Source organism: Kitasatospora sp. NPDC029312, assembly GCF_055569215.1.
The window spans coordinates 1-56282 of sequence record NZ_JBVHXY010000049.1; the positions used below are offsets into that span (position 1 = coordinate 1).

Genomic DNA, 56282 nt, shown 5'->3' on the forward strand with positions numbered 1-56282 from the left:
CATGTTGACCGAGTCGACCGCGCAGCGCGACCAGTCCAGCTCACCGCGGCTGCCGAGTTCGTCCAGGAGGACCCGGTGGAGCTTGGCCCACACCCGGGCCTTGCTCCACTCGGTGAAGCGCCGGTGGGCCGTCGGCCCGGAGGGCCCGAAGCGCGGTGGCAGCTGGGCCCAGGTGCACCCCGATGTCGCGACGAACACGATCGCCGCCAGCACCTCGCGGTCCCCGCACCGCCGCCGACCGCCTCCCTGTGGACGCGTCGGCGCGTCCGGCACCACCAATTGGAACAGCTCCCACAACTCGTCCGGCACCAGCCGCTCCACGATCATCACCCGCGAAGCCTACCCAGCGATCCAAATGAGATGTCTTCTAAGCCGTTCATGGGTGGGGACACATCCGAGCTCGATGCCCGTCGCTGGTCGGACGGGCTGGCCGGGCTGCATGAGCGGTTTGCTCACAGGTTCGCGCGGAGTGAGTCACGGGAGTCGGCGCTGGCCTACATGCGGGGCCTGCTCGCGCCGTTGGAGCGCAAGAACGGCTGGACCGTGGCCGAGGAGGCCGGTCACGTAGGTCCGGACCGGATCCAGCGGCTGCTGAACCGGATCGACTGGGACGCTCACGGGGTGCTCGACGACGTACGCGGATACGTTGTCGAGCACCTGGCCGATCCGGGCGGCGTTCTGATCGTGGACGACACCGGGTTCCTGAAGAAGGGCGTACGGTCGGCCGGCGTCCAGCGGCAGTACTCCGGCACCGCCGGCCGGACCGAGAACTGCCAGGTCGGAGTGTTCCTCGCTTACGCGAGCGATCAGGGCCGGACCTTGATCGACCGGGCGCTGTACCTGCCGAAGTCCTGGACGGACGACCGCGAGCGCTGCCGGGCCGCGGGGATCGGTGACGAGGTCGAGTTCGCCACCAAGGTCCATCTCGCCAGGGCGATGGTCCGCCGCGCGATCGACGACCGGATCCCGTTCCGCTGGGTGACCGCGGATGCCGGCTACGGCTACAGCAAGGGTTGGCGCTACGAGTTGGAGCAGGTCGATGTCTTCCATGTCGTGGCCACCACCCGCCACGACACCGTGGTCACTCGCCGGGCCCTGGACCACCCGCTCCACGACCTGGTCGCGGGCCTGTCCCGGCAGAAGTGGAAGCGCCGCTCATGCGGCGAGGGTGCTCACGGCCTGCGGATCTACGACTGGGCTCGCATCGAGGTCCGGCCCTGGCACCGCCCCGACCGCCGCCATTGGGTGCTGGCCCGCCGCAGCATCACCGATCCCACGAAGATCGCCTACTACATCGCCTATGCGCCCGCCGATGCCACGCTGAACGAGCTGATCGCCGTCGCGGGCGCCCGCTGGGCGATCGAGGAGTGCTTCCAGACCGCGAAGGGCCAATGCGGCCTGGACGACTACCAGGTCCGGCGCTATCCGGGGTGGTACCGGCACATCACCCTTGCCATGGCCGCCCATGCCTACCTCACCGTCCTGCGGGCCCAGCAGCTCGAAAAGGGGACCGGGCAGCTCGAACGCCAGACCTGATACCGCTCACCGTCCCCGAGATCCGCAGGCTGATCAGCCACCTCACCCGGCAGGCCCGCCGAAGCCTTGACCACGTCCTGCACTGGTCCCGCTGGCGCCGCCGACGCCAACACCAGGCCCGGACCAGCCACTACAAGAGACGAGGCCACAGCCCTCCGGCTGAAGCCTCGTCACGGTAAACACCGTTGCAGTACTAGAACGCGCCGGCCTCTCCACGCTGACCGACGACGACCACCAGGCCGTCCGCGACCTCACCCACCACTTCGCTCCAGCCACGCTGCGACAGGTTATGAGCTGGCTGGAGCGCACCCGCACCGCCGCCCTCGCGCTGCGCGGCACCGAGCAGGCCTCGCCCGTCCGGCCGTTGTACGACGCAGCCAGTTCTGACCGACCGCGCACTCCCGAGGCCCGCTGCCCCTTCCGTTGCGCGCGGCCCAGCCGGTGACCTCCAGCTGGGGCACGCTGCTCCGTCGTCAGCGTCGGCTGTCCACTGCCAACCTCGGCCAGGGTGGCGCCATGACGACGACGAAGAAGACCCCAGCACCCTGCCAGGCCCACCCCGCCGGTAGCCGGGGCAACTGCCCGGTGGCGGAGCTGTGCATCGTCCAGATACGTCTCCTGGCGTTGCTGGAGCAGTACGCCGACGGTGACGCTTCCTCAGATGCGGCCGAGCTGCCAAGATCCGCTGGTGAAACACGTGACTTACCGTCTCCATCCGGCACAGATACGCCGCCAGTGGATCTTCTCGGCGCTCTTCCTGGCCCAGGGTGCCTGGCTTCTGTACCGCGGTTCGCTCTTCCCGATGGACGTCCGGACCGCCGTCGGCTTGGCCCTCGGCGTTCTCCTGATCGTCTTTGGATTCTTCTGGGCGAGGGGCGCCCTCAGCAGCGTGAGCTTCAACGAGCGTGAGATCTGGTGGACCGGGGTGCTGGGCTCCCGCAAGCGGTTCGCCTGGGCGGACATCACCAACGTTGAGGTCGGGAAGAACCGCGACCGTGCCGATTCCGGGGACGTCGTGCGGATCACCCACCGTGACCTCGGCGACTTCAAGCTGCCGGCGGTGATCGGCATGCCGCGCGCCTGGCGCGACCCGGGCTTCGAGGCTAAGGCGGTCCACATCATCGCCACCTGGCGTGATGCTGTGACGGCGACGTCCGAGCCAGCGGCGTAAGCGAGCAGGCGCGCCCCTCGTCCACCAATGGGCGGGGGCCGTCGCTCGGGAGCGCGTCGCGCGCCGCACCCAGTAGTGCCAGCCGGCCTCGATCTGGCTGGGCGGCCAGGCGAGCGCGTCCTTCTCCAGGGACTCCTTGTGGTCGGTCCAGTGCCGCACGGGACCGGCCGACTGGGCGACCGAGTCCGGCTCGGCCTCGGCCTGCTCGTCATCGGCTTGGGCGCTGTTCTGGCCGGGGCCTGCTCGCCGCCGTCCTGGTCCGCCCGTTCGGCCTGCTCGTCCGGTTTCCGACGGCTGCGCCGTCCCGGTTGCCGCCAGGCCTCGTGACGTCTCGCCGGGATGGCGAATGCGGAGCGATAGACGCATGACTGGACGTCCCCCTTGTTGGATACTACGGTGACCGTAATATGCTGGCGGGCATGACGACGAAACGCTCTATGCAGGAGCCCACCTTTCTCCTGCTGACAGCCCTCGCGGACCGGCCACGCCACGGCTACGCGCTCGGTGAAGAGGTCGCCGCGATCTCCGACGGCAGGGTCCGGCTCGGCGCCGGCTCCCTTTACGGCACTCTGGACCGGCTGCTGTCCGAAGGGCTGATCCGGGTCGAACGGGAGGAGACGGTCGACGGGCGCCCCCGCCGCGTCTTCGCCCTCACTCCCTCCGGCACCCAGGCGCTGATGTACGAGAGCGAGCGGATGCGCTCCGCTCTGCGCGAGGCCGATCGACGCCTGTCCTCCTTCCGCGCCCGGCTCGCGGGAGGCACGGCATGACCCTGGAGCGTCCCCCGTTGAACGCCCGGCTGCTGCGGTGGGCGCTCGCGCTCTACCCCGCCTCCTACGGAGCCGCTGCGCTGGCCGAGGTCACCCTCCACGCCGAACACCGCGTCTCCGCGACCGGTCGGATCGCCGGGTTGCGCGAAGTCGCCGACGTGGCCGGGTACGGTGCCCGGGTCCGGCTGGGCCTGGTTTCCCACCGGCCAACAGGCCGGGCCCTGGCCACCGCGGCTCCGCTTGCCGCAGTGCTCGCCGGCACCTACGCGGCCTGGCACCTCTGGCTCTTCGTCCGGATCGTCCGAGGCCAAGGGTTCGGCTGGTTCGGGCCCTTGGGCGCCCGGGGAACGGCCCTGGCGGCGCTGATGCTGGCCCCGGCCGTGCTGATGGCGGTGGCGGTGCTGGCTGGGCACCGGACAGCGGCCAGGGCCCTGGCACTGGTGACCGTCGTGGCCACGCCGCCGCTCGAAGCGTTCGTCCACCCGGTTCTGGATTACTACCAGGCTGTACTGCTCGCGTTCAATGCCTTCGTCCTGTTGGTCGCCCCACCGGACCGCACGTCGCACCCGAGCCGGGCCGTTCCGTGGGCGGTAGCCCTGTCGATCACAGCCGCACAGGTCACCGGGCCCCTGGCCGAGGGCTACGGCAGGGAGTGGGCTCTCTACACGAGTTTCCAGTTCGTCGCCCCGGTGGTCACCGGCGTGGCCGTCGCCTGCACCGCGCGCGCCGTCGGGCAGGCGGCCCTGACCACGGCGGTCCTGGCCGGGCCGCCGCTGTTCTGCCCCCTGCTGCTGGACATGGGACCGAAGCACCTCCTACACGTCGTCCTGCCGGTGGTGCTGTTCACCGTGGGATACGCGATCGGCACCACCGCGGTGCGGCTCGCGGCCCGGCTCGTCCGGAAGCCCGGCCTCCTGCACCGCTGATCGCTCTACCAGCGGGACGGCGGCGGTCGACCCCGACGAGTTGGGTCGCCGTCCCCTGGCACAGCGGTGAGCCGGAGCTGCCCGGTCCCGGTGATCGACGTCACCGTGCTGGGCCGCCGTCTCCGGGTTGGGTGCCGCGTCGCCGTGGGGTCCCATTGCGCGTTGCCGGTGTGGAGGTCGAAGCGGATGTCGTCGGTCGCGGTCTCCAACACGGTGACGTGCCGGCTCCTGCCGGGCGTGGGGGAGGGATAGGCGAGGGCCAATGGCTCTCCAGCGACCAACTGGAGTACGTCCGCTACCTCTGGGACGACCCCTACACCCAGCTCGCCGTCGTCTTCGTCGGTGGAGAAGACTGCTACCAGACCCTGCTGTCCGCGCTCGTTGATTGTGATCAGGTGGGGTGTGTCTGAGCTGGGGTGATCAGATAGGTGAGTGGTGCTTGTCTGTGGGGTTGTTCGGTTAGTGGTTGCTGTGTCGGTGTTCTGACCTGGCGTTGGTCAGTTGTGTTGGGTGTTGGTCAGTTGGAGTGCGAGCGGATAAGGCGGTCACGGGGCGCTGTGCGGCCGGTGGTGTGGCGGGGTCAGTCGGCGGTGGTGTCGTGAGCGCGGTCTCGTGTCTGGCGTAGCTCGGTGAGGAGACGCGTCTGTTCGTTGTCGGTGGCTGTGATGTCTGGCTGGTCGAGGATGTCGTAGATCTTGTCGAGGCCGATCAGCACGTCGAGGCTTGCCAACGTTTCTGCTTCGATCGCGGCGAAAGGCGCTGGACGAGGGCGGACGATCTTGGCGAGTAGGGGAAGTGGTTGCCATGTGCCGTTGTCGAGGCGTTCGCGGATCCATGGGCGGGCGGTGGCGGCGTCAAGGTGGCGCCAGGTCCAGATGAGGTCGATGTCGGGTTCGGTGAGGTTGTCGGCGGGTTGGGAGCCCGCTGCCGTCAGGTGGTGTTCGAGTTGTTCTGTTATGGCGGCACGGGCGTCCTGGACCCACGTTTCGGCTTCCTGCGCGTAGGGGAGCTCGTTGTCCGCGGGCGCAAGAGCGTCGTAAAGGACACGGCCGGCGAGCGAGGCGCCCTGCGGGGAGACTGCCATGCCGGTTAGGACTTGTGTGCGTGTGTCGTGGGGAAGTGTGCGGAAGAGGTCCTGTGCGAGGAATCTGGCGCTTGCGTCGGCACTGAGCAGGAATTCCGCCTGGGCCCTGAGCGCGCCGTAGCGTTCGGCGATGGCGAGTAGCAGTTCGGCAGCCGGCACCGTGGTGCTGGATTGGATGCGCTGGCCGAGGCGCCGCCGGATGCGGTGGGTGTCCTCTTCGAGTCTCAGCAGGAGTTCGGCGGCTTCCGGTCCGGGTGCGCCTGCGCGGAGCTGGGCCAGAGCTTCGATGAGTTCGGTCTCGGAAAGGTCGTCGTCGGGGACACTGAATACGACGTATCGGTCGAAGTAGTCGTTACTGCCGATGCCGCGTCGGTGTGCGTCCGCCGTCAGGTCCCCGCCCGAGCCGAGGGACCGGCTCAGGGCGGGGAACAGCATGGCCAGGAGGCCGAGTACGCCGTCGAGATGTTCCCCGGTGACCCCCGCTTTGGTCAGCCGGTCCCGCCAGACCTGGGTCCGGTCACCGGGTTGTCCGTTGCGCGCCGCCGCGAGCTCTAGGCTCGTGCCTGTCAGTTCGGCGCGGTGGCGGCCCAGCAGCCGGTAGACCCCGGGTTCGCTGGTGCGGACGAAGGTGGCCAGAAGGAAGTCGACGAGGTCCACGTCGCCGGCGAGCGATCCCAGGGACGCTGCGGCCTGACCGAAGTAGCGCTTGATCGCGCGGGGCGTGCGCAGTCGTTGCTCCAGGTGCTGGAAGTACGCCTCCGCGAACCTTCTCTGCTCTGGCTCGGTGAGCGGCAGCTGGTGGGCCTCGAGCAGAGCGGCCAGTGACCGGTCGACCAACGCTGAGGCTTCGCGTTCACGGAAGGCAGGCAAGTCGAGCCGCACCTGGATGATCTTCTCGAGGAACTCGCTGGCGCGCTGTCTCGAGCTTCCGACCAGATCGCTGCGCTGCAGGACGTCGAGGAGGGTCTGCTCGTCGAAGCTGATGAGGTAGTACACGTTCGGCAGGTTGCCGACCAGGCGCACCAGTTTGAAGACCACGAGCAGTTCTTGCGGGGTGAGCCGGTCGAGGTCGTCCATCACGACCAGGATGGGGTGATTCGCTTCGCGCAGCGCCTCAGCCGCGATCTGCTTCGCCTTCGAGGGGCTCGTGTCCCCGCTGATCCGCTCGGAGACGAAGCGGATTACTGCTGATGAGTCGACGCCGACGAGGTTGGTGAGCTTGCCCAGCGGGCTGATGGCCTTTCCGAAGCTGCCGATCTTCTCCCGGGTCTTCGACCACTTCTTACCGTCGGGCAGTGCTGCGCGGATCTCGCTGAATAGCGCCATCGTCAGCGAGTCCAGGTCGGAGTAGAGCCAGGGGTTGAGCTCTGCCACCGACCAGACCGGACCGTCGTCTGCTCCCTCGTCCAGCCCTCGCAGCACCATTCGCAGGACGGAGGACTTGCCGGAGCCCCACGGACCGATGAGCGCGAGGACACCGGACTCGCTCTGGCTCCTGACCTCTTCCAGGAGGCCGACAGCGTGACCCGCGTATCGCTGGTGCCCCAGTAGATCGGGAGAGTCGGGGCCGCCGTCGACCGGGTCGTCGTTGAAGAAGCTGTCTGCCATCCGCACATCCTGCCCTGTAGGAGGGCCTACCAGGGAGCGATTGTGTGTTTGGTCAGGGGCCCTCGATGCCGATGGTGGTGAGGAGTTGCTGCTGGTGGGGGTGGAGGGCGCTCCAGCAGGCGCGTTGCCTGATGGTGGGAGCAGGCATCGTGCAGCTGCTCCGCTACCAGGCCCAGGTCCTCACCAGCCACGTGCGCCTGGAAGAGGGTGACAGGGGCGAGCTACTGGAACCCGTGCGCGCGTCGTGGATCGACGACGACCTGGCGGCCGAGGAGTACTGGGAGGAGGACGCCCGCGTCCGCGTGGACGTTTCGGCTGGCACCCTCGGCGTCATCACCCGAGTCCGCCGCTACCCGACCCCGTTCCCGTACGTCGTCGCGTTCGACCGCGGCCCCGAGTGCGGCGTACGCGACCACCAGATCAGTCGTTGCGCCGACCAGTCGCTCACTCCCGCCGCGCCGCCCGCGCCGCCCGCGCCGGCCCCGGAGCCGTGGAGGCGCTGACCGCTCACCGGCCGCCACCACCTGATGGCGGCCGAGTTGAACCGCACAGCCGAGAAAAGGGGAGGCACCAGCATGCCGGTCATGTCCGCCGTCCGAGGGACGCGGCGGCGCCATGACGGTCGGACTTCACCCGGACAGACTAGCTCCGCCGCCTCGTCAGGCATCTGCCCCGGGGCGTTGCCGCTGCGGTCTCAGCGGCGCTGCTGGTGGGGACGCCTGGAGAGGTGGGCGCGGGTCTCAGCGCGGGGAACGGTGCGGCACAACTGCCCGGTCTGGGCCTGGCAGTGGGGGCAGGGGCGGGTCATCGCGTCGAGGTAGTCCTCTGTCTCCTCCCAGTCGAGGCGCCATAGGCGCGCGACGTGGGCGACGCCGGCGATCCGCCGGGTCGACGGGAGGCTGCGGCAGGCTCGGCCCGCGCGTGCTTCGCATAGCCAGCAGGACCGGTCGCAGACCGGGCACCCGTCCTCGTTCCGCAGCACGGCGCAGCACATGATCTCGTGCTCACCGGGCCCCAGGGCGGAGACGCGGAGTTCGGTGGGGCCGGACCCGCCGAACTCGTCCCACGACGGCGCGTCGTCGGGGCCGATGTAGCCGTCCCACGGCGCGCGGACGGCGTGCACGCGGACAGGGACGGCCGACCGATGGAGACGCGGGAGCGGTGGACCGCTTCGGGCGGCACCGCGTCGCACGGGATGTACGGTGCTGCGACCGCCGCACATGACACCGGGCTGCGCCCTGCACTGAGGGCAGCACACTGCGAGCGCGGGATCCTCGCCACTCGTTTCCACTAGCTCGTTCCTGTCTGAGGCCCTGTACCAGGCTCCCCGTCGGGTCAGGTAACCGACCGGAAGGCACACTCGCCGACACGCTACGTCGCCACCCAGATGCCTTGGACAAGAACACGGAGACGAGTTCCGGATCCGCGTCCGTCCAGCGGTGCTGTCGATCCCGGCTGTCCCCGTCGGCCCGCCCCGGCGGCCCAGCGGGCCGGATGGTAGGTGGTGGACTTCACCTCGCGGGCGTGCCCGCGTGGCGGGCGTGGCCCCGTACGGTCGATGAGGACCAGGACCACGACGACGAACGGGCGCAACCGGTGATGCATCCCGGCGAGGCAGACGCCCAGATGATGACCTGCACGGGGTGCGGGGCCGTGACCGAGCGCACTTCCTACCGCTCCGGGGCCTGCCCCGGCTGGCCCTGCCACGCGGCGCCGCGCCCGCAGGCCGCCGCCCGCCTCGCGGCGCTCCTGGAACCCGGCCCCGGCCCCGGCCCAGGCCCCGCCCTGCCCGCCGCCCGGCCGCCGGCCGATCCCACTGGGCCCGGCCCGGCCCGCACGCCCAGGCCCCGCCGCCTCGCCCGGCCTCGCCCTCGCCGCCACCCGGGCGCCCGTCTGCCCGTCCAGGCCCTCGCCGCCGTCCTCGGACCCGCGGCCGCGTCCGGTCGTTGAAACGAGCGAGCGCCTCCACCAGGGCGCGCGGCGGACCGCCTTCCTCCCACTGCTGCCCGGCTCCTACACCCCCCCGGCTCCGGCAGCCCAGGCACCGCCCCCTTCCGGGTCGGCCGGCACGAAAACGCGGGTCGGCCGACCCGCCCCAGGGCTTGCCCAAGGGCTTGCCCGCCCCTCACCGAGACCAGCAGGCACGGCCCCGGCCCTGCCCACGGCACCGCTGCTCCTTCGCGTGGCAGGGCCGGCTTTCGCGGGTCCCGTGTCGTGGCCGCATGGGCGTGGTGTGCGGGGGCAAGCTGTCGCCCATGACGACACGAGGTCCCCGTCGCAGCCGGAGGCTGTCGCGCGCCAAGGCCCTTGGCGTGCCGCTGTCCGCCCTGGAGGCGCAGCGCCCGCGCTCGGTTCCCGCCCCGCCTCCACCGGCCGGTCCGGCAGTCGCCCAGCTGTCGCCAGACCTGCCCGCGCCGGGCCTGTCCGCGCCGGCTCGCACCCGGGATGAGCCGTGCTGCCGCGTTCGTACGGACCGCACCGTCAGCCTCGGTGGGACGGTGTTCGTGATTCACCGCCATCAGCACGGCTGCCCACGATGGACGGTCCCCGCCTCGGACTGAGTTGGACCAAGCCAGTAGCCCCACGCGGTCCCGGGCGGGCCGAGCCGCTCACTACCTGCCCGTGAGGTGCGAATCACCATGGCCCGCAAGTCGGTCGCCAGGTCCGCGGCGGTGCTGACCGGGAGGTCTACCTTCCAGACTTGCCGTCGCCGTCGGGTGTCGGTCTTCGGCCGGCCGTGTGCCTTGCTCCGTTCTGGTGACGGGGTCGGTGCCAGGGTGTGGGGCGGCGGTGGCTGGGCAGCCGCCGGGACTGGCTGAACAGGCCGTCTTCCGGGAGGTTCGTGATGGTCATCAAGAAGCTGCACGACGCGGGTCTGAAGTCGGAACACGCCTATCTGGCGGGGATGGCGTCGATCGGATTGTCCTTCGTGTCGTGGATGGTGTCGGTGAAGGCCGAGCAGGCCGGGCTGGACCGGGCGGACCGGTGGGGCATCTTCGTCGGGGAGTGGGCGCCGACGTTCTTCTGCATGGGCCTGGCGCTGTCCCAGTACGAACGCGAGCCGAACCCGGTCTTCGCGAACGACCCGCGGCTGTCCACGACGTCCTGACCCTGAGCGGTGCCTGCCGAGGCGACGGCAGGCACCGCGGTGCCCCACCCATCTACACCGCCCTGGAACGCGCCGGCCTCCACGCGCTGTCCGACGACGACCACCAGGCCGTCCGCGACCTCACCCGCACCCTCGACCCCGCCACGGTGCGCCAGGTCGTGAGCTGGCTGGAGCGCACCCGCACCGCGGCCCTGGCGCTGCGCGGCGCCGAGCCCGCCAGGCCGGTGGTGCGTCGCCGGTCCTGACAGGCCACCAGGCGCCGCCCGTGCCGGGAAGCCGGCCGACCAGCGGAGCGTGCCGGCAGCCCGACGGCGCAGCACCGCTGATGCGCTGCCTTTTTTGGGTGGTCTTGTCAGGTGCCTTGGCGGGTGCCTTGTGAGGTGTCTACCGGGTGGTCTTTCAGGCACACGGCCCTCCGGTTGGGCGCGGCATCACCGCAGGTCAGGACCCCTTCCAGGTGGGCCGGAAATTCCGACAACCCCTTCTCTGCCCTTGGTCTTGGGTGGGAGGTCGGCCGGTCGGTCCGTTCGGGGTTCGCGCCTGCGGCGGGCCGGTGTTCTTCCGCGCGTCCGGCGAAGCCGTCCGGGCCAACTGTCGGACGACGTGGTTGTGTCAGTGGCTGGCGACAGGTTGTGTCAGTACTCGGCGACACGGGATTCGTCAGTGGGGGAGTTCGGTACAGGTCTCTCGGCGGTGCCGGTCAGGTCGAGGCTGTAGAGGACGTCGTTGGTCAGGGCGAGGATGAGGTTGCCTGGTTGGGTGACGAGTCCGGCGTTGATGAGGCCGTGGAGGGCGTGATCTTGGAGGGGGTTGGTGTGGTCGGTGTCTGAGGTGTGCCAGATGGTGAGGAGGGTTTCGGCTTCGGTCGGGGTGAGGGGGTCGCGTTGGTAGCGGGCGGGGTGCGGGGTGTCATCGTCGTGGGGTGCGATGAGCTGGGTCTGCTGGCTTGCGACGAGCAGGTCCAGGCGTGGTGAGGTGCTGAGGTAGCCGCAGGGTTTCACCGCGTAGGGCTACGGCACCGCCGATGGCGGGGTGCGCGAGGGCGTGGGCGGCCGCGTCGTCGACGCGCTTGACGGGCCAGCCGAGCGCGTGGGCGAGTTCCTCGGGGAGCATGGGCCGGTCGGCGAGGGTGAGGGCGTTGACCAGTCGCAGGCGGTACGGCCGAAGACGTGAAGGAAGGTCAGCCAGACCGCGAGCGAGTACGCGTACCGGCGCATCGTCCTAGCCGGTGCGCCGGCCATCGAGCCAGTGCGGAAGAACAGGTTCACTCGCGGATCCGCATAGCCCGTGGGAGCGATCAAGATCGGAGTGCCGTGCCGAGCCCCGTTCCGAGCGGCTCGCTCGTGGACGTCGCCGAACCACGCGAACTCCTCCTCGGCGGCAAACGGAACTGCCCCCACCATCTTGTAGAAGTCAACGGACCAGCGCCCCAGACCATCCATAATTCCGCCATGCTCAGAGAGTTATTTCTACAGCACGCAGATGCCCGGAGAACGGCCGACCACCTCGAAGCGGGAGAGTCCGTCCTGGCCGGCATAGCTCGCGAGGCCGACGAGGAACTCGACATCACCATCCGGGAGGAGGCCCTCGACCAGGTGCACACCCTCCACCACTTCGACGCCGACGACGGTGCCGGCCACCGCCAGCTGTTCTTCACCCCCCGCGCGCACACCGGCGAGATCGCCAACCGTGAACCGGACAAATGCGCCGCCCTCTGCTTCTGGTCGCTGGACGGGCTTCCGGAGCCCATCGTCGGCTACACCGCCGACGCGCTCGCGCAGATCACCGCCGGCCGCCCGCTGTCCGTCGTCGGATGGCCGGCATGAGCACCACGAGCCACCCGAGGCTCCCGGCCGCCGGGGCGCCCGCGGGGAGCGCGGAGACCCGGCTCGTGGTCGTCCGGGGAAACTCGGCGTCGGGCAAGTCGTCGGTGGCGGCTGGCATCCGGGACCGGTTCGGCCGGGGCCTGGCCGTGGTCGCCCAGGACAATCTCCGCCAGATCGTGCTGCGCGAGCAGGACCGGCCCGGCGGCGCGAACATCGGCCTGATCGACACCGTGGCCCGGTACGCATTGGGCGCCGGCTACCACGTCGTCATCGAAGGCATCCTGTACGCCGATCACTACGGCGAGATGCTCACACGCCTGGTGGACGATCACCACGGCATCACCCACTGCTACTACCTCGACATCCCGATCGACGAGACGCTGGCCCGCCACTCCTCGAAAACCGATCCCTGGTACGTGGCGGCGGCCGTCACCGAGCGTGAACTGCGCGACTGGTACCGCGAACACGACCTTCTACCGGGCGGCATCGAGACCGTCATCGGCAGCGACAGCACCCTCCGGGACACGGTCGACCGCATCATGCGCGACACCGCGCTCTCGGAGCTGCCCGCCCGCGACAACTAGGGCCTGTTGCGAAAGTGGATCTTGCTCGTTAATGATCACGTCCTGTGGGACGGTGGTGAGCTTCAGGTCGCCGGGGCAGTTGCTGGAGCAGTACGCCGACGGCCCGCTGAGCATGAACTACCGGTTCAGCCCGGACAAGACCACCCAGCGGGCGATCCGCCTGCTCGCGGCCCTCCTGAACGTGCCTCCCAGAGCCGTACGCCGCCACACCCGCGGCTCCCGCTGGCCCGCTGGCCGAAAAGCTGCGCCAGGCGGTGAACCGCCGGACGGAGGAGGAGTTCTGCCCCGTGCGCCTGGCTGAGCGGGCGGCGAAGCAGGCCCGAGCGGAAGCGGCGGATGCCCGGCGCCGAGCCGCCCGTGCGATTCACCGGGAGAAGTAGCCCATCCTCCGCCCGCTCAGCGGGCCGACGGGGTCGGGGGCCATACGCCGAACCCTGCTCGGCGTCGAACTTCTGGGACCGCTCCACCTCGGTGAACCCGAGTTTCACCGTCAAGCGCACCGAGCGGTCGTTGGAGGCCTGGGTGCACAGCCCGGCGGACCGCCGACGCCGCCCACCGCAGCCTGGCTGGCACCGCCGCCCAGCCCCTCTACACCGCCCTGGCCCGCGCCGGCCTCCACGCGCTGTCCGATGACGACCACCAGGCCGTCCGCGACCTCACCCGCCACCTCGATGCCGCCACGCTGCGCCAGGTCATGGGCTGGCTGGAGCGCACCCGCACGGCGGCCCTCGCGTTGCGCGGCGAGCAGGTCCGGCCTGCCCGGCCGGTCGCGCGCCGCCGGCTCTGACACGTCATGAGGCGCCGGCCACCACCAGGTGGTCGGCGCCTCGTGCTGCGCCTGCTGCGGAGCAGGCGCGACGTCAGAGAGAGGGTCCTGAGCGCTGCGTCGATCGACGCGGTCCGGTGGCTGGCTTTGTTCACGACTTCCGACAGCGATTGTCCAGCTCCTCGCGAGGCGGTCAGCCAGCCCGGGGCCGGATCGGCGCCGTCGTGGACGCGCACGAGTTTCGGAGGGGCTGTATCTGCGCCCACTTCTCACGCGATATTCGCGTCATGACGGTCATCTGTGACCACTCCTATGTCAACTCAGCCATCAACGACGCGCGGTTGGGGCGCCGCGGAGAGCGGAGTGCCGTCAGCCCCGCCACGGTTCCAACACGTCGCGTTGATCGGGTGCGACGACCAGCCGCGCTGGCCGCCTTCTGCCAGGCGACCGGTCGCCGGATCCGGCGCCACCCCGCCTACCCTCCGACCCCGTTCGGGTCACAGATGAAGGACGACACGGCATCGTTCCACCCGAAGGGGGTCAGGTCGGGAATGCGGTTACCTGCGGGGACGAGGAATTGATCTCCCGTAAGATTGATATCCCGGAAAAGGACCACATCGAACCGGCACACACTCACCGAGGACACTACGTCGTTCCAGTTCTGACTGTGAAGGAATCCCCTGCGAACCCTTGTCAGATCCGGCCAGTTGAAGCCGTGCTCCAACTCGAGACGGTCTCCCCCCTCGTTCGCATCCTCCCAGACCCTCGTGAAGGTCGGAAGCCCGAAGTCCGCTGCGGTCTCGGGGGTCATCGACTGCGCTTCAGAGAGCATCGCCGATCGGTCGGTGAAGGCCCCGAGGGCGACGGCTCCGCCCTCGGACAGGCGAGTCGTGTAGAGCGTCTGGTTCCTCATCATGGCATTGAGCCGCTCGAGGTCTTCGACCATTTCACCGTCGAGTACCACCGGGATCTGAGGTTCGATGGGCTGTCGGGAGCCACTCGCCGAAGGGCGTCCATCGCTGACGGCCCTGAGAATTTCAGGAGAGTTCCGGAAGGGCTGTATCTGCGCCCACGTCTCACGTGCTTTTTGCGCCATTATGGTCATATGTAATCACTCCCCAGTCTAGCCATCAATGACTAACTGGTTATTCGTCTATTTCATGCCAGGCGTCCAGCGTTAATCATCATGGGCCCCAGAACTCAATCTTGGCTCAGTGCGCGGGTGAGGCCGAATGACCTGCCCCTCAAGATGTGCCCTCCCCTGCGGGGCAGGAGATGTTGCCGCCTCGCTGCCCCCAGGCACCACCATACTCGCCATCGCTCAAATCCGCTGAATGGCTACGACGCTTTGTCAGCTGTAACAGCCAGTTATTTCTCAGTCCGGTGAACGAAGGTTTTCCGCCGCAAACAATCGACTACGGTAACGCTCAGCAGCGTTGCGGTTTTGACGGTATGCGGTTCGCCGTATGAGCACTTCGACCACCTGGGCAGGGAGCGTGGCTCCCCGCGCAACGCCGACTTCTCCGCCCTGAGGGCACACGTACGGACCGGGCGCGGCCGAACGCGCTCCTGGCCCGGTGACGGCCGCAAGCGCAGCGACCTGCTCCAGGGGCCCACTGGAGCACGCCCGGAGCTGGGCGGCGACGGGGCAGCGCATCAGCCCGGGTCAGGATTCGAACGGGGGGCTGTTTCAGACGCTCTCGGCGAGCCGGGCCGGTGTCGTGAGGAGAAAGAGCTGGCCAGCGGCGGCTGCGGGCTGGAAGTCGAAGACGCCTGTGAACGGGCCTTACCACAGGTCCAAAGCTCAGCCATGCCAGGCAACCTACCCGGCGGAGGCCGAACGGGAGGAGGAGGCCCGGGCGACCCCGGAGGAGCCGCTCACGGTCACGATCGACGAGTGGCAGGACGTTGCAGGCCTGTGCGGCAACGTACTTGGGCTCGTTGGTGTTGCCGGTTCCGACCGAGCGGGGGCACCACCGTAGGTCACCCCGCCGCTTCCGGCCGGTGCCCCGTGTTTTCCCAGGTCAGACCGCACGCGCGGCGGGCCGGAAAATCAGACGAACCGCTTCTGTCTGTCTCTCTACCCTGGTTGCTGGTGGTGGGTGGTGCCTGTGGATGACGGTCGGACGGCACCGCGGGTTGTCAACCTGAGCTCGCTGGTGAGAGTAGGAAACGGTTGTTCTGTCACGTAAGCCAAGTTCAGGCCGCGCCTGTCGGAGCATCGGCCTCCGGCCTTCGGCGCCGCGCCGTCCCGCTGTGTATGGCCGGAAGGCCGCGAGCGAGTGGGAGAAGAGGCTAGAAGTTGAACACGGACTCCGCTCCGAAGTCCGCAGACACTGCGTGATGCGTGTCCGCACCGGGTTCGGGGCAGACGCCCTGGTCGCTGGGGTCCCCGTGAAAGAACATCAGGCCGCAATGCCCGCACAGCGCCCACCCTGATGCGAAACGGTCGAAGGCGCCCCAGGATGTGGGAAAGAAGTAGGCGTGGTCTCCGGCTTCGTGATGGCCCAGAACGAGCAAGGAGCCCACGTCGGTCTGCTCCCGATGAGGCAGGCGTCCAGGGCAGACGCCATTCACCGCACCGTCGCCAATACTGAACATCCCATCGCATGTGGTACACCGGAAGAAGTCGCCCGTCCAGCCTCTGACCGTGAAATCACCCCGGTGTGTGGGATCCATCTCGGCCTGGAACTGCCATTGCGGCACCGCCACATGGGGACCTGGGAGGATCCCCCCAGGGGGAGTCGGGGCCGCGGCGGCACAAGCACCGTTGCTGCCCGGGCCATGGTCGGGCGACACCTGAGTGCTGCCGCTGAAGTACATCGCGCGACAGTTCTGGCATCCGGTCCAGCCGGGCTGACCTGGCATCCGACTAAACTCCCCTCAATTTTCCCGTCTCCCGCCCGGAACTGCCATCGTGGTCGGCGCAAAAGGCCGCCTCACCGGCTGGGAAACCGTGGCCGGCCGTGTGTCGGAAATGGGAAACGGGACAGCGGGTAGAAGCTGGGCTCGGCGTCCGGACGGCGCACCGCCTGCGGGGGATACTGCCGTACCCCTCTTATCAGCATCACATGCCGACCGCGAGCGGACCACTCGCAGCATCAGCCACAGCTCCACTACCGCCGATCCCGCCGCCTGTACAAACCGTCACAAGCCCGTGCGGGCGATGCCGCCCGACCAGCTGATGATCTATTTTCCGTTCAAATCTCGAGCAGGTACCAGTGGGAGTTCTCCTCAGGGCTGTTGTCGTGGGCCCACGGCCCTGGTCCGGGCAGGTGGGTCAGTTCGGCTAGAGCGATCCCATTCACCTCGTGACCCTGGGACTCGAAGAACCGCCGGAACACTCCGTGCGGGTCGTTGCCGAGGTCACGGAGTGTCGCGTCGTCGGGTTCGAGGCGCACCTCGTAGATCGATACGGCCGCCACCCGCACGCGTTCGACGCTGCCCCTCACCACGGTTTCGTCGGACATAGAAACTCCTCCTCACGTCCTCAGGTCCTCACGGAAGGAGCCGGGTCCATGTCGAGGCGTACTTCCCACTCAGGATGTGGACGAACTCCGGCCGGTACGGCTGGCCCTCCACCGGAGCCGGCGCCGTGAGCCGGTTGACCGTGTACCCCTGGGCCTCTAGGAACCTCCTGACGGCCCCGCTGGGATCCCTCTCCAGATGCCGCCGCACCAGGTCATCCTCGACATCGATCGTGACGCGGACGACTTCGAACTCGCTGTCCTCCACCTTCTTCATGGTTCCCCGTGGTTCCACTGCGTCTGACATCGTGCTACCACCTCGCTCCCCCCGGCATGCGGCCCCGTGTCCCAGTCTGCGCCGACCCCCCACACCCGCAACCGGCTGGAGTGCCCGCAGTGCGCGGATGACCGGGAGGTAGGCGAGCTGCGCACGCGTCCGGCGAAGCCGTCCGCGCCGAGCCGGCCCGAACCGGCCGCTCCCGGCGCCGTCCCGGCCGCACGGACGAGATCCTCACAACTTATTGAGCATGGACATTAGGCTCGACGGTTCTGCTGGCAGGTCCGCTCCGCCGCAGTGTTGGTAGGGGAGGGAGAGGGGGAGTTGAGCGAGGTTGGAAGCGATGCCGGCTCCGTGGACGGTGCCGCCGGTGGCTTGGGTGAGGCTGTCGAAGGTGACGCAGGTGTTGTTGAAGGCGGGGCTGGCGATGGCGCCGACGCCTCCGGCGAACGCGGGCGCGGCGCTGATGAGACCGCTTGCGGCGACCGTGCCTGTCAGCACGAAGCAGGTCACGGATGTACGAGGGTTCATGCTTCGTAAACGAGCGACTGGGCACAGGGCAACGTCACCAGCACCGGCTGGCGATGCCCCGATGGCCGGACGCCCGACTACGACCCGGGGCCGGCTGGGGGGCCACCGAAGCGGCGAGCACCCGCTTGGCCGAGTACGCCGAGCGGGCCCGCACCCGGGCCCGCAGCGGCGGCCTCGCGGTCCCACCGGGACCGATGCCGCCCGAACCCGAGCCGGCCGCTGCGGCCCCGACCGAGTCGGTCGACGTGCTGGAGACGGACTGGAGCTGTTCCACGGCCTGGCCGGCCCCCGGCCGCACGACGCCGAGCTGACCGACGCCGTCCTCGACGCTCTCTCGCCACTCATCACCGACCCCGGCTACACCGGCACCCTGACCGCGTTCGTCCGGGCAGGCGAGCGGGAACTGCGCGAACTGCACCGCGACTACGGGCATGGCACCGCCCACGACCGCGACCCGGACGGCTGGTCCGGCCCCCGCTACGTCCTGGTCCGCCAGCCCGAGGGCCTGGTCCTCGCCGAACTGCTCACCCGCCGGCCACTGGCCCTCGCCCAGACCTGGAACGGCTCCGTGCCCGACATCATCCTCGACGACATGGCCGAGGCGTGGCCCTTCCGCAGCTGAGCACCCGCACGGCCGCCACCACCTGGTGGCGGCCGCCGTTGAACCGAACAAGCCATGCAAGGGGAGGCACCATCACCATGCCGGAGCCCGTGAAGCCGGTCCCGGCTCCGCGCCACCACCGCAAAGGTGTTGACCTTGCTGTTCAGCGGCGACGGCGACGCGTTGGTCGAGGACGGCACCCTTGGGGACGCCGACCATGACTGCGACCAGAACTACAACGAGGACATCGAGGCTGTGGCGGTCCTTCTTGTCGGGCTATGGCCGCCTTCTTCTGAGGCTTTCGGTAGTCCGTGGCCTGTGACATCGGTCGCCACCAGGCTGAGGTTCAGAGCTGTCCGTGTCCGGTCAGCCGCTCCTGCAGATCCCGGGGAGTCTCTGGATGTTGGAGGAGACCCGGGAAACGCTTGGCCGCGCTCCGGATCACCGGCCCAAGCGGCATCCCGCTACGCTCAGCGCGCTTGATTTCCTGGACGATCTCTTCCGCATACTTCTCCACCAGCGACGGGTCAGCGTCGCTCGGCGCACTTTCGATGATCGCGTCACGCAGCCCATCAGTGATCGTCATTTTCTCTCCACCTCCTGTCCCAGGTCTTGTGATCGGGAGCGCCGCAACGTCGCTGCACCGACCAGACGTAGAGCTCAATCATGGCTCGTTGCTCGGCCCACGCATCCCGGGCCCTGTACCGGATGTCGTCGACACCTTTGTGGCGCTTCAGGATCTCCCGTACTTGGGCTTCCCAGCAAGCTTCTGCCCACGGCTTGTTTCCATGGTGCACGTTGAGGAAGCTGTGGCCGAACTCAGCGCTGTCTCCTCCTCCGCGGGTGAGGTCGTCAAGACTCGCCATGGTCGCCACCTCTTAGACGTGCCGCGACCCGGTCGGCAATTTGATCTGTGGATCGGTTCCGCCGACGTGCGTCGAGAGCGAAACCAACTAAAACGATGAGGCAGGTGGAGACGGCCAGACGTCTGGGCTGCAGCCGGTCGTGTACCGGGGCGGGATGGGGCTCAGGTAGCAGGTTGGTAAGGTCCCCGTGGTCCATTGCTCGCTGCGCAATGGCCTGCTTGAGATCGGCGTCGTCCCAGTCACGCCGACCACGACCCGCGCGTTCGCCGATGCTGTAACCGACGATCCCGCCGACAAGCGCGGGGACCAGCAGCCAACCAACCACCGCTACCGGCCAGCCACACCATGGATACGGTTGGTTACGCGGAGAGTGGTTTCCCGTCAGCGTGTCCCACGCGTCCGACCAGCCCACCAGGCCGCAGTACGTCCAGAACAACACGAACAAGAACGCCACGACCCACCGCCCTGCCGTGACCAGCAAATACAGCGTGTTGCCCAGTGCCTCGCGTCGTGGGGCCATCTGTATCACCGCCGCTACGGTCTCCACCTTCGACCGTAGGCTCCGAGGTGGATGATCGCGACCGGCCAATTAGGTGTTACGCACTGTGACCGATTCTTGGCTCGCACACGGATGACGCGCGCATGCCGTGTGTTCTCGACGAACCCGCTTGGACTTTGACCAGCGCGTCGACGCGGCCATCAGGGGGCTTGCCAGCTGGTCCGCGCGGCGCTGGGCAGGACTCCGAGCGCGGGACTACGCCGACGCCCGACCCGTCGGCCGGGGGCCTGCCCCGTTCGAAGATGGGCGGCACGGCTCGGGGCGCCGGCCGCTCGGTGAGGGCGGTCTCAGTTACACCGGCGGCGCCGTGCCGCAGTGAGACTGCTTCGCGCCGCGGCACGGACCGGTGCGCAGCGGGGGCGGCGGTGTCCGGGTGACTGCCGTTCATTGCGGTCCTGGGCGGCCGTCAGGCCGTCCCGCTGCGCCCTGGTGGCCGGCCCCGGCCCGGGGCCGGCAGGCGACGGTTCGACGTCCTGGTCGCACGGTCCCGCCCCTGGGCCCGCTCCGGCCCCTACCGTGCCGCCCACCTCGGCGTCCTCGCCGCCGTCCTCGCACCCTCGGGCCGTCACGGTCGTTGAACCGGGCGAGCGCCTCCACCAGGGCGCGCGGCGGAGTGCCTGCCACGCTGCCCGGCCCGTACACCCCCCCCACGGCTCCGGGCAGCCCAGGCACCGCTCCCTTCGGGTCGGCCGGCACGAAAACGCGGTCGGCCGACCCGCCACAGGGCTTGCCCAAGGGCTTGCCCACTCCTCACCGAGCTCAGCAGGCATGGGCCCCGGGCCCTGGTCACCGCACTGCTGATCCTTCGCGTGGCAGGGTCGGTTCTCGCGGGTCTCGTGTCCTGGCCGCATGGCCGTGGTGTGCGAGGGCAAGCTGTCGGCCATGACGACACGAGGTGCCCGTCGCAGCCGGAGGCTGTCGCGCGCCAAGGCGCTTGGTGTGCCGCTGGCCGCCCTGGAGGCGCAGCGCCCGCGCGCGGTTCCCGCCCCGCCCCCACCGGCCGGCCCGGCAGCCGGCCAGCCGTCTGCGGGCATCCCCGCGCCGGACCTGCCCGCGCCGGCTCGCCTGCGGGACGAGCCGTGCTGCCGGGTGCGTACGGGGCGCACCGTCAGCCCCGGCGGGACGGTGTTCATGATTCACCGCCATCAGCCCGGCTGCCCGCGATGGACGGTCCTCGCCTCGGACTGAGTCCGCCTGCACGTCGCCGCCTGCGCCCGCGAGGCCGCCCACCGGGCCCGCCAGAGCGCCGACGCCGCCCACCGCAGCCTGGCTGGCGCCGCAGCCCAGCCCCTCTACACCGCCCTGGAGCGCGCCGGCCTATACGTGCTGACCGACGACGACCACCAGGCCGTCCGCGACCTCACCCACCATCTCGATGCCACCGCGCTGCGCCAGGTCGTGAGCTGGCTGGAGCGCACCCGCGTTGCGGCCCTCGTACTGCGCGGCACCGATCAGGCCCGGCCTGCTCGGCCCGTCGTGCGGCGCAGACCGTTCTGACGGTCGGTTCGCTGGTGAAAGGTGTTGACCTTGTTGGTCCGCGGGCGTTGGATGGGCGCTCACGGGCCGGGGCCCCACACCCGGTCCGCCGCGCCAGGAAGGAACCGGTGCCCTGTGACCGATCCTCACGCCGAGCAGCCGAACACCCACCGCCATATCGCCTGCGAGGACTGCCACGCCGGACCGGACAACGGCGACATCCGCACCCTCTCGATCGGCCGAGACGGAGCCGCCACGGAGATCTGGCACACCGACCAGTGCCCCACCTACACGGTCGAGCGGATCCTGATGGAGGCCAGCGCCGCGAAGGTCAAGGAACAGGACGCGAGGGCCAAGGAAGCCTTCCCTGCCGCACACCGGCGGCTCCAGGACACCGCAGCCGGCGTCCCCGCCGACGGTGTCGCCGGCCCGTTCGTCGCGGCCCTGCTGGAGCTCGTCCAGGCCCAGGCCGACGACACCGGCCGCTTCGTCGCCCTGCCCACGTGGGCGGAGATCCTTCAGCGGCATTTCCCGCTGCGGAACTCGGCGTAGAACGCGAGGGCGGTCCGGCGGGCCGGGTGAAGGCGTCCACGGCCGGGCGACCCGACTGCTCCGTTCGTCCTACAACCTGTCAGAGGACGTTCTTACCGTCCTCGGCATGACGAACTACCTGTGCACCAGCACACCGACCGCGCCCATCGCCATGCCGCTCGCCACCGGCCAGGCCGTCCGCAGCAGAGCCACCACACGGCGGTGGACGGCATGAGCCTGACCTCCGGCCTCAGCTGCCCCCGCACACCGCTGCGCCGCTTCCTGGACCGGGAGATGTCGGCTGGCCCCAAGCCGCTGCGGGAGAACTTCCGAGCCCGATACGCCACCGAGCCTGTCCTGCTGCCGCCCGCCGGGGTGGGCACCGAGGCCGGCACTGTCGGGACCGCGATCGACCGACGCCTGCGTCTGGCGTTCACCGCCGCCGACCCGACCGACCTCGCCACCCGGCTCGGCATCGCTACCGCCTGGGGCATGGGCAGGGCCGGTGAGCGCATGTGCGCCGTCGGCGGGCAGCTCCTCCAGCGCCTGGCCGAGACCGTCCACGCCCTGGACCTGGACAACCGGGACCTGCCGGTGGACCGCGACTGAGAGGAGGAGCAGCACCTCGCGCTGCTCCTGCTCGCCGCAGCCTGGTACCAGGTCGCAGCCCGCAACCCCTACGGCTTCACCTTCACCCCGCTGTTCCTCGCCGCCGAGACGCCCCCGGAGACCTTCACTCTGGAACGCCTCCTGGGCCTGCCCCATCGCGACCTCGTCGACGACGTCACCGTCCAACTCCGCCACGCCGCCACCGACCCTCTCCAGAAGCGTGCCGGGCAGGGCGGCAGCGTGGCACCCGCGTCGATCACGGAGCGCGGCCGAAAAGGGACTGGGCGCGTACATGACCAATTAGGCTGTGTCTACCGCTGGACAGACCGACCAGGGCACCCCAGAGAAAAGGGAGCGTTCCCGTGTCTTCTCACGACCAGCCGGCCCCCGGCCTGGCGTCCGATCAGACCCAGCCAGGCGAGGCCCAGCAGGCCCCGGGCGAGGCAGTTGACCCCGCGGCGGGGCAGGACGTGGTGGAGGCCGGTTCAGCCCGGGCCGAGCCCGGCGTCATCGCCGGCCGGGCTCTGACTCCGGAAGAAGCCGAGCAGGTCGAAGCGGCTCGCGAAGCACTCGTCGACATCCTGGGCATGGGGGACCATGTCTGGATCAAGACGAAGTGGTGGGGCTTCGAGGTCCACCTCGACGCTGAAGCCGTCGGGCTGGTCAGTACGTCTCATGAAGCCATCGGTGCCATCGCAAGTGTGGCTCTGACGCCCGTGATCGGGGCTCTGGTATCGGCGTTCTGCCGGATCAAGGCCGCCTGGATCCGGGCGGTCGGCCTTCCCTATGGGTGCAAGCTCGTCTCTCCCTGGCTGGCTCCCGGGATGCTCATCCCGGTCTCGACAGGTCCCAAGGCCGACAGCCGGCCTTGGTGGACGGTCACCGATGGCAGCGGCGCGTGGGCTGAGGGCCAGCGGTTCGGCGGTGACATCTACACCAAGGCCGACCCGGCTTTGGTCGTGTTCCGGGACAAGCTCTTCTGCCTGCACCGAGGCAGCGGCGACAACGAGCTGTGGATCGCTGAATACGACCCTGACAAGACCAGGGGGTGGGACGGCACCACGCAGATCTCACCGGGCTATCTGCGTTCCGCGTCCGGCCCTGCCGTGGCGGTCTTCCAGGACAAAATCCACTGCGTCTACCGCGGTTACGGGGCCGACAAGAACCTGTACCACCTCACCTTCGTCCCCGGCAGCGGCCCCATAAGCAACCGCCGAATCGACTTGGGGGCGTCCAGCCAGACGACTCCGGCGGTAGCGGTGCACAACGGGGAGCTCCACCTGCTCTTCCGGGGAGCCGACGGCGAGTGGACCAACGAAAAGCTGTACCACATGACGTACAACGGCAGCAGCTGGCGCAATCAGCCGGCGACCGGGCTCTCCTCCAAGCGCGGACCCGGCGTGGCCTCCTTCAAGGGCACCCTGCACATGGTCTACGGCGGAACCGGCGGAGGTAAGAACCAACTGCACCACTGCCGCTGGGTGGATGGCCGTTGGACCAACACTCCGCTCGCCGGGATGTACAGCGCGGATAATCCGGCTCTGGCTGAATTCGGGGGGCAGCTGTACTGCGTCGCCCGCGGCTCAGGCGACGAGGACGTGTGGTGGACCCGCTACAACGGCACTGGCTGGACCCAGTACAGCCGGATTCCCGGCGCCAAAAGCGGACAAGGCCCCACCCTGGCCAAGTACAAGGACAAGAACGGGACCCGAGAACAACTCATGTGTGTCTACAAGGGCCAGGGGAATTAGCAGCCAGTCGCCGCTGACTGCATCAGGCCGGTCGAGCCGCGTGGCGGCCCGGCCGGTCGCCGCGTTGGCTCCTGATGCCAGCACCCCTGCTCCGGGCGACTGGTGACATCTGCGCAGCTCAGCGGGCTTGCCACCCGGGCCGGAAAATCCGACATCCCTTTCTGCGCGCCCTGTTCTCCTGTGGTGGGGGTGGTGCGCTGTCGGGTCGGGGTGCTGCGGCGCTCTGAGGGGCCCAGACGGGCGGCGGGGGCGTTGCCCGTCCGGGGACTGCTCGCCGCCCGTCCCGAGGCCGCTGTGGTGGCTGCGGAGCGTCCCTGGAGTACTACGCGCACCGCATGTCTACGGAGGGGGCCGGCGTGAAGGTGTCGCAGGTGGACGAGATCGTCCAACGGATCATTCAAGGCCTGGGCTGGCAGGGCGAAGCGGTCGTGCGGTACGGGCACCTGCTCTCACAGCGCCGGATCGCGCACACGCCGTCGGGCCGGTGGATCGGTGTCGATGCCCCGTACCGTCGCGCAACACTCGTGGCCGGCCGGATCGCCGAAGACGGCACCTACGCAGATCCGAGTCCCGACCGCGCCCCTGTCGGCCCGGTCGACGGCACCGACGCCGAGGCACTGACGGCCGCGGTTCGCGCACTGCTGCACGACTTGCCCTGACGGTGGAGTCACGGCGTCGTGACGTCACGACGCCCTTCGTCGGCCTGCCGCGCCATGGGGTCGCGTGACGGCGGGATGCCTTGGTCGTTGGGTTACAGGGGCGTTGGGTCTCCACCATTGGCGGTGAGGAGTGGACGATGCGGCGTTTCGTGGGTCTGGCACGACGGTCGGCTCGAAGGCTCGGTGGCGGGTCGGTGCTGGCGGTTACGGTGTTGGGTCTGAGCTTGGCGCCGACGTATGCCGCCGGTGGTCCCTCACGGCAGGGGCCCGGCCTCCGTGACGTCCAGGGACAAGCGACCCTCGGCGAGAACCCGAACGGGCCATGGAAGTGCAGCTTTCCGCCGGAGGGCGACGGCTACGTCGCCGCAGTGGGGCCCGCGACGTACGGCGGCGCGTTCATGTGTGGTGCCTACCTGCTGGTGACCGGTCCGGGAGGTAAATCCGTACGGGTCAAGGTCGTCGACCAGTGCTCGGGCTGCGGCGGGGGCGACTTGGACATGAGCCGGAAGGCTTTCGATGCGATCGCCTCACCCGGCCAGAACAAGGTTCCTGTCTCCTGGGCGATCACCGACGGCAAGCCTGTTGGGGGCCTGATCTACCGGGTCGAGCAGGGTTCGAATCAGTGGTGGTCCGCCTTCCTGGTGGACAATTCCAGGTATCCCATCAGCAAGGTCGAACGGCTCGCCCCCGATGGCTCCTGGGTTGCCGTGCAGCGCAGGGATGACAACCACTTCGTCATGACCGGGGTGCCCAGCCCAGTGCGACTGCGTCTGACTGACTCCAAGGGCGATGCCGTCATCGAAGACCTGCCCATCAGTGAAGCCGGCGGGGCCCACCAAGGAACCCAGCAGTTTCCGCCTCGCTGACCTCTGCAAACCCGACGACGCCACTGATGTCAGCGGTGAGTGGTGAGGAAGTCGCGTCCGCGTTCGTCGAGTGCGGCAGCACAGCGCAGGTCGTGGGCTGATTGGGGGCACGGCTGATCGACGCAGCCGGTAGCGGCGGCGCGTTCGGTGGCGCCGTCCCCGCCGCCGCGCTGCCGCTCGCGGCGGCCCGTGCTTCGGCCGGGCCGCAGTGCCGCCCGGCCCGCGTTGGGCCTGCCGTGCGCGGGCGCTGCGCCGCGGTCTGGGACAGGGCTGGGACGGCCGCCTTTGCGGCGTTCTACGACCAGCAGTCGTCTTGCTGGTGCGGGTCGGGGAACAGGTGGGTGCAGCGGCCTCCGTCGGTCAGCGTGGTCCACTCCTGGTGGAGCACGCCGGCCAGCGAGTCGTAGCCGCGCCGGCGGAACTCACGCTCGACGGCCGTGGGGTCCCATTGCGCGCTGCCGGTGTGGAAGTCGAAGCGCACGTCCTCGGTGGCCGTTTCCAGCACGGTGACGTGCCAGCTCCCGCCGGGTGTGGGGGACGGGTAGGCGAGGGCCAGCAGCGGGGCGCCGGCCTCACAGGCGGCGCGCAGGGCCGCGTGAACGGGCGCGCCCAGCTCCGCGACGGGGATGGATGGGTCAGGCAGGTAGCGGCTCACGTCATCGCTCCACGGGTCGTCGGGCCCTTTGCCGGTCCAACGATGCCGACGCCCGCGCCGTGGCGGGCCCTCTTTCCGACGCCCGGCGGCTGTACCGGTTCTGGCCGCGCTCGGCCGCTTTGCTTCGTTTGGGTCGAGTCGTCTCGGCCGCCAGGGCTACGCCGTCTTCCCGGCCCTGTCCCCTGTGAGTTCCGCGTCTAGTGCTGTACGCGATGAGGTGCTCTAGCAGTTGACTTCGTAGGTTGAGCAGGAATTTCTGAGGTCTCTTCAGGCGCTGAGCTGGCCGTTTAGCGCCGGTGGTGGAGACTGGTCGGGATCTTAGGCGCTGTGACCTGGAATCCCGTTGGATAGTGTGGAATCTCGTAAGTGTCTCCGGAACCCCTATAGAAATTCTTGCGTTTGTGCAGCTCAGGGCTCTCCTTGGCGTGTTCCTGGGGTGATGCCGAGCTGCTGGGTGGCTCGCGGCTCGTTCGGCTTGGGTGTCGCGATCCGCGAATGCGCGCTGTCCTCCGTACTGCTGTCGGTGCCTCGAGACCGGTACGGGGACTCCGCCGTGGGACGGGTTCGGCAGCGGCCTTGACGAGGTGGCTGGCCGTGACTGTGCCGGCAGGTCCGGCGCAGTGGCGTCTGCCGAGGTTCTAAGCGGTGAGGGGTCCCGTCCGGATACCGGGAGTAGATCGTCTTTCCTGCTGTTGCGGGGGAGGCGTGAGAGCTATGGTGTGCGTCCACCACACATGTGCGAGCCGCGGGATGTGTGGTGACCGGCAAGGGAACTGACTGCGGACGACGCTGTTCGCAGGCTGGAGGACAGCGTGAGCGTGGTGTCTTCAGGGCTGTGGTCGGACGAGCCGACTCGATTGGATTTGCTCTCCTTCGACGCGGTCGCCTCGGCCGTGGTGCAGGCCCTGCTGGACGACGCGCTCGACCCGGTGACCGTCGGGGTATCCGGGGCATGGGGCAGCGGCAAGACCACGGTGCTGCGCCTGGTCGAGGACGGGCTCACCCGGCAGACGTCCGGCGAAGGCAGCGCCGTTCTCGTGATCAGTACCGATCCGTGGCGCTACGACCCTGGGATCGGCGCCAAGGAAACTCTGATCGGGGAGGTGCTCGCCGCTGTTGCCGCCGAACTCGCCAAGCAGGATCAGCCTGGCCCGGTGCGCAGCCGCGCCCGGGCGGTGCTGGCCACGTTGCGGAAGCGAGTTGACTGGGCCAAGGCGTTGCAGGTGGCGGCGAAGACGTCACTGACGTTGCAACTGCCGTCGGTTGACGATCTCACTAGTCTGATCAACACCGACCCCGCGGACCAGGACGCCGACGCTGCGGAACCCCTGTCGCGCGGACTCGAGGAGTTCCGCAGCGAGTTCTGCACGTTGATGGAGTCCGAGGAACTGAGCCATCTGCGGCGCGTGGTCGTGCTCGTCGATGACCTGGACCGCTGTTTGCCTGACACGGTCGTCGACACCCTGGAGACCATCCGGCTGTTTCTGGCAGTGCCGAAGATGGCCTTCGTAGTTGCCGCCGATGAGCGCCGGGTGGCCGATGCCCTTCGGGTCCGGTTCCCCGCTGGCAGCGGGCAGCAGGGCGCCGGTGACCAGTACGCCGAGGAGCCCGCGAGTCTGTACCTGCACAAGATCGTGCAGACAACGGTGCCGCTGCCGACCCTGAGCCGTTTCGACACCGAGGCGTTTCTCGTCCTGCTGCAGCTCTCCCAGCGGCAGTCCCCCGACGAGCTCGCCCCCTACATCGCGGCGTGCGTGGAGCTGCGGCGGACGAAGGGCCTGCTGGACGACCTCGTCGATGCCGTGGCCGGCGGCGACATCTCCGCGGAGCTGGCCTTTGCTTCGCGGATGACACCTATCCTCTACGAGAAGTTGCAAGGCAGCCCGCGACGGATTAAGCGGTTCCTCAACGATCTGCGGGTGCGTCAGTCTGTCGCGGGCCACCGTGGAATCGAGCTGGAGCCGGACATCGTGGCAAAGCTCATGGTGTTGGAGAAGCTGCTGCCCGACGCCTTCACCACCATCTTGGGCTGGCTGGCCCGCGGTGAACTGCGCGCGCGGATGACCAAGCTCGAGGCGGCCGCGGGCCGCTCCGTGCCGCAGGCTCCGGCAGCGGACGGCGCCGCTGCTGCGGAGGAAGGACAGAGCCCTGCGGCTGAACGGCAGAGCCAGGCTGCGGAGACGGATGGGACCGAGCCGGTTACGTTCGACGACGACCTGATCCGGTGGGCGAAGCTTCCCCCGGGCCTGGACACCGTAGATCTCGCGCCCTACCTGTACCTGGCGGCGGCGTTCTCGGGTCAGCAACTCCTCGACGCAGGGTTGCCGGGCAGGCTGCGGGACATCGCGGCGAACCTGCTGTCCACGGTGCGCTTCGACCAGCGCCGGGTGACCGATGCCGACATCACCGCGCTGGGCGAGGACGACGCCCTGAGCCTGACGGAGTACCTCGGCCGAGCGGGTCGGGACCGCCCCTCCGAGCAGACCCAGGCGGTGCGAGGCCTCGTGCGCATCACCACCGCCTACCCGGCCGTCACCGACCGGGCCGCCCAACTGCTGCAGTCCGTGCCGACCGGTGAACTTGAGCCGGCCACCGTCCTGGCCGTCCCGGCCGACAAGGCTGCCTTCCGCAGTGTGCTGGAGCACTGGAAGAGCCACGCCTCGGCTGCCCCGGTCCCGGTCCGGCGCACCTTGGATATGGCGTTGGGAGCGGGGGGTCGCTCCTGATGGGGACCAAAGGCTCCTACACAGGCAGTGGCACACCGGCCAGCAAGCAGCTCCAGAGTAACGTGACGCAGTGGCTCGACGCTCTGGCCGACTCCGGCCCCGACACACCCGCGCAGCAGCTCGACCCGGACCGGCTGCTGCCCTCCCTTGGCCTGTTCAGGCCCTCGGGTGGGCACGCGGACGGCCCCGGTGCAGGAGGGGCGGGCGGTGCGGGAGCCGGGGGAGGGAGTCGTGCCGGGGGAGGGGCGCAGCGCACCGTCGCGCAGTCCTCCCGCACGGCCGGCCGGGCCGCGGCCGCGGCGTACGCCTACCGCACCGGCAACGTGCAGGCGCTTGCCGAACTGGGCCTGGACTACGCGCAACTGCAGGCCGCAGCCAGCGATCCGGTTGACTGGACCCGCCGGATCGTGGAGGCCGCCTGCGGGCCGCTGTCCGACGGCACCGTCGAGGACCAGGAACGCCGTTTCGTCGCCAGCGAGGTCGCCCAATGGGTCCTGGACGCGGGCACTGCCGACACACCTCCAAGCCCCGAGGAAGTCGTCCGGGAGACCTTGGCCCTGATCATCTTCGAAGCTGTCGTCAGCGAGACCGCGGCGGCGATGAACGACGGATCCCGCCCCGCCTGGGCCACCGCGGACGGCGAGCGCCAACTGCTCGCAACCGCGCGCGCCCTGGCCGACCGAGCCTCCCTCACGATCACCGGACCCAGCACTGCTGAGATCACCCGAGCCGTCGAAGAGGGTATCGGTGCGATGCGGTCCATCTGGATGGAGTCCTGATGCCCGCCTACACCCTGCAGCTGGACGCAGACATCTCCCGGCCGGCTGCCACCGGCACCACCACCTTCTGGTGGCCCCCCGGCCCGGGCGGATCCTTCGTCTCCACGCTCGGGCCGTGCCTGGGCAAGCTGGGCCCCGTTGCCGAACCCAACGTTGAACTGGTCCGCCTCGCCGCTCTTGTCTATGCCGCCGACCGCACCACCCCGCGCCGCGCCGCCCGGTCGAACTGGACCCGGCGCACCTTCGAACTGGACGTTCCCGTCTACGTGCCGGCGCGTTGGGACGCGGTCCGCGGCCGGCTCGAGGAACTCCTGGGGTTCCTGTCCGGCGACCGCTGGTCGATCAGCTTCTGCCGCGCCGCCGCCCCGCAGGAAATCGTCCGGGACGCGCCGTGTCCCGGCATACGGCGCGTGATCCTACTCAGCGGCGGTGCGGACTCCGCAGTCGGAGCCTTGGTCTCACGCCACGACCTCGGACCGGAGCGACACCTGCTCCTGTCCCACGTCGGCGCCACTACCCTCGCGCCTGTCCAGCAGGACACCGCCGCCGAGATCGCCCGCCTCATCGACGGGCCCCCGCAGCACCACCAGGCCCTGCGCTTCTCCCGAAGGGCTCGCCGACCCGACAGTGCCAAACTGCCCAACGAGTACTCCACCCGCACCCGATCCCTGCTGTTCCTCGCCCTGGGCCTGGCCGCCGCGTCCGTGGAGCACGTGCCGTTGTGGATCCCGGAGAACGGCTTCGCATCGCTCAACATCCCCCTCACCGCCGACCAGCGCGGCGCCCTGTCCACCCGCACCACCCACCCGTTCTTCCTGCAGACCCTGGCCGCCATCGCCAGCGACGCGGGCGCCCACGCCGACATCCACAACCCCTTCGCCGACCGCACCAAAGGCGAGATGTTCCTCCAAGCCGCCGAACTCGTTGGCCCCAACCCGGCCGCCGAATTCCTCAGCCGCACCCACTCCTGCGCCCACACCGGGCACCGCAGCCATCGCATCCCCGTACGGACCCACTGCGGCGTGTGCTTCGGGTGCCTGTTGCGCCGCGCCTCGTTCCGCGCCGCACAGCTCCACGACTCGACCGACTACCTCCACACCCGCCACGACGACACCCTGCACGCCTACCTGCGCAGCAAGTCCGTCGAACCGTCGCTGCGCACCTTCCTCGCGCGCGGCCTGCGCCCTGCTGACATCACCACGTTGAACCTTCCCGTCGAGTATCCCACCCGCCAGGCATACGAGCTGTGCCAGCGAGGCGTCGCAGAGCTGGAGTTGCTCTACACATGAGGACGAGCGCACTGCCACCGTTGGACCTGCACGCGCATATCGACACCGGTGTCCCAGCCGACGACCTTGCGGGCCTGGGAGCAGTGGTTTTCGCGGCCACCCGCTCCCCGGACGAGGCCGCCCGAGCCGTCCGACGGCAGGACACACAGATCATCTGGGGAGTCGGCGTCCACCCCGGACTCGCTCGCAGCCACGCAAACTTCGACCCCGACAGTTTCGCCTGGCTGATCGAGCACACCCCGCTGGTCAGCGAGATCGGACTCGACGGAGGGAGCCGAGTTCCGATGGGTCGTCAACAGGCGACCTTCCGAGCCGTCCTCGACATTCTGACCCGCACCCCGCGCATCACCAGCATCCATAGCCACGCCGCCCACCAGGAGGTCCTGGACGAGCTGGAGCAATTTCCAGCGCCCGGCATGGTTCTCCACTGGTGGCTCGGCGACGCCGCGCAGACGGCCCGCGCCGTCAGTCTCGGCTGCTATTTCTCTCTCAACGCCTCCGCCGCGCGCAGGACCTCGCTTCTGGAATCCATCCCCCTCGACCGGCTCCTGACCGAGACCGACCACCCTTTCGGGGACCGCAGTTCCTCCTCACCACGTCCCGGCAACATCGCCCAGCTGGAGCACGCCCTCGCCCGCCACCATGCGACGACACCCGAAGACATGCGCCGGATCGTGTGGCGGAACCTGGCCGCGCTCGTCCGTGACACTCAGTGCTCGGCTCAGCTCAGCCGGCGCATGCGATCACACCTCGCCTCGCTCCCGCTGTGACATCCGGGTGGGAGCGGGGCCAGTGGTCTCGGCCGGTGGCGATGGCGTCGAGAGCTTCTGGAACGCCGACCGGGCACACCTCGGGTATGGCATCCTCATGCCGTGAGCCGCCCCACCACGCAAAAGCGCTTTCCCCCCAAAGTAGTCGACGCACTTGCCATGCAGCTCGCCGACCTAGCCGACGGACAGCGGCATCACATGGCGTCGTGGATGCTCAAGACCGTCCACGACGCGGTGATCGCACATCCGCTTCCTGCCGGCTACGTCCTGGACCCGCCCGCGGCGGGCGAGTACTTCGGTCGAGTGCGTCAGCACGTCGAGACGCAGATCGCCGCGATGACCCAGTCCTACCCGTCCGCGCAGTGGCTCTGGTACCTGCGGCGCCTGCCCGACCTGTTCGACGGCCGTCTGGCCACCACCGGTCCGTCCGATCGGGCTCTGATGGAACTCATGGCAGCGACCAGTGCCAGAGAATGTCCGCAACTTCCCACTACAGACGGGCAGATCGCCTTTCCCATCACAGACGGCGTCGTTCGACGTGTCCTACGGTTGAGCGCGATGACAATCGCTCTGAGTGAGATCCACTCCAAGTTGCGGCGCGCCGGTAAGGGCACCTCGTTCCGTGCCGCCGCGGACGGGCTTCCGGATGCGATCCCCGAGCCGGCCGTTGACCAGGCCATCGCTCTCTACGATCTCCGTGTCGCCGAGGGAGAAGACGGCTTGCTCGCCCCCGGTGCCCGCATCCTGTCGCCGGACCTGCGCACCGGTGACCCGGCTCCGATCTTCACTGTGAATGAGCTGCCCGCGTGGCAGGATCTCCCAGCGTTCTACGGGCCGCTCAAAGACGATGCATGGCTGACCGTACGGGGTCGTTTCGTTCCGCATGTCTCGTCGATCGCCGCACTGCCAGAGGTGCTCGCCGGCGTGAAGCGACCCGGCACCGGATGGTGGCATCCTGCCTTCCCCGCAGTGCTGACGATTCTGCAGGCGCTTTACTGGTACCTGCGGGAGTTCACCGGTGCAGGAGGGCTCAGCGTCATCCGCTACGGCTACCTCACCATGCCCCGACAGATCCTCCAAGAGGTCGTCGACGAGGCGCTTCCGGCGCTCCAGCCCCGTTTCGAGGAATGGTTCCCAGGATCCGCTCCAGCCGCTGGTGCCGAGGTCTTCGACGGTCTCGAATCACTCAAGGTCGTGCTGTGGCCGAACGAGCCGGGACCGGTGCTTCACCCGGCCGGTGATGACGTGCTCATCGACGTGGCCTGTGCCAGCCGGCATCTCATACGCATGTGCACGATCGCCCCCGACGGCGGCGGGCCGCTTCCGAACGCCCGCGCTGACCGGTTCGAAACCGACGTGCAATACCTCCTCGACAACTCGGCGTGGAAACCCCGTTCAGGACTCGTCCGTGGGATGAAGCCCGACCCGGACGGCAGCGGCCCCATCACCGACCTGGACGCGGTAGGAGAGAACGGGACTACCCTGCTCCTCGTCTCCTGCAAGAGCGTCCCGTACAACTACTCCTACGATGCAGGCGTCTTCCGTACCGTCAACAACGTCGCCAGCATGGTGGACAAGGCCGTCGCGAAATGGGACTCCGTTGTCCAGACCCTCACCGATACCCCGGTCGGCCGGAACTACGACCTGAGCCGCTTCCAGCGCATCGTCGGCATCGTCTGTCTCCCGCACGTGCCCTACACCCTGCTCGGCCCAGCTACCCAAACCGTAGCCACCGGCCCTGATGGCTCGACTCTGCGCCGGGTGTGCAGCTATACGGAATTGCACCGCTGGCTCCAGAGCCACGGCTGACAGACCGCCAGGCCACGCATAACCCTCCGGCCGTGAGCTGGAGCGGACTCAATGCCCGCGGCCGGTGGTGACGGCGTCGAGTTCGGTGCGGGTGATGTTCTCTGTGCCGGTGAGGATGGCGCGCCTGGCGGCCTGGCTGATCAGTTGGGACAGGTCGCGGAAGTAGCCGCCGGTGCGGTCGTGGAGGTACTGGTGGTGCTTGGTCAGGGCGTGCTCGTCGAGGTTGTGCAGGCGCAGGTGCTGCTCGTATCCGGCGAGGGCTTTGAGGAAGGTGTTCTTGTTCTGGCCGTGGAAGGGGAGCGGGTCGAGCCAGGTGACGGGGAGGCGTCCGTAGACGAGGTCGTCCTTCGCGTCGTCGGTTGCGCGGCTGGCGCCGGCCGGGTCCTTGGCCCGGGCTCTGGTGAGGCGTTCGGTCCGTTGCTGCAGCACCAGGGAGTGCCGGTCGGCGAGCGCGCGGGCTTCGTGGACGATGGTCTGGGCACCGGAGCCGCAGAAGATGGTGGTGATGCCGAGCCGGTTGCGCAGGTAGTCGAAGTAGTGCAGAACCGGGGCGAGCTGGGCCGGGGTGACGCGTTGGATGTCGTCGACGAGCAGCAGCCGGGTCAGTGCGGTCTCCAGGACGTAGTTGACCGGCACGGAGAGGTCCGGGTAACTGCGCCAGCGCAGGAGTTCGTCCTCGCTGGTGGGCTCGGTGTTGAGCCCAAGGAAGCAGGCGATCTCCCAGATCCAGTTGACCTTGCTGTCGGTGTCCGCCGGCGCGAGGATGTGCACTACGGGGATCTGGGTGATCTTCTCCGTGGTGTGGTCCTCGATGTCGCGCTGCACGCTGCGCCCGATCATTCGCAGCAGCAGGCTCTTGCCGGTGCCGGAGGGTCCGTCGATGACCCGGTCCAGGAGGCCGTCACGGCGGCCGGCGTTCACGATGACCGCGTTCAGTGCCTCGGTCACGGCAGCGTCGATGTTGCTGCTCTCTACCACCATCAGGTGTGCGTGGTAGCTGAGGCGGGGCTCGTTCTTGCGCTCGTCCTTGGCCAGCGCGGGATGGGTGTCGAGGTCGGGGGCTGTGAGGTCCTCGCGGGCGAAGTGGTTCCACCCGGTGAGGACGTAGAGCCATTCCGGGCGCATCGGCGCGCTGCGCGCCCGCTGCAGTGCGCGCTCCTGCCGCTTGTTCCTGAGAGCGACCGAAGATCTCACAGTTCTCCTCCGGGAAGAGCGGGGAAGGTATCGGCGGGGGAGTCCCCGGAGAGGAGTGCGACCTGCCCGTCCTCGCCGTCTTCGTCGTCTTCGTCGTCGGGAGTGTCACCGAAGAGGCCGGCCAGGGCGGCGCTGGTGGGAGCGGGGTGCCCAGCCGGCTCGGGGCGGCCGGCGGGCAGGGGCTGTGTGCGGTAGGGGACGATCGCGTCGAGGTCGATATCGCCGAGTCCGGCGTACCGGTCCGCGGGCGTCTCCTGGGTCTCCAGCACGGGCCCTTGGAAGGGCAGCACGGGGCTGGTGCGGCTGCTGCGTGGGGGAGCGGTGCGGCTGCGGCGTCGCCGTTCCTTCACCGCCAGTGCGATGGCGGCGTGGTGGTCCTTGCGGCCGTCGTCCGCGAGGACCTGGGCGGTGGCCGTGTCCCAGTGGTCGACGGTCCACGGATCGTTCAGCAGGTGCCGGTGGACGAACTCCGCCTTGATCCACCGGCCGTCGCCGCGGTGGTCGTACAGCCAGGCGACCTCGGGCCGGTAGGGGTTGTAACGGACCTCCCACCTGCCGCCGCTGCCGGGCTCCGGCAGCCCGGAGTCCAGGCCCTGCAGCGGTTTCAGCTCACCCGAGGCGCTCTGGTAGGGGCGATTGTCGACCTCGAAGCCCTTGTCGTTGACCGTCACCCACGCCGGCACCAGCAGCCTGCGGTTGTCTTCGGGCGTCAGTGGTCGGGGCCGGTACCCGGAGCGGGAGACCATCGCCGCGTACATCTCGTTCGGGGACAACTCCAGTCCGGGTAGTGCGGGGTGGGTCAGCCCCTCATGCGGCAACTGCTGGTACTCGAGCGCCACCCACTCGTCGGCCATTTGCTGGAGTTCGTTGATGGTCCACAGGGGACCGCGTTCGATACCGCGCCCACGCACCTGATGGCTGCGGCCGGTCCAGCCGGCCACGTACTGGCTGAAGGAGTCGGCGAGAGTGGAGAAGAACCGCTCGCCGATGGGCTTGTCAGTGGGCCGGCCCTTGCGTGCGTACCGGATGGCGATGCCGAGGAAGGCACACACGTCCTCGAAATGCTGGCTCAGGTACGGGCTGCCCTGGTCGAGAATGATCGTAGACGGGTGGATGACGGGCCGGGCCGCAGTCGCTTCGGTGAAACGGGGGTCTGCCGCGTGCAGCTCGCCGAAGGGAAGAGCGGACGCCGATGCGGCGGTCAGCGGATCCCAGCCGGGCCGGGTCGGCAGGGGAGCGAAGCACTGCGCGAGTGTGAGGACGAGGTCGAAGGCCCGGGTCGCCCGGCCACCGGTCCGCTGGCCGACTGGACCGTCTCCGGTGACCGCCGGAACGATCATCAGCGCGGCCACGCTGCGGGAGGCGATGTCGATGAGAGAGGTCAGCTCAGCCGAGACCACTTCCGCGTCCTCGCTCAGAGCTTTGACCCGCAGGGGAGTGGTGTCCATCTGGGTCAGTTCGCCCGGCTTCAGCGCGTGCGAAGGGATGAAGGGCTTGTTCGGCTTGCTGGCCCGGGACGAGCGCTGTCGGGTCGTCTGCCGCAGGACGTCAGACAGTCCGATTTCGGCCATCCGTTTGTAGAACGTGGACTGCGGCAACAGCAGACGCTCGGCTTCCGCCGGGTCCCGGAGCTCTTTGGCATACCGCCGCTGCACCAGCTCCTCCACCAGGTCCAGCGCCCGGTTGATCCGACCTCCGGACTCCCGCGCCAGCTCCTGCGTCACCTCGTGCATGGCCTCGATCAGGCGGGGATCGGTGTTCCCGCCGGGCCGGGGGGCGCGGCCCTTGCGCCCGTCCACGATGAGCACCAGCGGATTCTCGCCCGCGGCCTTCCACTTGCGGCGCTTGTCGTCCAGAGTCCGCCAGCTGATGGAGGTGTCGTCCAGGTCCTCGAGTTCGGCGGCCTTGGCCTTGCAGCGCTGCGCGACTGTGGTGGTGTCCGGGTCGTAGCCGGGACGGGAGAGCAGGCGGCCGGGGCGGATCCCGGTGTCGATCTCCTTGATGTGCCGGTGCCACTTCAGGGCCTGCTTACGGTCCTCCTTGCTCACGCCCAGCAGCAGCGTTCCCAGGGGCGGCAGCCCGGTGCGCTCGACAGGCAGGCCCGCCGTGTCCAGGACGGCGAAGTCCGCAGCGCCGACCACCGCCGCGTACAGGGCATCGACCGGCCCGCCCGCCCCGGTCCCCGCCACCGGTGACAGGGTGATGATCGGCCCGGCGAAGGCGTCCACACGGAATTCCTCGCCCCGCCAGCGGATTCGGTCGCCGAGTCGGACCCGGTCGCATTCGAATCGCCCTGGCAGTCCTCTTCTGGTCATGACGCTTCCTCTCAGGCCCACACCGGGGCATCGGCCAGCAGGGGCCGCGTCCAGTCGAATCGCAGACGCTGCTGCCACATCAGGCGGTAGGCGAGGTCCAGGGCCACCAGCTGCGGTACCCCGCACGCAGCTATGCCTTCGTGCAGCGGCCGCCGCCGGCGGAAGGCGTCCAGGACGGCCTTCTCCCGCTCGTGCTCGCGCTGGGCGGGGAAGCGGTAGCCCGAGAGCCACATGAGGTTCGCCAGCCGCGTTCCGTGCGGCACCGGCCACAGGCGCACCGTCCAGCCGGCCGCCTGCGCGACCTCGTGCAGTGCCGCCATGCGTTCCTGCCACTGAGGCCCCGACCGGCGCTCGGGCGGGACGACCACCACGCAGCGGGAACCCCCGCGTGTGCGGGCGATGAAGTCCGGCCGCCACCGGTGCCGCACGCGGCCCTGCAGCCAGTGCAGTTCGACAGGCTCACCGCTGAACTGCCCGATATCCGCTGTGAAGTCCAGCTCCACCGCCACCCGCAGCCGTCGCAGCGACCCGCACACCACCCTCGACCGCGACGATGACGGCCACGCGGTGATGATGCCCTGGCGGTCGTGATAGGCGACGGGATCCGTCGGCGGCTGGCGCTCCTCGAGTGCCACACCCGCCAGGTCACCCGCGCGCGACGACGTCAGCTCACCGTGCTCGTCCACGTGCCACCCGACGATGTCCCGCACCGGACTCCCCTTCCACTCCTCCCGGACGCAACCAGCTTGAAGACACCCCGCCCGGGCCGGGGGAGAGCAAGGAGTGTCACCTGAACGGATGAGCTTCCTTGACGCCAGCCCGCTCCCGTGTCCGTTCTGCGGCCTCGTGCAGGGTCCGCAGAACCGGCAGATAGCACAGCACCCGCACTGGTCGGAGACAGGCATGCGGCTGCGACCCGATTTCTCCTGTACGACAGCAACGACCACCCTCCGAGCGGGCGTTGTTTGCCGGAGCCACTCACGACGGATGCCCCGCACGCGAGTCCTGCCTGCCGCGCCCCTCGACCCAGCGCAGGAGCTCGTCCCTGCCCACCGTACAGTCCAGCCCTGCCCCCGCCATCAGGTCCTCTGCCTCCCTCAGCCAGCGGCTCCGGTCGAGGCCGCTGAACCGGCCACCGCGTTTGAAACGCAGCATCGACCACGCCAAGGCCGCCGCCTCCGGATAGATCACCAACGGCACGGCCCTGGCCGTCCGGGCTCCCAGCCCCGCCCGCCAAGCCCGCTCTGCCCACAGCGGCTCCTCCGGCGCACCCGCCCACCAAAGCCGCACCACCTGGGAGGCATCCGCGAAGAACCTGCCCCCGGCCGCCTTGAATCGCTGAACCAGCCGCAGCCGCTCCTGATGGGCCCGCACACACTCCGGTAGCACCCTCAGATCCACGAAGGAAGCCTCCTCCTGCCGGCGGGAATCGTCCGTCCACCTCAGATGCCGCAGACACACCTGCCAGGGTTCCGACGAGATCAGCCACACCGGCTCGCTGATCCGGCGCGCATACCCGCATAGGGCGCACCGGCGGACCGGATACCCGTTCTCGGCCTCCCACGGCCACTGCCACAGTGCCTCGCCGCAACCGGGAAGCACGTACCGATCGGCCAGGCTTGGAAGTACCTGACGCAGCATGTCGGTCGATCGGTTGGACAAGATTGCAAGGTGCCACAGCCCGGCCTCGTTCACGTACATCTCGGTGCACTGCGGGTACCGCTCGACCCGCTCGGGATCGGCCGAAGCCTGCCCTTGACCGACCCGCCCGAGGAACTCGGCCAGCCCCAGTCCATTGCCGTGCGCGAGCCGTGCGACGAACGAGCCCGTCGACTCGCCGCCCACCAGACGCACTCCGTTGGGCAGCGGCCACCGCGGGCCGAACCTCAGCCTCGGCATACCTTCCGTCACATTGCCCTCCCAGCCAGCTGCCGGCACTGCAGCCCACCAGCGCGCCGACTCACGGGGCAAGAAGCGGTCACCCCTTCGGGTGAACCATCCGCAGATCTCCGCCTGCCACCGACCCTCCCTACCACGCTCGACGTGAGGTTGGCTGGCAGCCACCAGGGAGGGACCTTGGCCACGCCGACGTACGAGGCATTGCGCAGTCCCCTTCGCGGACACCAGGACCTGGCCGTCGACTCGTGTGTGTCCGTCTTCAAGGAGGGCGCATCCCGGGCCACGATCACCATGGCCACCGGAAGCGGCAAGACCCATGTCGCGCTGAACACGGTCCACGAGACGGCCCCGCACGGGCGCGCCCTCGTGGTCGTACCGTCCTTGCGTCTGCTCGAACAGACCGCGTCCCTGTGGCACCACGAAGGACGTCCGGGCCGATACATCGGCGTCTGCTCGCGCGAGAACCCGGCCGATCCGGCCTTGGCCGACGTCCTCACCATGGTCGACCAGCCGGAGGACCTCGCGGCCCTGTCCGCCCTGTCCGACGGGCCGCTCAACGTGTTCTGCACCTACCAGTCCCTGGACAAGGTCACCCAGACACACGCCACCCACCACCTGCCTGGCTGGGACGTGCTCGTCGTCGACGAGGCCCACCACACCACCGGCAATCTCGACAAAGCCTGGGCGCAGGTCCACGACAACGACGCGCTTCCTGCTCGGCACCGCCTCTACATGACCGCCACCCCCCTCGTCTTCGACCGGCAAGCAGGCGACGAACGCGGCATGCCGCGCAACCAGGTCGTCGCCTCCATGGACGACCACAGCCTCTACGGACCCACCGTCTACAGCATCTCCCTCGCGCAAGCCATCAACCAGGGACTGCTCGCCGACTACCGCATCGTCGTCATCACCATTCGCAACGAAGACCTGCTCCATGCCCTGCGCCGTGACACCAGCACCTGGACATCCGAAGCACTGCGCGCAGCAGCGGCCCAACTCGCCCTCACCCTCGCCCAACAGCGCTACGACCTGCGCCGCACCCTCACCTTCCATCCGTCCATCGCCGCCGCAGAAACCTTCGCCGACACCCTCCCCGACACAGCCGCCCTTCGCCCGGACTTCGACCGCTCGCTGCTGCACGTCGGCACCGTCAACTCCCGCCAGACCCCCTTCGAACAACACCAGGCGTACGCTGCCTTCGCCGCCACCCCCCTCAACACCGCACTCGGCGCCACACCCCCGCACCGCGCGGTCCTCACCAACTGCCGCTGCTGCAGCGAGGGCGTCGACATCCCCGCCATCGACTCCGTGCTGTTCGCCCACCCCAAGACCAGCACCGTTGACATCGTCCAAGCCGTCGGCCGAGCACTGCGCCAGACACCGGGCGACGGAAAGATCTCCACCATCGTCATCCCCATCTACCTCGCCCCCGGCGACGACATGGGAGAAGCCACCAAGAGGACACCCTGGCGCCTTCTCTACGAGGTCCTCATTGCTCTCAGCCTCTACGACGAGCACACCTTCCACCGCGTGGAACACTTGGAAGCGCACCGCCGGGGCGAATCTGCACAACCCGAACTTGCCGCCGCCCCCGAACGCGCCGACGAGATCCTCCAGTTCCTCGACCTCCGCGACACCCCCGCACCCAACCAGCTCTGGGACTACGGCTTCGTCAGCGCCGAGCGTTTCCACCGCGAACACGGACACCTCAACGTCCCCAGCCGCTACCTCGGCCCCGACAGCTTCTACCTCGGCTGGTGGATCGGCCAGCAACGCTCCCTACGACTGAACGCCATGCTGCTCCCGGACCGGATCAAGGCCCTCGACACCCTCAGCATGCGGTGGAACCACCCTCCCCACAGCATCGAACGCAAACTCCAGGTCGCCCGCGACTACATGAGCCGTAACGGACACCTGGCCCCGGCAGCGGACGAACGCCACGGCGGCCTCCACCTCGGCCGCTGGCTCGCCGACCGCCGCAGAGAAGTACGCGACCGCACCCTCCCTATCTGCTACCAGCGGGCCCTCGTTGAGATCTACCCCTGGTGGAGCGAGCCATGGCCCGCCACCTGGAAACGGACCTACGCCCACGCCCTCGCCGCTGCCCGCAAGGGCGAGCTCGCATTCCCCTCACTGCGCCCCCAGACCGAACCCCCGCTCACCCGATGGCTTGACGATCAGATCGACAATCTCGGCAAGCTCGGCGACACCAGGCACAACCTCCTCGGCGCCCTCCCCCTCACCCACCCCCTCGCCCTCCTGCTGCGCCGCCCCCGCGGTACCTCGGAGTGGGCCTTCACCCGAGGACTGAGGGCCGCCCGTGCCTTCCAACGCGAGTACCAGCACCTCGACGTGCCGTCCTGGTACCGGTGCGCCTTGGACGGCGCTGACTTCCAGCTCGGCCGATGGATAGCCGAGAGGCGCCGGAACCCTGGCGCCTTGTCACGTGAACAACTCGACGCCCTCGAAGCCCTCGACATGCGCTGGCGCCCTCGGGCCTGAACGCCCCTTCGAGCCTTTTCTCCTGTCCCACAGGGAGCGTTGAGTCGCGTCGGAGCGAGACGGCCACCGGTAGCCGACCGCCCCCGCGGCGCCGGGGCGCGATAGCCCGCATAGGCGAACAGCGGGGCGAGCGCTCCCCAGTGTGAAGGCCGGGATCTTCGGCCGGGGACCTTGTGAGGATGCGGGGGCACGACCTCCCGTCTGCCGGGGACAGGCCGGCCCAGGCAGACGGCGCCGTGGCTCGGCTGCCGAAGCCCGACCGTATGCGGTTTGTGCGGAGGAGGAACGGGCTCGTCCTGCGGCGTCGTGCCGCCCTGACGTCCGGACGCGAGCAGTTCCTTGCTCACCTCGCGCCGCGATGGTCAGCTGCTGGCGTCGACGATGTGCACCGATCCGGGGACGAGCCCGAGGAGGGTCTTGGGCTGGTTCTTCCATCCCGTCACCTGCTCCACGCAACAGCTGCTGTCGAGATCGAACACCGCGCAGGGCCGCCCGTTCAAGACGACGTATAGATCAGCCCCTGAGCGCGGTTGTCCGGGTTGAAGACCTTGAGGAGAAACTCTGCGACCACCTGGGTCGGCACGTAGTCGATCTGGTCGTAGCCGTCCCGAACCGGCGTCGCCATCTGTGCAACGAACTGGTGGAGGAACAGCAGGGTGCGCCGCTGGTGGCCGCGTTCGGGGTCGAACATCGACGGCACCTCAGGCAGCCTGGTGAAGTCGACCACCGTGCTGCTCCGGGAGAGCTCGAAGGTTCCTACCGCCAGCCGCTGCGGCTTGCCGCGCGTCACCTCGCGCACGGCGGTGTCCTGGTCGAACGCGCCGTAGAACATCGGGATGCCGGCCGGGCTCATCCTGTTGGAGGTCCGGGCGGACTCGCGGGGCGCGGTGCCGAGGTCGGAGGCGCCCCAGCCAGCTGCCACCCGGATGTCCCGTACCTCGCGGACACGCCACTGCCTTGTGCCAGCGGGGATTTCCCGCACCAGGTCCAAGTCCAGGATGTGCCGGCCGATCTGATCGAGGATGCGGCCTGCCGGGATCTCCCCCCAGCGTTCCTCCTCCTTGTCCGCGTCGTCGCGGCGGAGCCAGAAAACGTACCTGGTCCTGTGTTGGATCTGTTCGCAGAAGGACTGCCAGCTGGAGGTGAGCTGCTCGTTGTAGCGCAGGAGCTGCCAGTCGATCTCGGTCCAGGTCTGGTCGCCGATCGCGTCGCGGACGGCTTCCAGGACCGCCTCGTTGGCGAAGACCTCGGCGTGGTCACCCACCAGGTCCCAGGTGTCCCAGGTGGTGGCGACGTGGTAGCCGCCCTCTCTGCTGTCGTAGGGGACTCCCTCGTCGTCAGCGTTGGCGTACTCGGTCCTCAGCCCGTTGACGAACGCTTCCGTGAGGACGTCCAGTTCAGCGGCAGGACTCTCACCGCAGAAGTTGCATTCCTCACCGTCCTGGGCGGAATCCGAGACCACCTTCTTGAGAGCCAGGTCGCTGAGGCAACCCGCACACACGTGATCGCCCCGGGAGGCCCAGCCCCGCTCGAACTCCAGCTCCATCTGTCGCTTCGCTCCGCCCATGTGCGGAGCCTACGCGGCGGCATCGGCCAGGTCTGCCCGCAGAGTTCGCCATCTTGCCCGAGTCGCTCGCAAACCACGGCGCTCTGTCGCATCGATGGTATGCGGCACGGGCCGTACGCCTCTTCCGGGGGTTCTGGACTCCCAAAGTGAACATCTCTACTATTTGGTTGAGTCCTACTGTATGGGGGAGTTCTTGTGAGGATCAGCATCGGCGGCGAGCAGGTCGAGGTGCCCGACGACCTGGGCGCCGCCTTGCTCGCCGGGCTCCGCGGCGACCGGTTGGTGGAGCCGCCGCAGACCGCCGACTTCGACGACCTGGTCGCCCTGGTCGCCCGCACCAGCCGCCTCACCCAGCACCTGACGGTGTTCAAGGAGGTGGCGATGTCCCGCGCGGACGCCGCCGGCGCCTACTCGAACCGGAGCGCGCTGGCCACGGCGGCCGCGATGTCCGCTTCCCAGCTCGGCCGGGTCCTCGAGGGCCACGGGCTGCCGAGGGATCGCCGCAGCGGCGGGGTGAACCTCGTGTCCGCGTTCCGCACCGCCGACGACGGCGTCCTGCACCTGGCCGCTGAGCCGGACGTCGCCGACCTGCCGTCGTTCACTCTGCCGTTCAGCCCGGCGGATCGGGCGACCGAGCCCACGGAGTTCGCCGGCCGGGAGCTGACCTTCTACTACCGCCCCCGGGTCCCGATCGCGGTAGCCGACCTCGGGCGCAGCGCCGGCTACACCCTGCGCGACGCCGAGCAGGGACTGATCGCCTGCGTCACCGAGGACGTCTTCGACGCCCTGTTCGGCGACCCGCGTCTCGACCCGACCCGCCCCAACGGACGCTGAGGAGAAGCCCCGATGTCCGACGAGCTGTTCGACTCCGTCGACGCGCTGCTCGCCGCCGTGAGCAGCGGTCTGCCGCTGCCGGCGGAGCGCAAGCGGCTGCGCCTGGCGGCCGGGCTCACGCCCGCGCAGGTCGCTGCGGCCCTGCGGGTCAATTCAACGCTGGTGGTCGCCTGGGAGGACGGGACTGCCGTCCCGGGTCCGGACATCACCCCGGCCTACACGCGCCTCCTGGAGGGCCTGGCCGCGCGTTTCCCGGCGCCCGAGCAGCCCGCGGCGACGCCGATCCCGGCCGCGCCGCAGACGCCTGTCCAGGCCCCGGCGGCCGCCCAGCATGCCGCCGACGCGCCCGCCGTCCCGGTGCTCGACCAGAACCCGGACGGTTCGCTGCTGATGGCCGCCGCGGCACCGTGCGTGCAGTGCGGCCAGCCGTCCGTCTACCGTGCCCAGGGCCGCCCGATGCACCTCGGCGGGTTCTGCCGCCCCGCCACCCCGGCTACCGAGCCGGCCGTCGAAGCCACCCAGCAGCCGACCCCGGCCCCGGCCGAGCAGCCCCCGGCCACGCCCGCACCCGCTGTTGCTCCCGTCGCCTCCGAGCCGGTCCGGCCCGCACCCACCGCGTCACCCGCCCCGGCGAACCCGCGCCCGGCGACAGCCCGCACCACTGCCCGCCCGGCTGCAGCCCGTCCGGCTTCGGCGCGCCCCGCAGCTCCGTCCGCTGCCGCTGCCGCTGCGCGCTGGTGGCCGGCGGTCGCGCTGGACGCCGCGCCGGACGGCGGCGGGTGGGTGCTGGACGTGCCGCAGATCCCGGCTCCGGCCGGGGTGAAGCTGGGCGACTGGTTCGCGTGGCTGGGCACCGGGCTGCCGCTGCGCGTCGAGCGGGCCCACGCCTCGGGGCGCGGCGGCGACGGCATGGTCTGCCTGACCGCCGCCGCGCTGGGGCAGCTCGGCCTGCCCACCACCCTGCCCGCCACCGAGAAGGCCCTGACCGCGCTGCACACCAAGCTGGCCAAGGCCGCCGCCGTGGTGGGCATGGAGATCAGCGACCAGATCGGCCCGAGCTTCCACGTCTTCCGCCGCACCGGATCGGCCGGCGGACCGAAGACCTCGGTCCGGGTCACCATCGCGCCCTGGCTCGGCCAGGGCGACGCCCGCCAGCAGGCCACCAGCGCCCTCGCCGCCCCGCTCGCCACCGCCCCCGACGGCACCAAGGACGGCCTCACCCTGACCCGCCGCTACCGCGCCTTCACCACCGACCTCGGCGCCGCCCCCGGCGCGACCACCGCCTCCACCGCGATGCTGCTCCTGGACGCGGTGCGCCCGCGCGTGGAGTGGGTGAAGGACGAGACGACGGGGGAGTGGTCCTCCCACCTGCGCGAGGGCGCCCTCCCGAAGGGCGACGTGTGCGTTGCGCCGGCCGCCGGGGCCCGGCATCCCCTGACCCGCGAACTCCTCGGCAAGGGCGAGGCGGTGTGCGAGGAGGAGGACTACAAGTGGTGGGCCCGTGAGCTCACCACTGAGGAGGCCGGGCGGTCGTTCGCGGTCGCGGTAGACGTCTGCGCCTCCTATCTGTCCGTCACCGACTCCCTGCCCCTGCCCGTCGGCGAGCTGGTGGCGGTGAAGAACCCGGACTGGAACAAGGGCAAGACGGCCGGTCTGTGGTTCTGCGACTTCACTGGCATCGCGGTGGACGAGCTGCTGCCGCACCCCGCGACCTTCCACGGCCAGTCCCCGACCGGACCGGGCTGGTACGCCACCCCGACCGTCGCCTACATGGCCACCACCTACGGCTTCGACCCGGCCACCATCACCGAGGCGTACCTCAGTACGCACACCGCGCCGCTGCTCAAGGAGTGGACCGGCCGGATCCGCGGCGGCTACAAGCGCGCCTACGCTGACCTCGGCCTGGTCGACGGCCAGGCCCCCGCCGAGTTCCTGGCCGCCTATGCCGTGCACAAGGACGTCGGCGCCGACCCGGCCCGCGCGGACGCCCTGGTCCTCGCGGGGCTGTACAAGAACATCTACAAGGGCGGGATCGGCAAGTGGGCCGACTCCGCCCGCCACCTGGACGACCAGGTGTGGCTAGAGAAGATCGCGGCGTCCTGGTCCTACCGCCCCGAGATCCGCTTCCACGTCATCGCCGCCGCCCGCATCGCCGCCCACCGACGCCTGCGCAAGACGCTCCAGCTCACCGGCCGGGCCCCGTTTGCGGTCAACGTGGACAGCTACCTGTACGCCGCCGACGCCCCCTCGCCGCTGGAGCTGCTCCCGGTCAAGGACGACGGCACCCCGGTGCCGGGGGCGCTGCGCCTGGGCATCGCCCCGGGCAGCCACAAGCACGAGTCCTCGATCCCGCTCCAGGCCGCCATCGAGGCGATGGGGCGCCGGGAGCACCCCTCCAAGCTGGTCCACCATTACACCACCGACGGCACCGCGCTCGGCCAGGAGCAGCCCGGCGCGCCTGGCACCGGCAACGACGATGAGGAAGGCGGGAACTGATGGCGGGCAAGGGATTGTTCGGCCGGGTCCGGGAGGCGCTGTTCCCCTCCCGGAAGGCACCGGTGCAGTCCACGACGCAGGCCGGCCAGGTGCGGGAGCGCAAGTACGGCGGGAACACCAAGGCCATGGCCGCCGCCTACGGCGTCGCGCCGCGCACGGTGCTCCGCTGGATCGACGGCACCCGCCACCCCAAGGGGGAGGACGCCGAGCGGCTGCAGCGCGAGGCGGTCGGCGTGCAGACCACCGAGCGCGGGCGGGAGCGCAAGGCCAGGCAGCTGGCCCAGCGCGGCACCGTCTCCGGGATCGGGGCCCGGGTCGGCCGTGCCGTGAGCTTCGAGATCCGCGGCTCGGACGCGGTGCGGGCCCGCGACATCCACCTGAACCTGTCGGGCGAGCAGGCGGCCGCCCTGGCCCTCGCCGAGGACGAGGACGAGGTGCGGCAGATCGTCGGCCAGGCCCTCGCGGACTACTTCAACGGCGGCGTCGGCTACGGCGGCTTCACCGCCGACGACTTCGACTTCGACCCCAACGACTTCGACCTGACCTGACCAATCACCCGCCGCACTGGGCCGCCCATGGGGCGGACGTGGATGTGCTGACCGGCATCCCCGGTCGCCACCAGCTGGTGGCGACCGTCCGCCTTCTCCACTGCGGAACCGTTCCGCCCCGACAAGTGGCGGCGCAAGCAGGCGACGGCTCGCGCCGCTGGGCCGGAATGCGCCGACCAGGAGCGCGGGCTCCTCGGCGGTTTCCGCAGCACCGTTAAGCGGCGAGGTTGATTCGGAGGTAGGGGCCGTAACCAACTACGCGGCGCAGGTAGAGGCCGCGCAGAGCCTGGACCGCTGAGCCGTCCGCGTGCTCGTCCAGGGCAGGGACCTCTCCAACAAGCCGGTAGGTGAGGACGATGTGCGCTTCGAGATCGTTGAGATCGGCATGCAGGACCTGTTCGAGGGCCAGGGCGAGGTCGGGCGAGTGGATCTTGGCCTCGGCATACGGTGTGTCGTAGCTGGCCATGAAGGCCCTCAGCGCGCTGCGGTAGCTGCCGTGGTCGACGTTCATCGCCCCGGTCAGCTCAATGGACAGGGCCGGCGGGGCCATGGTGGGGCGCACCGAGGCCTGGTAGGCATCGGCGGACATCGCGGCGGCGAGGTGCATCGCGGCCGTGAGGGCGCGGACGTCTTCTACCGCTTGGCGGAGCTGAGCGACCGTCCCGGAGCGGTCCTCGCGCTTCAGCAGGGTGTCGGCGGCGGCAAGGGCGGCGGCCGCGGACCGGTTTGCCAGGGCGTACACGCGATGGCCGAGCCGCCACCGCGCTTGCGGGGTATGTACGGGCAGTGCCTGGTCTTCCCCGACGTCTTCCCGGATCATCAGCGGTGCGTGCGGCACCTCGGTCCTACAGGTCAGGAGGAAGCGGGCGGCGAACTCGGTCAGCCAGGCCGCGTCGTCGGGGGTCAGAGGCGCATGGAGAAGATCTGCGGCAAGGGCTCGCAGGGTGGGAGCCGCGCTGGCCACGGCCAGCTTGGCGGACAGGTGGGGGGCACGGGCTATCCCGAAGTACGCATCGTAGATCTGCACGTCGTCGGACAGGCCGCTGGAGTCGGCCGCCGCGGCGGCTTGGGCGGCGAGCTCACTGGTGCCGGCTACGAGTTGGCCCAGGAGGTCGTACGCCGCGCGCAGAGCTGCCTTCGCGTCGTCTCGGACGGTACCGCCGCGCAGCGCCTGGGCAGCCTCCCGGAAAGCAGACGCGGCACAGTCGGCAAGCTCCGCCAGATGCCCGTCCAGCAGTGAACTCTGGTCGACCGGGGCCGAGGAGATGACGAGGACCGGCTCATCCGTTTGCGCCTCCGGGCGGTCCTCCGACCCGAAGTCGGCCCACCACACGCCGGACCCGTCGCGGTAGGCCCGAGCGAAGACGAGCCCGCCGACGGGCCGGCAGTCCGGGGTGGGCTCGCCCGTGGCTCGCCACTGATACCCCTTGTGAAGACACGCGAAGTGGCCATCCGAGCTGATCTTGCCGTGCACAGCGAGGTCGTGCCCGCGGTGCGGGCACTGCCGCGCCAGTGCCCGCGGATGGGAGCTGTCCGCGTCCACCAGCACGATGTCGGGGTGTTCCGTCGCGGTGAAGGGACGTCCGGCCTGCGGCCGAGCGGCGTAGCCGAGCCGTACCTTCTTCGATCCACCCGCGGAGTCGCTCGTGGTTTCGGTCATGTCCCGCCTCCCTGCCTGGCGGTAGCCCGGCTCATCAGCCGGGCGGTGATCTTTCTTCACAAGTCTCGCACATTGAAACCGGCGAGTCTAGGCCAATCGGGTAATCCAGACATCTTTGGACATTGGTAACTCTGGGAACATAAAATCCCAGGCTTCGCGTCCGCTGGTGGACATGGTGAGCCCGGAGGAAGCTTGACCCCTAGGGGCCCGGCAGATGAGAGGAGAGGATTCGGTGCGATTCTTCGCTGCAGAAGACAGGCGCGTGGCGCTCCACATGAAGCTCGCCGAGCAGGTCGAACCCGATCTGCTCGCGGCGGTGATCTGCGCTGGGGACCGCCCGATGTCCCGGTTGCGATATGTCACGGAGAGCGGACTGTCCGCGCCCACTGTGGGTCGGGCGGCCCGCGCCCTGATCAAGGATGGACTCCTCGTTGAAGGCGAGCAGTTCCCGATTGAACGCCGGGGCCGGCCTGAGATCACCTTGCAGGTCAACCCGAAGCACGTTCATCTCGGGCTCGTTGTGGAAGACGAGGCCGAGCCAGCGGGGAGAAGCGCTGGGGTCAGGGTCGTCGCGATGCCCGTCACCCTTGATGGGAAGCCGTTCGAAGGGATGCCGCCCATCGCGGTGCCCATCGCGGAGAGGAAGATCCCTGACCTCATCACGTCTGTGGTCGAGGCTGTTCGCCAGCTGCGCCAGAAGATCGAAGAGCGAGGAGCCCGCGTCGAGGGCATCGGGCTGTCGCTCGGAGGACACATCTCGGCGGACAATTGGGTGGAGTACTCGTCGAACATCGGGAGCGAGCAAGACCAGCCTTCCCCGTTGGGAAGCCACCTACAAGAGGCCATCCAACTTCCGGTCATGCTTGAGAACGACGCCAACGCGCTTGCCCGGCGACACCTGTGGTTCACGCAGGAGCCGAGTTCGACCTACGCGATCGTCCTGCTCAAGTCGGACGGCATCGGCTGTGGAATCGTCGCGGATGGGTCCGTCTTTACGGGCGCTCGCGGCATGGCCGGGGAGTTCGGCCATCTGCCCATGGACCCCGATGGTCCTATGTGCCGCTGCAAGAACTATGGCTGCCTGGAGGCAATCGCGACTCCACGCGCCATCTCTCAGTCCTTGAAGTTCGAAGGCTTCGAACGGGTGAGCAAGGCGGTAGCGGCCAACGATGAGGACGCGGCTCGGGCCCTTGGTGAAGCTGGGAGCTGTATGGGGCGAGCACTTGCAACGCTGATCAACCTCGTTGATCCTGGGAGGATCTTCCTCTTGGGAGTTGATGAGTTGACCGACCGTGAGGCGAACTCAACGGCGGCGGTTTACCTGGACGCCATGGCGGAGGCCGTACAGAGGCATGTGTTCCGCAGTGCCCGGGATCGCTACGACCTCGAGCACATCTGGGCGAACCTCATTGTGTCGGGTCTTCTTACTGAGACCGAGACCACGGTCGCAGCCGCTGCCCAGTGCATTCAAAGAGTCGTCAGTTCCCGTTCCGGCAGCAACGGCTGAATCGAGTCCGCCGAGCCAGACGGCATCGACGCCTTGCCCGACGACAACGACGACCAGGCCGACGCCGTCGCACCGGCCGAGCCGTCCCGGCCGGGACGGACCGCGTACCGTCGTGGCGCAGCCAACCCGAACGGCTCGACCACCGCGCTGCGGGCCGATGTCCTCGGCGCGCTCGGTGTCCTCAAGGTCGCCACCGCCGACCAGCTCCAGCGAGTGCTGCGCCCCGGCGCGGCGTCGAACAAGGCGATCCGGCAGGCGCTCGGCGATCTCGCGCTGCACGGCCTGGTCGCCTCGGACGGCAACACCAAGACGCGGCACAAGACCTGGCGGCTGGAAGGCGCCGCCGGGCTGGACGCGGCCGCCGCCGTGCTCGGGATGGTCCGTTCCGAGATGGGCGGCACCGCTCGGGGCGCCGGGCGCTCCGGCGCCCAGCACGCGATGGCGGTCAACGAGACGATCGCCGCGTTCGTCCTCGGCGGCAGCGAGCCCGGGGCCGCGGGCGGGGTCGGCACGGCGCGCTCCTGGTCGACCGAGACCGAGTTCCTGCTGCCCGGTGGCAAGCGCAAGGTGCGTCCGGATGGGGTGTGGCAGGCCCCGGAGATCGGGGTGCCGGTGCTGATGGTCGAAGTCGACCGCTCCACCATGGCCCCGGCCGACGTCGCCGCGAAGTTCCCCCGGTACGGCGAGTTGTTCCGCACCAAGCTCCGCGACAACGACCCGACCCTCGCCGACCGCGAGCCGGCCGATCGCACGGTGCACTGGTGGCGCCGGGCCTACCCCGGCCACACCCGCGCCGGGTACCCGCCCGTTGCGCTGGTCGTCACCGACGCCGGACCGGTCGCGCTGGCCAACCGTCAGCAGGCCGTCGCGGACCTGTCCGCCGACTGCTGGCGCGGTCGGTGGTGCAGGGAGGTCCGCGACTACAACGACGACGGGTGGCGCGAGTACGACGATGCCGTGCCCATCGTCGCGACCACCCTGGAGCTGCTGGCCGAGCACGGGCCGCTCGGGCCGGTGTGGTGGCGCTTCGGCCGCTCAGGCCGGCACTCCCTCATCGAGGCGCTGGAGAACCCGAACAACCGGGCCGCCTACGACCTACGCCAGGCCGCCCGCGAGGACGAGCAGCACAAGGCCCACCGGGAGCTGATGGACTCCCTCGTCTGCATCGACTGCGACGACGTCCCCGAGCAGGAGAGCACCTGGGAGTACGGCCCCCGGGGGCAGGTCGAGTGGACCCGCCGCCCCGGCGGCCGCTGCTGGCCCTGCCACGAGAAGGAGCAGCAGCGCCGCGAGGAGGAGCGGAAGACGAAGGCCCAGACACGGCTGGAGGCGGCCCGCGCCGCCAACGCCAAGCTGCGTCCGTGCTGGACGTGCCGGGGCTCGATCGGCGGGAAGGAGGGCTCGTTCCTGGAGCTGAAGGAGAAGGCCGGCCCCGACCGGCTGGAGTGCCCGCACTGCGAAAGCGACCGGGAGGACAAGGAACTGGGGCCGCTGGTGCTGCCCGCCCCGACCAGGCGCGAGCAGGTGGCCGCCCGCGTCTTGGCCCCGGCCGATCCGTGGTGGAAGGATCGGCTTCGGCACGCGGAGCTCTACCCGGTGAAGAACCGTACCCGTGAGCGCCGGTCCGGGGCTGTCGCGGGTGCTGTCGCGTGTCCACCTGCGCCCCTTGTGTGGGACGTGTGCACCAGCAGCAGCTAAACGGCTAGGTTTGCCTGCCAAGTACTGTCCAGGAAGAGGGTGGGGAAGGTGCTCGGCTGGGTTGGGCGGACTAGGAACTGGTGGCGGGAGACACCTGCTGCAGTTCGATGGGTCGCGTATGTTTGCGTCCCTTTGGGATTAGCCTGTGTATCGCTGGGAGTCTACGGCGATTCGCATTCTTGGTGGGATAATCGAAGCTTTCTCACCAATCTGGCGTCTAGCTTCGCTAGCCTACTCTTCGGCGTACCAACGGCTCTCGTAGTTCTGTCTCACCTGAGTGAAATTCAGGCAGAAGCCATCGAGCGACGCTCGGTGCGGCGTCGCACAGATATTGCGGTATCCGAGTTCAAGAAGACGGCACTTCAGTGTATTCACCTGCGAGCGTGCAAATTTTGGCCTGCGGACTTCTGAGCTCCTGGTCCTGGGTGCGACTGTAAGGGATGCCTTCGCCGCCGGGAACTTCTCCTCCAGTCAAGACTTGATGAGGCAGCGCCATGAACTATTGCGGAGCTGGTCTCGGCTCGATAATAGAGGTCTACTGGAGTGGCTGAACCTGCTGAGCACTCTATGGGAGCAGCTCGATCGTGACATCCGGCCACTACTTCAGGGGCTTGGCCTAGCGTGGCTTCCGATTCGCAGTGACGCGCACATCCGGGAAATGTTCTCTGCCGTGAAGTCGCGTGATTTGCTGTCACTTTCTTTGCCTCATGATTATCTTGAAAGGCTATCCCGCGTCGTGAACTCTGGAACACCCACGGAAAGGGCGGAAGCTAGGCGTGAGCTGCTAGATAACGCAAATGCCTTCCAAGGGTGGGTGATTTTTGCATGTGGAATCGCCATGCGCCTGGATGAATTGGATCATATCGGCCGTTAGTAAATTAGGGGTGCGGAATCTGCCACCCATAGCCAGCGCCAGCGGAGCGAGCTGGGATTCCTGCTTGGCGGTGAGCTGGGCGCGCGACAACTGGACGGGTATCCGCCTATCCCGCACGCTGCCGTGCCGTACGGGGCTCGGCACACGGTGGGGGCGGCAGGAGCTTGCCGCCCCCGGTCTGTGCCCGGCCCCCGACCACCGGGCTATTGCCAGCGGATGCCGAGTTGGGTGAGTCGCTCGGCCCGGGCAGCGGGGATGTCGGCATGTCGGCTGCGGCTGTTCGCGATGAACAGGCCCAGGCTGATCTGCGCCGTGGTGCCGTCGTCCAGCACCAGCGGTTCCTTGTGCTTGCGGGGGACGTTCAGGTGGCCCTCGCGGGCCCGGTACTGGGCGGCGGCGGCGAGGTTGCGCTGCTCCTTCTCGGCGTGGCTCACCTTCCCGGCCGGCTTCTGCTCGGCGGTCAGCGGCTCGATTCCGAGGACGTGCTCGCACGCCCACTGCTGCGCCGGTGCGAGCTTGTTCCAGCCGACCCGCTGGGCGCGGCCCCACCCGGCGAGGTCCTCGCCCTGGACGATGATGCTGCCCGGCTCGGCGCCGGCGAGCGTGCCGCCGTCCTTGACGTGGCGCCAGGCCAGGGCGAAGCAGCGCTGCCACTCCACCGACCAGGCCGGGCACCACGCCGGGTCGATCGCGTCGAGGGCGGCCTTGCGGTCGGCGGTCAGCGCCCCGGTCCAGTCGAGGCCGGTCTCCCCGGCCTCGGCACGGCGCTCCAGGGCCTCGGTGCGCCGCTGGGCGGTGCGCAGGTTCTTCATGATGGTGCCGACCGGGCGCCCGCCCCAGACCGCCTCGTTGGGCGGGCAGGCGTGGCCGTGCTCGGCGGCGTACCCGGCCACCGCGGCCAGGTTGTCGGTGAAGGCCGTGTCGAACGCGGACCAGACCATGCCCAGCTCGTCCAGTTCCTTGACGCGCTCCGGGTCGAGGACGTCGGCGGCCTTGTAGCGGCGCTGGTCGGCCACCCACACCCCGAGGCGGTGCCCGGACGGCGCCCGGTAGGCGTAGGGCACCTTCACGTCGCCGAACTTCTCCCGGTAGGCGAGCAGCTCCTCCAGGCCCCGCCGGAACTCCGCCCGCTCGGGCTCCAACACCCGGGTCCGCACGAAAGCCGCGATCACGACCGGGTCGCGCTGGGTGGAGAACTGGAGCAGCTGCGCCTCTCCGGCGGCGGAGCGGCGTTCCTCCGGCTCTGCGGCATGCCTCGGCTCGCGCGGGGGGCGGGTCTCGGACTGCGGCAGGGCCAGGCGTTCGACGGCGGCCGCGTCGTGCGCGCGCAGGGCCATGAGCAGTTTGCTCAGCCCGTCGTAGGCGCGGGAGGTGAGCAGTTGGTCGCCGTTCTCGCCGGCGCCGAGCAGGACGGGCACCACGATGGTGGCGACCTTGCCGCTGCCCGGGTGCATCCGCAGGGCCCGGCCGACGGCCTGGACCAGGTCAACCATCGAGCCGCGCACGTCGGCGAAGAACACCGCGTCGCAGTCGAAGGTGTCCACGCCCTCCGACAGCACCTTGACCGAGGCCAGGATGTACCGCAGCAGCCTCCACCCGTCCTCCCTGACCAGCGAGGCGAACGTGCCCAGCACGGCCCGTCGCTCGGCCGGCGTGTGCTCGGCCTCCAGCCACGTCGTGCCGATCAGCTCCGGGGCCGGGTGCAGGGCCGGGTCCTGCTCCCAAAGCACCCGGGCGACGTCGCCAAGGCCGGTGCTTAGCGCCCGGGCCTCGGCGACCATGTGGTGGAAGGACAGCACCCGGGACAGGTCCCACTCCGCGCAGGCGGTCAGCAGGGCCGTCTGCAGGGCCGCCAGCCGGGCGCCCCGGTACTCCACCGACACATCGCTCGCACCGCGCTGCTCCAGGCCCTGGAGGACCGGGTCGGACACGTCCACGCACAGGATGCGGTACGGCGCGATCACCCCGTCAGAAATCGCGGTCCCGAGGGGATAGTCGTGGGCGACGGGCCCGAACAGCGCCTCGTCGTCCATGCTTGCGATCAGCTCGGCCGCCTCGATCCCGGCCGCCGCCGCCCGCAGCCGATCCGTCTCCTTCACCGCCCACAGGCGCGGCGTGGCCGTCATGAACAGCCGCCTGTCGCAGGGGATGCGGGTGTTGTCCAGGATCGCCGCCCACGGCCGCCCAGCTTGACCACTGACCCGGTGCGCCTCGTCGACGACCGCGAGTGAGAACGGCTCCAAGCCCGCCTGGTGGGCCTTCTCCAGGTGGCCCAGGCCCAGGCTGGCGTAGGTGGCGAACACCGTCACCCGGCCGGCCCCGGCTGTCCACTTCACCAGCTCCGCCGGATCGGTGGTGCAGCGCAGACCCACGGGCTGCTCGTTGCCCACCAGCGAGCAGAGCCCGACCATGAGTCCGCCGTGCCCCTCCCGCTGCCAGACCCCGGCCGTCTGCTCCAGCAGCGGCAGCGAGGGCACGAGCACCAGCGTCCGCTCCGAGTGGAGCCGCCCGGCGACGTGCACGGCTGTCAGCGACTTGCCCGAGCCCGTTGCGGCCCGGATCTGGCACCGCAGACCCTCCGGCGGCACCAGACCCGACGCCGGAGGCGTCAGAAGTCGTACTGCCGCGTCGCACGCCTCTTCCTGGTTCAGGCGCAATTTCTTCGCCATAATTACTGTCTCCCTTTTCCGGAATTCATGCGACGCGAAAGAAAAGCCGCCACGGCCTTATTTGAGGGCACTCCGCTATTCAGCGGGCCCGTTTCTCGAAGTGCCCGCTCAGCCCTCGGCCAGCCAGCCCCGGCCGTTGTCCAGGTCATCGGCCAGCTCGTAGTGCAGCGCGTGGGCGCATTTCGTCACCCACTCGCCGAGCTCGGCCACCCGCTCAAACTGGGCGATCAGCAGGGCCCAGCAACGGCGAAGCTGTGCGGCTCCCGCTCCATGTCGTCGGCGATGCCCGGGAACATCCGGAGCACCCGCCACAGATCGGCCGGAGCCGCCTTCTCCGGGTCCGGCAGCTCAATACCGTCAGCGTCTCGCACGATCACAGCACTCACCATCCATCGACGAGGATTCGCGTCCGGGCCCTTTGAAGAGGCGCCGAATCCGGGCGACCCTGCCGATTCCAGAGGCGCCCGGAGCCTGTCCAGCAATCCAGAGCCTAGCGGGTTGCTGTCTTTGATGCACGAGAACGGGCGAAGCCCGTCCCTGTACCACCCCAACGAGTGACCCCACCACCTGACCACCCCTCACCATCCCACCCGTCAAGGCGCGAAGCGCCCCCCACCCATCACCCCAGTCAGCCCGGGCGAAGCCCGAACCCACCCCCACTCACCCAGGGCCGAAGGCCCCACCCTGACACCCACCCAACTCCGCAGCGAAGCGCGGAGTTGACCCACCACCACCCAAGCCCATGGCGCCCGCCACCCAACCCGATCGGGCGCAGCCCGATCCGGCCGGCGCAGCCGGCCCCGGGGGGGGGGGGGGGGGGGGGGGGCGGGGGGAGGACAGGGTGCGTCCCCCCCCGGAAAAGGGGGGGCAAGGGAGGGAGAAACAGCCAAAAGGACAAGGGGGAAAAGAACCGCACGA

Annotated in this window: 49 protein-coding genes; 29 read left to right on the forward strand and 20 right to left on the reverse strand. The window is 69.3% G+C overall.

Annotated elements, in window-relative coordinates; translation table 11 throughout:
- Positions 1–327: transposase (locus tag ACZ4WV_RS30010; protein WP_465751826.1), on the reverse strand; the 327-nt coding region annotated here is incomplete at its 3' end.
- Between the two features lie 51 nt (positions 328–378).
- On the opposite strand from ACZ4WV_RS30010, the gene ACZ4WV_RS30015 reads away from it, so the two are divergent.
- The 6 genes from ACZ4WV_RS30015 (at position 379) to ACZ4WV_RS30040 (ending at position 4813) form a co-directional block, all read left to right on the forward strand.
- A complete protein-coding gene (locus ACZ4WV_RS30015; protein WP_465751778.1) occupies positions 379–1536 on the forward strand; it encodes an IS701 family transposase in 1158 nt (385 codons plus the stop codon).
- Between the two features lie 289 nt (positions 1537–1825).
- Entirely contained in the window at positions 1826–1981 is a 156-nt protein-coding gene (locus ACZ4WV_RS30020; RefSeq protein ID WP_465751779.1) for a hypothetical protein, read from the forward strand.
- Positions 1982–2224: 243 nt separating this feature from the next.
- A complete protein-coding gene (locus ACZ4WV_RS30025; protein ID WP_465751780.1) occupies positions 2225–2707 on the forward strand; it encodes a hypothetical protein in 483 nt (160 codons plus the stop codon).
- A 437-nt stretch (positions 2708–3144) separates the two neighbouring features.
- A complete protein-coding gene (locus tag ACZ4WV_RS30030; RefSeq protein WP_465751781.1) occupies positions 3145–3477 on the forward strand; it encodes a PadR family transcriptional regulator in 333 nt (110 codons plus the stop codon).
- Positions 3474–4403, forward strand: coding sequence for a hypothetical protein (locus ACZ4WV_RS30035; protein WP_465751782.1), 930 nt, complete (start codon positions 3474–3476; stop codon positions 4401–4403). The genes ACZ4WV_RS30030 and ACZ4WV_RS30035 overlap by 4 nt, the downstream gene beginning before the upstream one ends.
- 218 nt (positions 4404–4621) lie before the next feature.
- Positions 4622–4813 carry a hypothetical protein gene (locus ACZ4WV_RS30040; RefSeq protein ID WP_465751783.1) on the forward strand — a complete coding sequence of 64 codons (192 nt, stop codon included), beginning with the start codon at positions 4622–4624 and terminating at the stop codon, positions 4811–4813.
- A 170-nt stretch (positions 4814–4983) separates the two neighbouring features.
- Here ACZ4WV_RS30040 and ACZ4WV_RS30045 read toward each other — a convergent pair whose 3' ends face one another.
- Positions 4984–7095, reverse strand: coding sequence for a KAP family P-loop NTPase fold protein (locus ACZ4WV_RS30045; RefSeq protein WP_465751784.1), 2112 nt, complete (start codon positions 7093–7095; stop codon positions 4984–4986).
- A 149-nt stretch (positions 7096–7244) separates the two neighbouring features.
- Between ACZ4WV_RS30045 and ACZ4WV_RS30050 the strand changes: the two genes are divergently transcribed.
- The gene (locus ACZ4WV_RS30050; RefSeq protein ID WP_465751785.1) at positions 7245–7598 is read left to right on the forward strand and encodes a hypothetical protein; all 354 of its coding nucleotides are present in this window, start codon (positions 7245–7247) and stop codon (positions 7596–7598) included.
- A 191-nt stretch (positions 7599–7789) separates the two neighbouring features.
- Here ACZ4WV_RS30050 and ACZ4WV_RS30055 read toward each other — a convergent pair whose 3' ends face one another.
- The gene (locus tag ACZ4WV_RS30055; protein WP_465751786.1) at positions 7790–8218 is read right to left on the reverse strand and encodes a zinc finger domain-containing protein; all 429 of its coding nucleotides are present in this window, start codon (positions 8216–8218) and stop codon (positions 7790–7792) included.
- A gap of 1722 nt (positions 8219–9940) precedes the next feature.
- Here ACZ4WV_RS30055 and ACZ4WV_RS30060 point away from each other — a divergent pair.
- Positions 9941–10204 (forward strand): hypothetical protein, encoded by a 264-nt coding sequence (locus tag ACZ4WV_RS30060; protein ID WP_465751787.1) that lies wholly within the window; start codon positions 9941–9943, stop codon positions 10202–10204.
- Between the two features lie 635 nt (positions 10205–10839).
- On the opposite strand, the gene ACZ4WV_RS30065 is transcribed toward ACZ4WV_RS30060, so the two are convergent.
- On the reverse strand, positions 10840–11205 hold the full coding sequence (locus tag ACZ4WV_RS30065) for a hypothetical protein (RefSeq protein ID WP_465751788.1): 366 nt from the start codon (positions 11203–11205) through the stop codon (positions 10840–10842).
- Between the two features lie 450 nt (positions 11206–11655).
- Here ACZ4WV_RS30065 and ACZ4WV_RS30070 point away from each other — a divergent pair, with 450 nt between their 5' ends.
- Positions 11656–12030, forward strand: a complete 375-nt coding sequence (locus tag ACZ4WV_RS30070; RefSeq protein WP_465751789.1) for an NUDIX domain-containing protein — start codon at positions 11656–11658, stop codon at positions 12028–12030.
- The gene (locus ACZ4WV_RS30075) at positions 12027–12614 is read left to right on the forward strand and encodes an AAA family ATPase (RefSeq protein WP_465751790.1); all 588 of its coding nucleotides are present in this window, start codon (positions 12027–12029) and stop codon (positions 12612–12614) included. Before ACZ4WV_RS30070 ends, ACZ4WV_RS30075 begins: the two co-directional genes overlap by 4 nt.
- Before the next feature lie 1241 nt (positions 12615–13855).
- On the opposite strand, the gene ACZ4WV_RS30080 is transcribed toward ACZ4WV_RS30075, so the two are convergent.
- From ACZ4WV_RS30080 to ACZ4WV_RS30095, 4 genes are all read right to left on the reverse strand, one after another.
- On the reverse strand, positions 13856–14485 hold the full coding sequence (locus tag ACZ4WV_RS30080; RefSeq protein ID WP_465751791.1) for a hypothetical protein: 630 nt from the start codon (positions 14483–14485) through the stop codon (positions 13856–13858).
- A 2095-nt stretch (positions 14486–16580) separates the two neighbouring features.
- A complete protein-coding gene (locus ACZ4WV_RS30085; protein WP_465751792.1) occupies positions 16581–16850 on the reverse strand; it encodes a hypothetical protein in 270 nt (89 codons plus the stop codon).
- A 28-nt stretch (positions 16851–16878) separates the two neighbouring features.
- Complete coding sequence (locus ACZ4WV_RS30090) at positions 16879–17124, reverse strand: hypothetical protein (protein ID WP_465751793.1); 246 nt, start codon at positions 17122–17124, stop codon at positions 16879–16881.
- 234 nt (positions 17125–17358) lie between these two features.
- On the reverse strand, positions 17359–17637 hold the full coding sequence (locus tag ACZ4WV_RS30095; protein WP_465751794.1) for a chaplin family protein: 279 nt from the start codon (positions 17635–17637) through the stop codon (positions 17359–17361).
- Between the two features lie 79 nt (positions 17638–17716).
- Between ACZ4WV_RS30095 and ACZ4WV_RS30100 the strand changes: the two genes are divergently transcribed.
- Positions 17717–18277 (forward strand): hypothetical protein, encoded by a 561-nt coding sequence (locus ACZ4WV_RS30100; protein ID WP_465751795.1) that lies wholly within the window; start codon positions 17717–17719, stop codon positions 18275–18277.
- Between the two features lie 325 nt (positions 18278–18602).
- On the opposite strand, the gene ACZ4WV_RS30105 is transcribed toward ACZ4WV_RS30100, so the two are convergent.
- From ACZ4WV_RS30105 to ACZ4WV_RS30115, 3 genes are read right to left on the reverse strand one after another with little or no spacing between them, the layout of a single operon-like run.
- On the reverse strand, positions 18603–18842 hold the full coding sequence (locus ACZ4WV_RS30105) for a hypothetical protein (protein WP_465751796.1): 240 nt from the start codon (positions 18840–18842) through the stop codon (positions 18603–18605).
- On the reverse strand, positions 18829–19122 hold the full coding sequence (locus ACZ4WV_RS30110) for a hypothetical protein (protein WP_465751797.1): 294 nt from the start codon (positions 19120–19122) through the stop codon (positions 18829–18831). The genes ACZ4WV_RS30105 and ACZ4WV_RS30110 overlap by 14 nt, the downstream gene beginning before the upstream one ends.
- Positions 19109–19669, reverse strand: coding sequence for a DUF6313 family protein (locus ACZ4WV_RS30115; protein ID WP_465751798.1), 561 nt, complete (start codon positions 19667–19669; stop codon positions 19109–19111). Before ACZ4WV_RS30115 ends, ACZ4WV_RS30110 begins: the two co-directional genes overlap by 14 nt.
- Positions 19670–20563: 894 nt before the next feature.
- Here ACZ4WV_RS30115 and ACZ4WV_RS30120 point away from each other — a divergent pair.
- The 7 genes from ACZ4WV_RS30120 (at position 20564) to ACZ4WV_RS30150 (ending at position 25573) form a co-directional block, all read left to right on the forward strand.
- Positions 20564–20869 carry a hypothetical protein gene (locus ACZ4WV_RS30120; protein ID WP_465751799.1) on the forward strand — a complete coding sequence of 102 codons (306 nt, stop codon included), beginning with the start codon at positions 20564–20566 and terminating at the stop codon, positions 20867–20869.
- 135 nt (positions 20870–21004) lie between these two features.
- A complete protein-coding gene (locus ACZ4WV_RS30125; protein WP_465751800.1) occupies positions 21005–21178 on the forward strand; it encodes a hypothetical protein in 174 nt (57 codons plus the stop codon).
- 114 nt (positions 21179–21292) lie between these two features.
- On the forward strand, positions 21293–21709 hold the full coding sequence (locus ACZ4WV_RS30130; protein WP_465751801.1) for a hypothetical protein: 417 nt from the start codon (positions 21293–21295) through the stop codon (positions 21707–21709).
- A gap of 210 nt (positions 21710–21919) precedes the next feature.
- Positions 21920–22297, forward strand: a complete 378-nt coding sequence (locus tag ACZ4WV_RS30135) for a hypothetical protein (RefSeq protein WP_465751802.1) — start codon at positions 21920–21922, stop codon at positions 22295–22297.
- Between the two features lie 362 nt (positions 22298–22659).
- Positions 22660–24048, forward strand: coding sequence for a PLL family lectin (locus ACZ4WV_RS30140; protein ID WP_465751803.1), 1389 nt, complete (start codon positions 22660–22662; stop codon positions 24046–24048).
- A gap of 371 nt (positions 24049–24419) precedes the next feature.
- On the forward strand, positions 24420–24707 hold the full coding sequence (locus ACZ4WV_RS30145; protein WP_465751804.1) for a hypothetical protein: 288 nt from the start codon (positions 24420–24422) through the stop codon (positions 24705–24707).
- 137 nt (positions 24708–24844) lie between these two features.
- Entirely contained in the window at positions 24845–25573 is a 729-nt protein-coding gene (locus ACZ4WV_RS30150) for an expansin EXLX1 family cellulose-binding protein (protein WP_465751805.1), read from the forward strand.
- A gap of 295 nt (positions 25574–25868) precedes the next feature.
- Here the strand turns inward: ACZ4WV_RS30150 and ACZ4WV_RS30155 are convergent, their stop codons facing one another.
- A complete protein-coding gene (locus ACZ4WV_RS30155; protein WP_465751806.1) occupies positions 25869–26228 on the reverse strand; it encodes a hypothetical protein in 360 nt (119 codons plus the stop codon).
- 812 nt (positions 26229–27040) lie between these two features.
- Between ACZ4WV_RS30155 and ACZ4WV_RS30160 the strand changes: the two genes are divergently transcribed.
- From ACZ4WV_RS30160 to ACZ4WV_RS30180, 5 genes are all read left to right on the forward strand, one after another.
- The gene (locus ACZ4WV_RS30160) at positions 27041–28954 is read left to right on the forward strand and encodes a KAP family P-loop NTPase fold protein (RefSeq protein ID WP_465751807.1); all 1914 of its coding nucleotides are present in this window, start codon (positions 27041–27043) and stop codon (positions 28952–28954) included.
- Between the two features lie 62 nt (positions 28955–29016).
- Positions 29017–29733: a hypothetical protein gene (locus ACZ4WV_RS30165; RefSeq protein WP_465751808.1), complete on the forward strand. Its 717-nt coding sequence runs from the start codon at positions 29017–29019 to the stop codon at positions 29731–29733.
- Positions 29733–31022 carry a hypothetical protein gene (locus ACZ4WV_RS30170; protein ID WP_465751809.1) on the forward strand — a complete coding sequence of 430 codons (1290 nt, stop codon included), beginning with the start codon at positions 29733–29735 and terminating at the stop codon, positions 31020–31022. The genes ACZ4WV_RS30165 and ACZ4WV_RS30170 overlap by 1 nt, the downstream gene beginning before the upstream one ends.
- A 20-nt stretch (positions 31023–31042) precedes the next feature.
- A complete protein-coding gene (locus ACZ4WV_RS30175) occupies positions 31043–31792 on the forward strand; it encodes a TatD family hydrolase (RefSeq protein ID WP_465751810.1) in 750 nt (249 codons plus the stop codon).
- Positions 31793–31894: 102 nt separating this feature from the next.
- Positions 31895–33601 (forward strand): hypothetical protein, encoded by a 1707-nt coding sequence (locus ACZ4WV_RS30180; protein WP_465751811.1) that lies wholly within the window; start codon positions 31895–31897, stop codon positions 33599–33601.
- 48 nt (positions 33602–33649) lie between these two features.
- Here ACZ4WV_RS30180 and ACZ4WV_RS30185 read toward each other — a convergent pair whose 3' ends face one another.
- From ACZ4WV_RS30185 to ACZ4WV_RS30200, 4 genes are all read right to left on the reverse strand, one after another.
- Positions 33650–34795, reverse strand: a complete 1146-nt coding sequence (locus tag ACZ4WV_RS30185; RefSeq protein ID WP_465751812.1) for an ATP-binding protein — start codon at positions 34793–34795, stop codon at positions 33650–33652.
- A complete protein-coding gene (locus tag ACZ4WV_RS30190; protein WP_465751813.1) occupies positions 34792–37023 on the reverse strand; it encodes a transposase in 2232 nt (743 codons plus the stop codon). Before ACZ4WV_RS30190 ends, ACZ4WV_RS30185 begins: the two co-directional genes overlap by 4 nt.
- Positions 37024–37121: 98 nt before the next feature.
- Positions 37122–37820, reverse strand: coding sequence for a TnsA-like heteromeric transposase endonuclease subunit (locus ACZ4WV_RS30195; protein WP_465751814.1), 699 nt, complete (start codon positions 37818–37820; stop codon positions 37122–37124).
- A gap of 268 nt (positions 37821–38088) precedes the next feature.
- On the reverse strand, positions 38089–38955 hold the full coding sequence (locus ACZ4WV_RS30200) for a TniQ family protein (RefSeq protein ID WP_465751815.1): 867 nt from the start codon (positions 38953–38955) through the stop codon (positions 38089–38091).
- A 231-nt stretch (positions 38956–39186) separates the two neighbouring features.
- Here ACZ4WV_RS30200 and ACZ4WV_RS30205 point away from each other — a divergent pair, with 231 nt between their 5' ends.
- Positions 39187–41511, forward strand: coding sequence for a helicase associated domain-containing protein (locus ACZ4WV_RS30205; RefSeq protein ID WP_465751816.1), 2325 nt, complete (start codon positions 39187–39189; stop codon positions 41509–41511).
- Between the two features lie 496 nt (positions 41512–42007).
- On the opposite strand, the gene ACZ4WV_RS30210 is transcribed toward ACZ4WV_RS30205, so the two are convergent.
- Complete coding sequence (locus ACZ4WV_RS30210; protein WP_465751817.1) at positions 42008–43078, reverse strand: HEPN-associated N-terminal domain-containing protein; 1071 nt, start codon at positions 43076–43078, stop codon at positions 42008–42010.
- Between the two features lie 195 nt (positions 43079–43273).
- Here ACZ4WV_RS30210 and ACZ4WV_RS30215 point away from each other — a divergent pair, with 195 nt between their 5' ends.
- From ACZ4WV_RS30215 to ACZ4WV_RS30225, 3 genes are read left to right on the forward strand one after another with little or no spacing between them, the layout of a single operon-like run.
- Positions 43274–43912, forward strand: coding sequence for a hypothetical protein (locus tag ACZ4WV_RS30215; RefSeq protein ID WP_465751818.1), 639 nt, complete (start codon positions 43274–43276; stop codon positions 43910–43912).
- A 12-nt stretch (positions 43913–43924) separates the two neighbouring features.
- A complete protein-coding gene (locus ACZ4WV_RS30220; protein WP_465751819.1) occupies positions 43925–46408 on the forward strand; it encodes a helix-turn-helix domain-containing protein in 2484 nt (827 codons plus the stop codon).
- Positions 46408–46956 carry a hypothetical protein gene (locus ACZ4WV_RS30225; protein WP_465751820.1) on the forward strand — a complete coding sequence of 183 codons (549 nt, stop codon included), beginning with the start codon at positions 46408–46410 and terminating at the stop codon, positions 46954–46956. Before ACZ4WV_RS30220 ends, ACZ4WV_RS30225 begins: the two co-directional genes overlap by 1 nt.
- Positions 46957–47170: 214 nt before the next feature.
- Here the strand turns inward: ACZ4WV_RS30225 and ACZ4WV_RS30230 are convergent, their stop codons facing one another.
- Positions 47171–48616 carry a Rieske 2Fe-2S domain-containing protein gene (locus ACZ4WV_RS30230; protein WP_465751821.1) on the reverse strand — a complete coding sequence of 482 codons (1446 nt, stop codon included), beginning with the start codon at positions 48614–48616 and terminating at the stop codon, positions 47171–47173.
- Positions 48617–48848: 232 nt separating this feature from the next.
- Between ACZ4WV_RS30230 and ACZ4WV_RS30235 the strand changes: the two genes are divergently transcribed.
- Both ACZ4WV_RS30235 and ACZ4WV_RS30240 read left to right on the forward strand, forming a co-directional pair.
- The gene (locus ACZ4WV_RS30235; protein ID WP_465751822.1) at positions 48849–50123 is read left to right on the forward strand and encodes an ROK family protein; all 1275 of its coding nucleotides are present in this window, start codon (positions 48849–48851) and stop codon (positions 50121–50123) included.
- 33 nt (positions 50124–50156) lie between these two features.
- The gene (locus tag ACZ4WV_RS30240; RefSeq protein ID WP_465751823.1) at positions 50157–51821 is read left to right on the forward strand and encodes a replication-relaxation family protein; all 1665 of its coding nucleotides are present in this window, start codon (positions 50157–50159) and stop codon (positions 51819–51821) included.
- A gap of 1077 nt (positions 51822–52898) precedes the next feature.
- Here ACZ4WV_RS30240 and ACZ4WV_RS30245 read toward each other — a convergent pair.
- Together ACZ4WV_RS30245 and ACZ4WV_RS30250 are read right to left on the reverse strand one after the other, a co-directional pair.
- Positions 52899–55364 carry a Helicase associated domain protein gene (locus ACZ4WV_RS30245; protein WP_465751824.1) on the reverse strand — a complete coding sequence of 822 codons (2466 nt, stop codon included), beginning with the start codon at positions 55362–55364 and terminating at the stop codon, positions 52899–52901.
- Between the two features lie 227 nt (positions 55365–55591).
- The gene (locus ACZ4WV_RS30250) at positions 55592–55735 is read right to left on the reverse strand and encodes a hypothetical protein (protein ID WP_465751825.1); all 144 of its coding nucleotides are present in this window, start codon (positions 55733–55735) and stop codon (positions 55592–55594) included.
- Between the last annotated feature and the right edge of the window lie 547 nt (positions 55736–56282).

Bases quoted from the DNA above. Each gene is read 5' to 3' on its own strand.
- ACZ4WV_RS30015 (WP_465751778.1), top strand. From the start codon at position 379: ATGGGTGGGGACACATCCGAGCTCGATGCCCGTCGCTGGTCGGACGGG.
- ACZ4WV_RS30020 (WP_465751779.1), top strand. From the start codon at position 1,826: ATGAGCTGGCTGGAGCGCACCCGCACCGCCGCCCTCGCGCTGCGCGGC.
- ACZ4WV_RS30030 (WP_465751781.1), top strand. From the start codon at position 3,145: ATGCAGGAGCCCACCTTTCTCCTGCTGACAGCCCTCGCGGACCGGCCA.
- ACZ4WV_RS30035 (WP_465751782.1), top strand. From the start codon at position 3,474: ATGACCCTGGAGCGTCCCCCGTTGAACGCCCGGCTGCTGCGGTGGGCG.
- ACZ4WV_RS30045 (WP_465751784.1), bottom strand. From the start codon at position 7,095: ATGGCAGACAGCTTCTTCAACGACGACCCGGTCGACGGCGGCCCCGAC.
- ACZ4WV_RS30060 (WP_465751787.1), top strand. From the start codon at position 9,941: ATGGTCATCAAGAAGCTGCACGACGCGGGTCTGAAGTCGGAACACGCC.
- ACZ4WV_RS30070 (WP_465751789.1), top strand. From the start codon at position 11,656: ATGCTCAGAGAGTTATTTCTACAGCACGCAGATGCCCGGAGAACGGCC.
- ACZ4WV_RS30075 (WP_465751790.1), top strand. From the start codon at position 12,027: ATGAGCACCACGAGCCACCCGAGGCTCCCGGCCGCCGGGGCGCCCGCG.
- ACZ4WV_RS30080 (WP_465751791.1), bottom strand. From the start codon at position 14,485: ATGACCATAATGGCGCAAAAAGCACGTGAGACGTGGGCGCAGATACAG.
- ACZ4WV_RS30085 (WP_465751792.1), bottom strand. From the start codon at position 16,850: ATGTCCGACGAAACCGTGGTGAGGGGCAGCGTCGAACGCGTGCGGGTG.
- ACZ4WV_RS30090 (WP_465751793.1), bottom strand. From the start codon at position 17,124: ATGAAGAAGGTGGAGGACAGCGAGTTCGAAGTCGTCCGCGTCACGATC.
- ACZ4WV_RS30100 (WP_465751795.1), top strand. From the start codon at position 17,717: ATGGCCGGACGCCCGACTACGACCCGGGGCCGGCTGGGGGGCCACCGA.
- ACZ4WV_RS30105 (WP_465751796.1), bottom strand. From the start codon at position 18,842: ATGACGATCACTGATGGGCTGCGTGACGCGATCATCGAAAGTGCGCCG.
- ACZ4WV_RS30110 (WP_465751797.1), bottom strand. From the start codon at position 19,122: ATGGCGAGTCTTGACGACCTCACCCGCGGAGGAGGAGACAGCGCTGAG.
- ACZ4WV_RS30120 (WP_465751799.1), top strand. From the start codon at position 20,564: ATGACGACACGAGGTGCCCGTCGCAGCCGGAGGCTGTCGCGCGCCAAG.
- ACZ4WV_RS30135 (WP_465751802.1), top strand. From the start codon at position 21,920: ATGAGCCTGACCTCCGGCCTCAGCTGCCCCCGCACACCGCTGCGCCGC.
- ACZ4WV_RS30150 (WP_465751805.1), top strand. From the start codon at position 24,845: ATGCGGCGTTTCGTGGGTCTGGCACGACGGTCGGCTCGAAGGCTCGGT.
- ACZ4WV_RS30170 (WP_465751809.1), top strand. From the start codon at position 29,733: ATGCCCGCCTACACCCTGCAGCTGGACGCAGACATCTCCCGGCCGGCT.
- ACZ4WV_RS30210 (WP_465751817.1), bottom strand. From the start codon at position 43,078: ATGGGCGGAGCGAAGCGACAGATGGAGCTGGAGTTCGAGCGGGGCTGG.
- ACZ4WV_RS30220 (WP_465751819.1), top strand. From the start codon at position 43,925: ATGTCCGACGAGCTGTTCGACTCCGTCGACGCGCTGCTCGCCGCCGTG.
- ACZ4WV_RS30225 (WP_465751820.1), top strand. From the start codon at position 46,408: ATGGCGGGCAAGGGATTGTTCGGCCGGGTCCGGGAGGCGCTGTTCCCC.
- ACZ4WV_RS30230 (WP_465751821.1), bottom strand. From the start codon at position 48,616: ATGACCGAAACCACGAGCGACTCCGCGGGTGGATCGAAGAAGGTACGG.
- ACZ4WV_RS30245 (WP_465751824.1), bottom strand. From the start codon at position 55,364: ATGGCGAAGAAATTGCGCCTGAACCAGGAAGAGGCGTGCGACGCGGCA.